A 56,321-nucleotide genomic window follows, 5' to 3' on the forward strand; every position below is an offset into this window, starting at 1 on the left:
ACAGCCCGTGGGTTCTCCTAAGAATGGCCTATGTCTAATCAGGCCGCTTCCGGGAGTGAAGCTTCGGAGGCGAGCTCCCAAGATGAAATCCAGATTAACGAAGCGGGAGACACTCTTCCCGTCGTCGAAGTTCTTACTGGAAGAGGGGTGATTTTAGGCAAATCAGGCAGCGGGAAGAGTAACACGGCAAGTGTCGTCGTAGAGGAACTGCTCGAAGACGGCTATCCAGTACTGATCGTCGATGTCGACGGGGAGTACTTCGGGCTCAAAGAGGAGTATGAACTTCTACATTTAGGAGCGGACGAAGAGTGTGACTTGCAGGTCGGGGCTGAGCATGCAGAGAAGATCGCGGAACTCACCCTCGAGGAGAACATCCCCGTCATTCTCGATGTGTCCGGGTATCTCCACGAAGAAGACCAGAAAGAACTAATCAAAGAAGTCGGGCGACATCTCTTCGCGAAAGAAAAAAAGCTGAAGAAACCGTTTTTATTCCTTATTGAAGAGATTCATGAGTATATCCCAGAGTCGGGGCTCGACGATGCTGGGCAGATGCTCATCAAAATCGCAAAACGAGGGCGAAAACACGGTCTCGGGCTCTGTGGCATCTCGCAACGTCCCGCAGATGTCAAAAAAGACTTCATCACCCAGTGCGACTGGCACGTTTGGCATCGTCTGACCTGGGAGAATGACACGAAGGTTGTACGCAGAGTCTTGGGGTCGGAATATGCGGAGACAGTCAAAGACCTCGATGATGGTGAAGCGATCCTCCATACGGACTGGAATGACCAAATCAGGCAAGTTCAGTTCCGTCGAAAGTATACCTTTGACGCAGGGGCGACACCGGGGCTGGAGGAGATCGAGCGGCCGGATTTGAAATCTGTCAGCAACGATATCCTCTCGGAGCTGGAAACGATATCCGAAAGGAAACAGGCCGAGCAGAGTGAAATAGAACGCCTCCGATCTGAGCTGGAATCGCGTGAGGAGCACATCAATGAACTTCAAGAAGAATTAGAGAGGTCTCGTGATGTTAGTGACCTCGCAGAGCGGTTTACTGAAGCTCTCGTTGAGGCTGATGGCCAAAGAAAATCTTCGGAGACGATTGAGGAAACCGTTGAAGAGATTCGGGAAGAAAAAAACGAGCAGATACGTTCGCTACAGGAGGAGAATCAGAAGCTCCGCCAGGAGAACCGAGAGCTGCACAACCGAATTCAGGAACTTGAGGAGGCCGCCGATCACGTCGAAAGCATCGAGGCCCTCAACGAGAATATCGAAGAAGTGTCAGAAGCGTATCTTCGATTGGGTGAAGCACTCGGTCTGGACCCTCAAGAGAAAGAGATAGAACAGCTCCAAGAGCGCGTTCAAACGCTTCAAAAAGAGCTGTCGGCGCAATCAAACCCTACAACCGAGCAGCCCAGCGAAACGGCCGAGAAGAGTGTTCATACCTATCAAGAATTCCTGAGTGACGAAGCCATCCAAGACAAAATCACGTCTGCAAAGGATGATGCAACGTCACCTCGGTACGTTGAGGGGGTCATCACAGCCATAATGGCGCATAATGAGTCAGTTACCTACGAACAAATCGCCGATGAGCTCAATATTAGTTCCACAGGCCATGTGGCCTCTGCAGTCAATGCTCTCCATAGTCGGGATGTCGTAACGAAATCAAAGAATGGTCGGGTCACAGAAGTCGACCTGAATATTGACGATCTCGATGAAATTCGTGCCGCTGCTGCTCGTCGAGAGGCCTCAGAAGAACTCATAAGCAGTATCTGACTACGGCGTAGCGGCTTGATTATCAAGCTCTGCTGACAGAACTAATTCTCCCTGGGTCTCGTCTTCTGCAATCTCAGTGTACGTGAGCCAAGGGACGAGTCGATTGGCACGAGTTTGAACGGTGACCTCACTCCATCCTTTAAGATGGGTTTCTGAAACCCGACTCATCACAGTTTCCGCACTGAACCCCCCGTCTGGAGCTCTTCACAGAATGCTTGAACTAACGGGATCTGTAACAACTCATCAGCGAGTATCGATTTCCGGTTGCCAATGCTGGATTGTTGCAACTCTCTTCCTCGGTCAGTTACAACCGGACCAGTACGAGTATAGTCAGCAATCCCAAGCGCATAACAGGTCGATAGGGTCTTCTCGACCGTTTTTGTAGACATCTCCGTACTCGCCTCCAAATCCTCACGAGAGTCTGCCCTTGAGATGCGGGGGAGTAACTCAAAAACCTTCTCCGGGGCAACGCGGGGACAGTTTGCTCCCCGCGGATTTTCTAAGGGCTCTGTTTCGACCGATACCTGTTCGGGGCTCGAAGCGAGAACGCCGTCAGATCTAGTACCGAGATCAAGATAGCTAATCCAATGGGCATAGACAGAGCCATATGATCGAAAAGTATCTTCAGCCGCAGCACCAGATTTAGTCTCGAAGCTAATTAGCCGACCAGCTTCTTCGAACGTCATTGAGTCGTCCTGAATCTGATTGAGGAGCTTTGAGACACCCGGAAGCTCCTCAAAAGCCTCGCGTAGAGGGGTGAGATCCTGCAGTTGGACGACCCGCCTCGAGTCTTCAGTCACTGACAGGTGGCCATCTTCTCGGTTCACGAGACCGAGAATGACGCCATCGTGAATTTTGTTCATAGCTGTCTTACGCGAATTGCCGAGCCCTTCAGCGACTTCGTCAGTAGTAGATGCCCCACTAGTGATTTCTCCGAGGACATCTTCCGTGTGCTTCGGGCGCCTGAACAGCCGTTTCGTAGTCATTAGTCCCCACCCCCATCGCATCCTCAATTTCATCAAGAGCCTCCGGAAGGTTCTCAACGAGGACTTCGTGTTTACTTTGCCCCTCCTTCGATAGATACCCCGATTCGCGAAGTTTCTGAAGGTAATTCCGAACCGTGCGGTCACTCTTGTCGAGACGGCTGTAGAAGAACGACGACTCCAGTTCTGGTTCATCCACGAGGTTGCCTTCATACGCGAACCGTTGCCCGATGAAGTACACCAGAATCTGGAGTTCGGCATCGAGCGACCGGGCCCTGCTGTCAAGATTGATAGTCCCGTCACTATGCAGGTCGAATAGTTTCTTGACGCGGTCAAACTCCGATTCTAAGATCGTCGCATCGTCGACGACGATCTCCTCGTTGATTCGCTCACTCAGATCCATTGTTTGAACCCTCCTCGACGGTTTTTAGGGCGGTCGCAGTCAGTTTCCACAGCTGTGCACGTCCGTCACTACCTGTCCGAAGAATCCAATCACGATCCTCCATACGGCCCAGTACGTCGCTCATATTACCTGCAGGTTGGACTCGACACTCACGATAGGCATCCTCGATATCACCAACCGTGAACTCGTCAACCCCACGTTGGGTTTCAAGGTAGTACGCGATATAGAGGGAACGCTCAGTGTGACTCGAAGGATCGTTCTCCTCAACGAACTCCCTGATGTTCGCTCCAGCGGTTGGCTGGTCTGTCCCATCGAGTCGATTTTCGAGCTCCGTGACTCGCTGCTCCAGTTCCTCAACCTGTTCTTCGAGGCTCTCAGCGCTGTCACTCATCGGTATCATCCTCGTTGATATAGTCACGGACTTGCTCGATACTATGCGAGGGGATTCGATAGGTACCGTCGTCACCCTCGATCAGGCCCTCATTATCTAACTCCCTTACAGTGGGGTACACCGTGTTCTGGTTAACCCCACTTTGTGTGCTAATTTCCCCGGGAGTCATCCACTCGGACTCGACCATATCCAGTTCCGAACGAGCCTTCTGTGCGAGCAGTACTATCAGCGTCTTATTCTTTGCCGTCTGATCCCGAAATCGGTCTTGAGGGATAAGGTCTCCACTCTGTTTGCCAATTCGGATGTACTCCTCCAGTAGATCATGGAGGATCTCTTCATGCATCTGTTCCTCGTCAACGAGCAAGTTTCGAGCGTTTTCTGGTTCTCGGACATCGACGTTTTCGATTCACACCCCCATATATTTAGTTCTTTGGCAATCTTGTCTCTTTGGCCACGCCTCCATCATCTCGGAAGCACCCACGTTATATAAATGGTTCCGGTTATTGGCCACGCTTTAGAGATTACCAAGTTGCCAAAGCCGTTTGAAGGGCGATATGGTATAAATGAAGTCACCCATTTCGGGGATGGCTTGGAGGATCCGTAGGTGAAAGCGAATATTGGTCAGGAAGCATATCGTGTTGTCATCCTGTCGCTTGTATTATTAAGCGTTCAATGATTTCATCAACAGATGAAGGCTTGTTCGAGTACGGTGGTTAACACTGGTAGACGAATTCCGGAAATCATTCCAGAAAAAGGGAAAATACTCAAAACAGCAGTATGTGTACTTGAGAAGGGTTCCTGAAGTCCGTTCACCAAAATGCGGAAACGACACGCCACGGCTTATCGGTGAGTCGACTATCCTAATGACATAGTGCCATTCAACATCGACTTTCTGGACGACGGCCGCGTCCTGGAGTGGGAGGCAACTGCCGACGGCGCCGTCGCGACCGAACGCGATGACTACACCCCACGCTTCTACGTCGCCCCTCGCGACCCTGATGCCGACCTCGATCTCACGACACTCCAGTCGGTGTACGACCAGCACCCGGACGTCGTCGCGACCGAGATGGTTACGCGACGGCCGGGCTTTCGACGAGACGAGGAGGCCGTTCTCGCAGTCGACGTCGCCCACATCGACCGCGTCACTCCACTCGCCCGGCAGGCGCGTCAGCTGTCGGCCTATCCAGTCGGGGATCTCGCCTGCTTCAACGTCGACTTCTCGCGAGAGTTCCGATACTGTCTGGAGACCGGCGCCGATCCGACGCCGGCGAACGAGCTGTCGACGCTCCGGCTCAGCGTTCCGGTGACCGAAACGAGCAACGACGTCTACGAGGAACTGTCCGTCGCCGGCGACACTATCACTGGCTCGCCGACGGATATCCTGACCGCCGTCCAGGGGGCGCTCGACGCACACGATCCGGACGTCCTGGTCTGCTCGACGAGCGAAATCGTCCCGACGCTGTACGAGATGGCGACGGATGCCGGCATCGACGACTTCTCGCTGAGCCGGTGGCCGGACGTCGACTACCAGCAGCTTGCGAGCCGGTCGACGTACTCGAGTTACGGCCGCGTCGGTCACTCGCCGGCGCGGTACAACGTGCCCGGCCGGGCGATCATCGACGAGTCGAACACGTTCTTCTACGGAGAGACGAACCTCGACGGCGTCTTCGACCTCGTGTCGCGCTCGAAAAAGCCCGTCCAGGAGCTCGCGTGGGCGTCGATCGGGAACGTCCTCACGGCGATCCAGATCTGTGAGGCCCACGACCGCGGCGTCCTCGTTCCGTGGAACTCCTGGCGCCACGAGTTCTACAAGCCGATGGGGACGCTCCACAACGCCGACCGCGGCGGATTCATCTTTGCGCCCGATGTCGGCCTTCACGAGAACGTCCACGAACTCGACTTTTCGAGTCTCTACCCGAACATCATCTGCACCCGAAACGTCTCACCGGACGTCATCCGGTGTGACTGCCACAGCGACCGCGACGACGTCCCCGGCCTCGGGTACTCGATCTGCGACGACCGGGGCTACCTCGTCGACGTGCTGCAGCCGATCATCGACGCACGCGACGAGATCAAGGCGGCCATCCGTCGCGAGAAGGAGCGGGATGACCCCGACGAGGACCGACTAGCGGAACTCAAAGGGCGGTCGGGCGCGCTGAAGTGGATTCTCGTCGCTTGCTTCGGGTATCAAGGGTTCAGCAACGCGAAGTTCGGCCGCATCGAGTGCCACGAAGCAATCAACGCGTTCGCTCGCGAGATTCTGCTGACGGCGAAACAGCGGCTGGAAACCGGGGGGTGGCGGGTCGTCCACGGCATCGTCGACTCCATCTGGGTGACCCCGGACCCCGATGTCGACGACGAGGACCGCGAGGACCTCGAGACGCTCGCGACGGAGATCACGGAACGCGTCGAGATTCGGCTGGAACACGAAGCCCATTACGACTGGGTGGCGTTCGTGCCGCAGCGCGAGAGCGACGCCGGCGCGTTGACGAAGTACTTCGGCAAGGTCGCCGGCGACGACGACTTCAAGATTAGAGGCATCGAAGCCCGGCAGCGCTCGACCCCGCCGTTCATCGAGGACATCCAGCGGGACTGTCTCGACCGGCTCGATGCCACGCAGTCACCGGACGCGGTGCTCGGGCGTCTCGAACGAGCAATCGACGAACTGCAGGCGGGCAACGTAGCAGTGGAGCGGCTCGTCGAGCGGAATCGTGTCTCCAAGCCCCTGGAAGGGTACTCACAGAATACCCAGAACGTGGCCGCCTTGAAGCGAGCCCACGATCAGGAACTGGCAGTCCACCCGGGCCAGGATATCGAGTACGTGGTCGTCGACGACGAGAAATCCTCGCGAGACCGGGTCGCCCTCGCCCACAAAGCGATCGAGACCTACGACGCCTCGTACTACGAGACGCAGCTGGTTCGAGCGATTGAGAGCGTGCTGTTGCCGCTGGGGTGGGATCGTACAGATATTCGACGGAGACTCGCGGAGACACGGGAGGTGGAGCTGACGGAGTTTACAGCGGCCCGGAACGGATGAGTAGTCTCAAATGTCTTCTGAGGTGAGCAAAATCACAAGTGGGCGACGAGGTCGATCCCATTCACACTCCGGGGGTCCTGCTCTCTGGAACACCCCCCGGAGTGTGAATGGAGGTAAATCAATCACACCGAGGGTGGGCAACCTATATGTGAATGGGGCGAATTGGTCCGCTCATGCCAAACAACGATTCCACGCAAACAACCGTCGACGAGATATTAAATGTCGACGAGGGATAGCGAAGCCGAATCGGATATTTTTGAGAAACCGTGGTTGCTCGAGATCGATAACGTCCCTGACGCCAATCGAATCGTCGGACGAGACGACCATATCACGTTCTTGGCCAAGAATCTCCGGAAGATGCGGACAAACAGCGTCCCGGATAACGTCCTGGAGTGGGGAGAAACCGGGACGGGGAAGACACTAGTTGCAAGACACGTCTGCGAACGGCTCGAAGCAGCCACTGCAGGAACGGACGCCCCCATCGTTACTGCCTACATTAACCCAGACCCCATCTCTACGTATACCTCCACCTTTCGAAAGATCGCAGAGCAGGTGAACGCAAAAGCGGAGAACCCGCTTGATGTCCCCTATCAGGGCCTCTCAGCCGAGCATTATCGGGATCAGAAATTGTGGCCCGTTGTTCAGCGGGAGTTTTCTGGCGGCCTCGTCGTCATCATCGATGAAATCGACAAGCACGGAGAAGTCAACGAGGTCCTCTACACGCTATCACGGACACAATCAAAAGACGACGTTGACTTTCCAGTCCTTACAATCGGGATTTCGAACGACATCGAATTCAAAGGGGAAATCGAGTCACGGGTTCAATCGACTCTCCAGCCAGAACACCGAACGTTCACACCGTACGAAGAAGACCAGCTCATTGCAATCCTCGAAAATCGACGGGACGCATTTTACGACGGTGTCCTGGATGACGAGGTGATTCCAACCACAGCTGAACTCGCAGCTGAAGAACACGGTGACGCTCGACGGGCAGTCCGATTGTTCCGGAATGCGGGCGAGATCGCCGACGAAGAAGGCGATGATATCGTGACCGCGAATCACGTTCTCGAAGCTGACGAACTCGTCGAAGTTGAGCTCTTCATGGAGATGGTGAAAGGGACTCCGTTGTCCGGGAAATTACTCCTGTTTGCTCTCACACGTCTTGACCGGAATAACCCGGAGAAAGAATGGTTCCGGACGTCAGAGATTCACGAGGTTTACCAAACAGTAGCACGGGACGTCGAAGTAGAGCCCAAGGGGTACAACCGTGCGCTTGAGCTCCTGAACAAGCACGTGACGACAGGAGTTCTCGAATCGAAAAAGAAGGAGGGCGGAGATCAAGGTAAGTTCAGGTCCTATTCGCTCCAAGGAGACGTAGAGAGTACACGAACTGGACTGATCAACTCCACGCCGGAACTCCAGACGTTGATGGGATGGTGACACCCCCACCCCTCGGTGTGAATGGTCCCCCATAGGTCACGCCTGTAGTAAAGACGGAGCTGGACTCAATCCGTAGAAGCTGTGTCGTCTGTCTGAGTCCCATTACGGCATGGAGAGCGGCTTACACGTTCTGCCACGGTAGCTGACCCGGTCCGCTACTGCACCGCACCGCAGTTGTAGTTATCTTTATTATACTACAGTCTAAATAGCCCTCCGAGTAGACGTATTCTAGAAGGCGAGGCCTTGTGCCGAAGCCGAAGCTTCGTCACTGAAGCGAGAACCCTCCCTACGGCGAGAGGACTTCTGCTGTTAAGGACTTCTTAATCGCGGTACCCTGGGTGGTGGACCATTCACACTGAGGGGTGTGGGTAAACGAGGCGTAATCTATCCACGTGTTGCTTTGTCTCTTCCAACGTAAATTCCCGGCAGAGAGTACCCGTTGGTAGGCCATTCACACCGAGGGGTGTGGGGTAAACCGATCCCATTCACACTCTGGGGGGTGTCATCTGCTACGCTAAGAATCACGTTGAAACGAACATCTGGTTACAGCTGAATCTCGTCTACTCGTCGGGATTCACCGGCCCTTTGTACTTCGACGTCACCGAATCGCCTTCCCGCCACTGCCAGTAGTAGTAGCGGTTGTCGTTGATCTCCTTGATCGTGATCGTCGCCTTCGCCGGCACGTCGTCTGGGAGGTCATCGGGGCGCTCCTCGACGTCGGCGTCGTCCGCTTCCTCCTCGAGACGAGCTTCCCGCTCTTTGTGTTCGGCCAACGCCTCGGCGTAGCTGGCAACGTCCCGAAGATGCTCCGGTGTGGCTTCATTGAGCGTGTTGACGATCTCCGTCGGGAGGTTCGCCGGTGGGGTCGGGGGTTCGTAGGACATCGGCTACTCTCGTGTTAACCAACACAGCCCACGAATCCATAGTTTTGTTGGTTAATACGATGGAGGCGGTTCTCGCGATTGCTGGCTGTAACACTACTCGAAACTTCTTTATATACAAGTTTCGTACTATGTTACACCGTGCTCCGGCGCATCGAACTCGAGGCCCTCGCCACGGTCGACCGCGGCGACACGATCTCCGAACTCGCGACGAAGCTCGACCACAGCGAGAGCTACCTCTCTCGTGCCGTCGGCGGCCTCGTTGAGAAAGGGCTCGTCTACACGGAACGCGATGGCCGGCGAAAACGAGTCGTCCCGTCGGATGCTCGCGCCGTCGAACTCTATCGGGACCTCGTCCGCCAGCACTCCCACATCGAGTTCCCCGAGCTGCTGACCGGCAAGGCACTCGAGGTGCTGTACTACCTCGACCAGCCGCGAACGGTCTCCGAGATCGCCGACCGGAGCGACAACTACCGCAACACGGTCAACCGCATCCTCAAGCGGTTTCGCGACCGTGGTCTCGTCGGGACGGCCGACGGCCGCTACGAGTTCAACGCCGACTTCGACCGCCTCCACGAGTTCGCTCGTGAACTCGCACACCATCTACATCGTCAACGCCTCGAATCCGCCGCCCCGAAGGGCACGATTCTCTGGGAGGACTACGACGAATTCCTCGCCCAGGCTGAGACGGAGATCGAGGCAGAGGGATTCCACGAAACCGGCCTCGCTCGATTCACGGCCTTCGACCTCCAGTTCCTGCTCACCGGCCACCGCTACTACGTCTACTCCGAAGACCTCGACGCAGTCTCGCCGGCGGAGCTCTGCTGTCACACGATGCTGATCGACGACGGTAGCCGCCACCGTTCGTACTGTCTCCTCCTGCTCAGCCACGTCGACGTCGACGAGGCGGACCTCCGAGAGCAGGCGGCGAAGTATGACCTCGAAGACGAAATCGACGCCTTGCTCCGCTACCTCGAGACGCACGGCGAGGTCGACGACGACCGCCTTCCGGAGTGGAACGAGTTCCAAGAGTGGCGGCTGACTACGAGGTGCCACTACCACAATGAGACCAACATTCGGCCGTGAGTACATCGAGAACGAATTCAAGCGAATCGCGGATGGCCTATCTGAACCGCTCACGGTCTACCTGATTGGTGGTGGCGCGATGTCGCTGCGCGACCTCAAGGGGGCAACGAAAGACATCGACCTGGTCGTCCCGGATGGCGACGCGTACGGTCAGCTGTGGGCGGTCCTGATGGACCTCGGGTATGCGGAGGTCCAGTCGCTGGATCCAGATTATCGGGCGCTTGGCGCGACGAGCTGCGTCGAGAACGACGGCGGGTGTCGCCTCGACATCTTCAACCAGCAGGTCGCGAACAAGCTTGTGCTCACCGACGGGATGCAAGAGCGCAGCGAGCCGTTCCTCGACACGGATCGACTGACGGTCCGGCTGGTCAGCAACGAGGATATCTTCCTGTTCAAGGCGATCGCAGGCCGCGACGACGACATCGAGGACATGAATATGCTCGTGCAGGCCGGTCTCGATTACGACGTCGTCCGGGCTGAGCTCGAAGCCCAGATCGAACGCCTGGGGGACGATCAGTTTGCCACGTTCGCGAACGAGGCCCTGGTCGAACTCGAGGAGCGGTATGGAGTGACCACGACGATCGAGGCCCGCGTCCAGGAGCTGACGAATAGGTACTACCGGGGGCTCGAAGTCCTCCAGGCACTCGACGAGCCGATGGCCGTCGACGAACTGGCTGCGGAACTGGAGCTGGATGACGAAGAGGTTCGGGACCGGATCGCGTATCTCTCAATGTTCGACAGGGTCCACCGAGATGGCGACACAGTCCGTCCCGTGGAGTAGCTCAATCGTTACCCTACGGGGAGGCGGCCGTCTGGACGGGGAACGCGGCCCCGTTTGATCTCGTGATCGACGCGACGCAGATGCTTGCAGCCGCCTTCGGGTGAGCGCTGCTGCCAGTCGGGACAGGTACACGATTCGTCGACGACGTCGACTTCGTACCTGTTGCCGGACGCGGACTGCACCTCGTACCGGCCACCTTTCGAGAGGAGTGAGACGTCCATCGATTCGGCGACGGCACGCTTCGTGCGGGGCTCGAGTTCGTCCTTCGACTGTGCGTTCTCGTCGACGACCAGTCGGTCGCGAACGTCGCCCGTTCGGCCACCGTCGGGAGCGACGGCTTCCGCAGGGCCACTGAGCCGCTCGTGGAGCACTTCCTCCACCGGATGGCCTTCCGGCCACAGGTAGTGGACCTCGCGGCGCTCGCGATGGTCGTAGGAGCCGCACGCGGCTGCGCACCCAGTCCAGACGCGCCAGGCACCGAGCGCGCCCATCACGTCGACGATGTCGCGGGGAACCGTCTGGTGGTCGTCCGGGAAGAACACCCGGAAGCGGGTACACGCCTCCTGCGGCGGGACGGTCTCCCACCAGTCTTCGCTGGAGCTCCAGCTGTCGTACATCGCCTCGTCGCTCCCGTAGCCGACGGTCACGCCGTTGATCGGCGTCCAGTCTGCTGGGAGGTTGTCCGCCTCGCCTTCAAGCACCCGGAGGACGGTGTATCGGAGGTACTCGTGAGCTTGGTTGTCTGTCGTTCGAGCGACCTGGTCGTGCTGCTCGGCAACGTTCTCGGCTTCCTCAAAGACCGTCGTGAGATATGGTTCAGTCATCATTCGACGGAGATCTGAATGCGCCTCCGCCCCTCGGCGGGCGCAGAAAAACTTAACCAACAGAGCGGAAGGAATCCATCACTCTGTTGGTTAACTGAGTGAGGACGAGGATTCGCTCTCGAGAACGTCGATGAGTTCTTCTGCCGTTCGACTAATCCGGCCGAGGCGCTCGCGAACGATCTCGGGATCGTCCGACTCCCACGCAGCGAGGTAGAACGCTGACCCGCTCGTGTCGAGCCCGCAGTAGCGCCCGACGACGTACGCAACGGCTTCGGCCTCGACTTCGCGTTTCGCCCGCTCGGTGTCGTCGTCGACATCGAAGTGGAGCAGGGCGTGTGCGTACTCGTGAATCAGCGTCCGCGCGAGGTCGGCCTCGTTCTCCCGATCACGCACCTCGACGAGCGGCTGAACGTCGACGAGGCTCAGCTGCTCGCAGATGCCCTTCGCCTCGCCGTGGGTCCACTCCTCGGCTGGAACGATCCGCACCGTCACGCCGAGGTCATCAGCGGCGTCAGTCAACTGTTCGACGAGATCGCCAGCGTCGCCGGTCGCTTCTGTGTCCAGGTCGGGAAGCGGCTCGCCCTCGGTCTGGGAGACATCGAACACCGGCGCGGGCTTGAACCCGACCAGGCCCTCGGACCACTCCTCGGGCGACGTCTCATCGTAGTCACAGTCGCTATCCTCGTGATAGCTCGGCGAATTCTCACACTCCGGGCACTGAGTGGTGATGATCGGCGCCCAGATCCAGATGGCCGACTCACCCTCCTGAACGTGGCGGTCGAACTCCTCCTGCCACGTCCGGTAGCCCGCCACTCGGCTCGCTTCGGGATACTGCCGCTTGATGAGGAGCGTGTTCCGGTAGGAGTAGTCGTGGAAGCGACTCTGGACGTCGAGCCACTCCTGGAACTCGTCGCTGGCCTGCGCGTCGTCGACGCCGGCGACGAGGTCGTCGATCCACTGTTCGATGGTACTGTTCATCTCGTCTGATCGCGTGTCGGTCTCCTCGAAGGAGACCGACGAGTCTCTGGTCGTGGACATCGTGTTCACCGAATCGAGTTCACGGCAACTGCGTTTGTTCAGATCGCGCCGCACCCCTCAGGGGCGTTCAAAAAAACCGCTCTGTCGGTCAGCGGAGCTCGTGGCGTTCGTCCGCGAAGCCGACCTCGACAAGGTACTCAAGGAACTTGTCGAACCGCTCGACGTCACTGGGCGTGTCGGTCGCAAGATGACGCGTCCACTCGATGGCCCACTGGAAGGCAGGATCCGTGCCGCCCTTGCCGTGAATGTACCACCACCGGGCCGCTTTCAGCACGACCAGCGGATTCGTCGGCGGCTGCTCACCGGCGAGCCCACGGGTGATGGATTCGATTTCGTGGGGGACGTCGGCGGAATCGACCTCCGCTGATTGCGTGTTGTCGATATCGACCGGGATCTCGTCGATCGAGACGTTGTCGGGACTCTGTTGTTGACTCACTGGAAGTCACCTCTGAGGGCTCTCGAAGAAGCCCTCGCCCTCTTCGGGGGCACGAAAAACAGAGCAAGCTTATTAACCAACAATACTGAAGCTCTCGCGGAAATGTTGGTTAAGAACAGAGCTCAATCTTCTTCCTCACGCAGTTCTTCAGCTTTCCACTTGAGCCGGCGCAGAATCTGCGTTCGATTCTGGTGGGCGTTCTCGTAGGCAACACACTCCCGAAGCGTCTGCATATCGGGAATCGTCGCGATACCGGCCTTGACCAATCGGTAATTCGGTGCTTCAAGACGCTTCTCAGGTGGGAATTCGTCGTCACTCCCGTCGCTAATCGTGGACTGTTCCATCTCGGTAGCCCTCCACCCCTCTAGGGCGAGAAAGACAGAACAGGCGACTACATCACCGACGCGGCGTCAGGCCATCGCCTCTTGGAACCGCTCACGCAGGGCGTCCTCGCGTTCTTCGAATTGCTCAACTTTCTCCTGCAGGTCGTCACTGATGCGCTCTATGCTCGCCAGTGCTCGTTCGCCGGCCAGCGAGGCCTGTGACCCGTCGTCACCGTCCGCCTCTAGCTGCTGCTCGTACGCCTGCTCGACGCGCTCGATTGTACCTTCCGGGTTGAACAGAATGTCGTTGGCGATCCGAACGTATTGATCGAGGGATGCCCCTCTTTCCCCTGGAAGAAGTGGGTGAGAGCGTACGTCGCGCCGGAATGCAGCGTCCACATATCGATCTCGAAGGGGGACGCCGCATTGGCTTCTGCATCGCCGGCGGCACGCTCGGCCAGGTAGTCCGGGAAGCCCAGCAGGGTGTAGAACTCCGTGACGGTGAACGGGAGCTCCGAGAAGTCGAGGTCGATATCCTGAGCGTCTCGGATGAACTCGAAGAGGTCGTCGGCGACGAGTTCGACCTGTGCGAGGAGTTCCTCCCACCAGGTGCGGAAGTTCCGTACGTCGCCGACGTGCTTGATAACCTCCTTGTCGGTGAGCGAGCGCATCGTGTTCGAGCAGTAGCCATCCTGGGCGAACCCCTCCACGTAGACGGCGTGCTCGCCGAAGAAGTCGTAGCCCGACGTGACGCCCATCGTAATCGGGTCCGACCGACCGGGGAGGCGCACCTCGAGGCCATCGAACATGATGTCCATGTGGACCTCGCCGCCGCCCCGGTAGCGCCGAATCTCGCCGAACATTACCTCGCCCAACGGCGTTCCGTCGATGGTCTCCTCGCGGAGGACCTCTTCTAGCGGCCCGTAGACGTCGACCGGGTTGATGATCGAGTAGCTGTCAGTGGGAACGTGGAACAACGGGTCTGTCTCCGCGTCCTCATCTCGGGCCTGCTCCCGAGCCCGACTCGGCTCGACGAGCGCGTTGAACCGCTCCGTCTCGACCCACTCGTCGGTGTACGGATTCTGGTACGCCACGGTCGTCTCGACGGCCTGCGGAAGATCACGAACCGCCTCGGCGAAGGTCACGGGGTCTGCATCTGCATGATGCTCTCGGTACCACTCGGGTAGTTCGGTGTCGGTACGTCCATCGACGCCAGCCAAGATGGTTCTGGACTCTGGATCTTTCATTGCAGTCACCTCACTGCAGGAATCCTCGTCGACGAGCGCCTGCCTCGTCTCGCGCCCTGCGCCCTCTCCCGGGCGCAAAAACAACACAAACGAGAAGAGGTGGTTGTCTGGTTGTTCAGATGCACTGTCCCCCCTGCTGAGGTGGATACCGCAACTGGATTCAATAGAACCGGAACGCTTACTCGCTATGACAAACTCCAGTCAACTATTGTGGCGTCATTCCTTGAGGCATTAGCCAAGCAACGAGTTTGGCACTGGCTGGAGGAGTCTAAGGGATACACAGTCGATGGTGAGGTCAATATCGGGACTGGTCGCATCGACCTGCTCGCGGAATCACCGTCGGGAGAGATTATCGGGGTCGAGCTGAAGCGAGCATCTGAATTCGGGCTCGATAGAGACGTATATGCCCAAACCCATCGGTATATCGACAGCGGAGCCCTCGATAAGCTGTACTTTGCTGCTCCCGACGCCGACAAACTTGGAACCAATCCAGAATCGGATCCTGTCGACCAGATGAGTATCCGTGCAATAAGCTATCGGTTAGCTGCGGGCGTTGATGAGGACTGGTACACACCATCGGAGGTTATCACTCACATTCGGGACGCGATCTCTGCAGACTTTCTTGCCTACTCGCTGGAGCATCGTACTGTCGAGGACCTAATTCGGCAACTGTTAGATCGTTCCCCGGAGGATAACGAGCCGATATCTCTCGACGAGGCTGTTCAAGAGTAAGACGGACACAACTTCCAGAGGAGTTGGGTGTGATTCACGTCCCGATCGAAAAGAACGGATCCAAGTCCGACTTTTCTAGCCTGCTTACTTCCGGTGACGGTCCGATGCCCTCGATCGTCCGGGATGCCGAGCCAGTCTATGCTGGCGATGATACCACTGGCCAGATCTCTCCGACAGAAGAACCATCGGTGCGACATCATACCTGGACTCATTTTGGTGGCATCCCGGAAGCCCATATCCCGAACGACTTGGATTCGGACACTCCCACTCGCCCAATCGACATTCTGGCCTTCGAAGGGGATATTGATCCGACTGCAGCGGTCGAAACCCCCGAATCGAATGCGGTCATTGGTATCGAGGCAAAGGGTGAGAGCTCTTTTTCGGGTTCGCGAAAAACCGAGCAATTAGAACAGTTCTTAGCAACTGAAACTCTTTCAAAACTCTATCTTGCTGTTCCAACAACGCTAAGCGAGCGTGCAGTCACATTTCTTGAGAAGCACGGATTTGACACAGTTGGACTCATCACCGTAGACGACACCGGTGGCGTCAACATCGTTCGCGAAGCGACGCACCTGACGCCGAAATACGATGGCTATCTCGAGAATCATCATGATCGGAAGGTCGGGTATGGCGATCTCGACCTCCCGTGGCTTGAACCAGTCTCAAACCTATACCTCACCGACGAAGAAGCCGAACGGGTCAAGCATCCCGATCCAGTCGCCTACGCGAAACCCATTATTGAGGCAGCCGACTTGGACGCGCCCGCAGGGAGCTGGATTGACGTCGACGACTGGACGGGCGCCGAACGAACAGAAGATGAGTTCACAAAGGAGCGAGTGCGGTACTACCTCCTCCGTGGAGTGAAAGCTGGCCCGTACCTCCTCGACTCTGATGTCGACCAAGATGAGATGATGGGCGGCTACACTCGTTTGGCATTGGAGTGGTTCGAGGACACTGACGAACCAGGGCTGAAGTTGAACTTTGGCGGTGGCTCGTGGGTTGGGGGCTATCTCTGGTTCACTGGCAAGTCCATCCAGCAGCTGCTCTCGGTTCTCCTGAACATTTCGGACCTCAATGGGGCGACGATACGTGGACAGGGCAAAGTAATCGATTTGGAAACATTCCCGATTCGGGGTGACAGTAAACATCTTCGGCTACAGGGCCGTTTCGGAGAAGAGGATCTCTTAGAATTAGAGATCCGGAGTCTTGTCGACGAGGGCGAAGGCGACGAAATCTTCGAGGTGGACTTAGGTTCGGGTGAGAAAGCCGGCGTGACGGCGCAGTTTACCGAACCACAGTGGTACGATTTGGTGGCTACGTTGGATCACCTGCTGGCTGGTGGTACGTATCGAGGGCTGCCTGGGGAGTTTGACTCGACTCCACGTATTGGCCCGTTAGGTGAGGACACCTGGGACATCGGGACAGATATTGAGGAAACGTCGAATCCAGTCTCGATTGAGATGCGTAACTCGGATACCGACTTCCTCAGGGAATAGCCGCCGTTACTTATTCGTCGGTCGCTTGGTGCTTAGGCTCTTGCCGGTCGTTGTATCGCTCCAGTTAGCGCTCGATTTTCTCGAGCGCCTCGACACCACGTTCGAAGAGCTGGTGGGTGGCTCGCGCTAGCCGAAGTGTCTCCATCAGTGCTCCCCCTCCGGGGGTTCGATGAGGTCGTTGCTCTCTTCGGCGAGTTCCTGGATTACCCGTTCCACGTCAGCCTCCTCGGCAACCGCCCGATGTGCGAGCGGGGCAGGATATGCACGGTCGCCTTGGCTGCAGAGTACGACCAGCCACTCCTCCCTCCCATCCCCGAGTACGATGTAGTGGTCGCGATCAGCGCGCTGGAAGACCCGCCGGTCCGGGCGAGAGACGGCTCGCCAGTTCTCGGGGAGCGTCGGTGACGGCCGTCCACCGTCGGCGAGGGCGACGACGTCGTCGGTAAGGGTCGCCATCGCGGCGTCGATCTCCTCACCAGTGAGGTGCCAGCACGTCGCTGTACCGTCGCACTCCAGCTGTAAGACCACCTGATTCCGGAACGCGATGTAGTGCTCACGGGCGAACTGTTCATCGTCGTAGTAGTCGAGGAGGAGCGCGCACGCGAGCTGGGCGGGCCCGCTACCACTGTATCCCCACTCGAACCCGCTCGGACTGTGGTTGACGAGGTCCAGACTGCGCTCGAGAGAAAGTCGCCGATGCTCCGAGAGGTTCAGAACGACGGCTTGGCCGTCGACACGGAAGCCGACGTATTCGACTGTGTCTCGGTGGGACTGACCGGGCGATGCTACTGGAACCGATTCCGAACTTGCTACAAGTACATTCCCGTTCATCGTTGCTCGCGGGCGATTCGGTGACCCCCGCACCCCTCTCAGGGGTTCAACAAACAGGACGGCGCAGCGTTCGGTAACGTATTTGGCAGTTCCAACGTACTGTCCATATAATTGAGGATGGCTGTACTGGACGATCTCTCGGGGTTCGAGTTCGAGGACGTGATGGAGGACGTGTTCCGCAACCTCGGCTACGAGAACGTCCGCCAGGCCGACCGCACGGCTGACGAGGGTCGTGACGTCATCATGGAGGAGGTCGTCGACGGCACGCGGCGCGCGATCATCGTCGAGTGCAAGCATACGGGGACGGTCGGACGGCCGGTCGTCCAGAAGCTCCACTCCGCCATCGCGACGTTCGACTTCGACGGCCCGAAACGCGGAATAGTCGTCACGACGGGCCGGTTTACGAACCCGGCTCAGGAGTATGCCGACCGCCTCCAGCAGAACGACGACCCGCATCCGATCGAGCTGCTCGACGGCGAGGACCTCCGGGAGATCGCCGACGAGATCGGCCTCGACCTCTACAACGGTCGCATCGAGATTCTCTGCGACGAGACGCTCCGCCCGTACGATCCGGCCGCCGACGTCGACGCGCCCGTCATGGAGGCGTTCCGCGACATCGAGAACATCGAGGCTGCCGACCTGCCAGACCCACACTCATCGGTGACGTTCCGCCCGGTGGTCGCTGTCACCGCGGACACGAACGCCGTCTTCGAGACGTCGGTGGGCGTCATCCACCGGATCAACGACCGGACCCGATTCGTCGCCCACGCCGAACGCGGGCAGCCGCAGGTCGTCGATGAGGACGTCGGGACGCTGGTCACCGAGAATCTCCACGCGACGGTCGACCTCGATGCCGAGCAGTTCGGAGAGGTGTTCGACGACGTCGAGGAGCGGCGGTTCGGGCAGACGCAAACGGAGTACAAGGAGTGGGCCGTCGAGCGCCTCCAGCAGCATCACACGACGACGGTCACCTACACCGGCGACAACAACGTCACGTACAACAAGACCTGTGAGCCGAACCGCTCGGACATCTCTGTCCAGTCGATCGAACCAGTGTACCTCCCCGAGGTTCGACAGACGACCGAGCTCCAGGAGTACACCTACCCCTACGAGTACTACGCAGCAGGCCCGTCACGAGTAACCGCCGAGGATGGCATCCATCGGTGCGTCCACTGTGACACGAGCGGCGGCGACGAGACGTACACCTACTGTCCGAACTGCGGGGCCATCGCCTGCACCAGCCACATCAAAACGGAGCGGCTGGAAGGCGAGCCGGTCTGTACGGGGTGTGCGGTGACGGAACGGTTCGCGCTGAAGACGAAGTACTTCTACGACGAGGAGAATCTCGAAGCGTTCCGCGAGGAGTACGCCGCGATGCCGCTTCACGAGAAGGCGATGGAGAACAAGTGGCTGGCCGGGGGAAGCGTTGTCGCGACGCTGCTGGTCGTCGTCGGACTACTCGCCGCCGTTGGTGCGATGTAGTATTGTTTTGATTATTTGAATAAAAACCACTATCGATTTCGTGGTCTGGTTCTAAACGGCCATATGGAATACGAAGTTGGGAGTGACGAATCGGTGAGTACAGCTGTTGTCCGTGCCGTAAGTGCTGTCGATGGACGGAAACCCAGTTCGCTTCCACCGCTAACGCGTGTTCTCGATCCGGACGCGCTTGATGCACTCTTTGACTCACACGCTAACGGTGAACCGCGAGCTGGTGGCCGACTCTCGTTCATATATAGCCGCTGCCGTATCACCCTCGACAACGGCGAGTTTCTCACCATTCAGCCCCTCAAAAACCACCCACGGGCTACCAGCGATCGAGAGTCCAGCTGTATTGACCGGCGATGAAGTGGACTACTGCTGTGGTTCGTTACGTGTAACTACTATTGAGGGTCACGAGCGGGAATCAGTCCTTGGGCCATGAGCCGCCGGGCGATCACGACGAGGCCATTACCGAACCCCTCCCCGAAGATAGCTTGCTCTTCCTTCGTGTCGGGCATGATTGAACTCACTAAGATCGTTGAGCGGTCGATCAAGAGGAGTCGCCCGATTGCCGTGTCATCTTCTTCCGTGTATTCGCCGTGTAACCATTCCAGTCCGGAGACGAACGTTGTTGCGTCCGGCACAGCCGCTTGCACTTGGTCTTGGAGTGGTTCGGTCAATGTTCCAATAATCAAATCGATTCCGTCATCGACTTCGTTGAGGGTCTCGACGAGATCCTCAGTCAAGAGTGATTCGTCGCCGATCACGAGTACGATTTCGTTTGTGGCTTTCTCGATGAGCTGATCCGTCCTGTTTTCGATAGCGTCCTGTCCGGCCATCGCCCAAATCTGCTGGACGGGGGATTCATCACCCTCGTCGACGACGTCGACTGTATCGAGGGCGTCGTGCAGCCGTTCGACGCGCTCCTCGTACTGATCGCGGAGCGTTTCGGTCGCCTCCTCGAGTGGGACCGCGCGAAATTGCTGTGGGCTCGAATGTTGGATTTCAACTAGCCCTTGGGCCTCAAGGACTCGGATCGCATCGTATACCCGCGTCCGAGGGACCTCAGTGAGTTCACTCAGTTTCTTTGCAGTCCCCGTATTGAGACGTGATAATCCAACGAAGCATCTGGCCTCGTATTCTTTCAAGCCGAGTTGCTGGAGTACCTCGATCGCTTCTTCCACGTTTTCTGGTGTATCCATGTGTCCCAACCTCCCGGGGACTCCCGGGACTTTCCTGCAGATTGCCTCCCGGGACGGATAGGTATTGTCACTCCCGATATGACGGGGAGTATCGACCCGAACAGTAATCTTTGGGCTCAGCTACGTAACCTGCAATTGAGTGGTGACTGGCAAATCTATTTGTAATTCTTTGAGTGACTACAAGATTGTAAGCTCTTTACGGTACTCTAACCCGGCGGAATAGCGAGTTAAGAAAATAACTCGTTTAATCACAAAAGATATAATGGGATGGGGCACATTCACACTTGCACGCAGGCCAGTTCTGTGTCCCAACCACCGTACTGCTGCGTGCAAGCCCGGCCGCGCCCTCGCGGAGTGGCTGGGCTCATACTTCCGGAAGTCAGCCAGACCGATGAACGATGATCCAACTGAAGACCCTCAGTCCGCCGCCATCGAGCAGCTCGAACGATTCGGGTTGAGTGCGTACGGTGCGCGGACGTTCGTGGCACTTGCGAGTCTGGGGACGGGGACGGCCAGGGACGTGAGTCAGGTGTCAGAGGTGCCACGTACTCGGGTCTATGATGCGATCGACGAACTACACGAACGGGGCCTCGTCGACGTTCAGCAATCGTCGCCCAAGCAGTTCTGGGCGATCTCGGCCGAAACCGCGAGCCGATCGTTCGAACACGAACTCCAGCACCGCACGGAGGTCCTGCGGACGGCGCTGAGTGAACTCGAACCCGTCGAACGACGAGCCGAACAACGAGGCGTCTGGACGGTCGATGGCCAGTCAGCAGTCACCGAGCGAGTCAGGGAGTTCTTCGCGAGCGCAGAGGAAGAAATCGTCTACATGACTGTCGAGGACCTCCTCACCGACGACCTGATCGATGAGTTGAGTAAGGCCGCAGAGCGCGGTGTCTCCATCAAGCTGGCGGCGTTTCAGCAGATGTTCAAGAGCGTATCCAGGACGACATCCCCGGTGCGACGATGTTCGAATCGCTATGGGTCTGGTCGGATACGTCGGCAGGACGACTCATGATGATTGACGGACGAAAAACGCTCGTGAGTGCACTCGTCAACGGCACAGACGCATCTCCATCTGACCCACGATCGGAAACCGCCATCTGGGGCGAGGGTGACACGAATAGTCTCGTTGTCGTGCTGAAGGCGATTTTCACATGGCGACTAGACTCAGAGAACCCGTACTAATGGAAAACCAACGAATACTCACCGAATGAAATGTTCACATGAATCACGTGTCCTCTCAGACCGAACCATCTGTTGGTGGTATCAAATATGACTAAGTCGAATCCATCTCCTGATACAGATAATACGATTCAGACCGAATTTGACTGGGACTCAGTAGCACCAAGTACTGCCGTTATCGAGACGGTATCCATCGCATCGAACATGGATCCGTCTACAATCGAGCCCCTGTACGGATCCGTCGACCCGGACGCCTTAGACACACTCATTCGATCAAATGGGACACGCTCTGCTGATAACGCCACCACCGTCTCATTCACGTTCGTAGAGTATGAGGTGAGAGTTCGGAGTAACGGCACTGTCGCCGTTCGCCCTATCGAAGAAGATGGGTGATACTGCGTCGTCGGTGCAGGGACTAGATGAATCACCGTCTCAGCCGATACTCAACGGCCGACTGACAGGGTACGCTGGAGAATTATGAATCAGGAGATGTCTGGACCACTTCCGTGGGAAGGGCATCTAATACGGTCTCGATCTGTTCGTCGGACTGGTATCGAACGATATTGCTTTCTTGATCGTACTGGATGATCCCGTGCTCGTCTAACTTGGGCAAATGATTGTGGATCACTGGATCGAGAGTTGATCTCGGTCAGTACGCTCTTCGGTCATAGGAGCCGATCCACCGTCGTGTAGCTGCTCAACGAGATCCTCTACTGTTGCCTTTCCAGTGGTCTCGTCTCGTAATTGGTGAATGATTCTTCGGCGCTGTCTATCCGAGATGAGCTCAAGATATGTATCGAGATGAGTGGCACCCATAATACCATATAATACTGGGCTGGCCTCATGAAGCGGTGACATTATCACACTCACCGTATTTTTAATTAACCGAGTAACATAGCTACGATTCTAGCGCTACGCTCTTCTATACCGTCTCTGCTAGCAGATCCTTACGGGCGTTCTCCAGCGGGCCGTGGAACTGCCAGCTAGCCCGCTCGAAGGCCTCGTCGGTCGGCCCATCCCACCGGGGGAACGCGGAGTGACCGCTCACTTTGACTGTCCACTCGGTCGGCTCGTCGAACGGGTTCTCCGTCGGGAGTTCCACGACGTAGAGGTATTCCTCGTCGCCGTGGATGCCATCGGCCGGATTCTCGACGCCGTGGCCCAGCAGGAACAGCGGCTGGTCGAGATGCTCCATATTGGACGGCTCGAGGAGATCCGCTGGCTGAGCCGCGTCGATCGTTCGCTCTGGGTCGCCATCCAGATAGAGGTCGACCGTCGAGAGCTTATCGAGGAACACGAAGGTCGCCGCCGTGTAGCCCGGTCCGCGCTCGGCACGGGTCGCATCGAGCAGCTCTTTCAGCTGTGTGAGATCTCGGAGGACGCTTGCTGGATACCCATCTGAATGCCGGTACACCTGTGCGACGCGGACGTCATCAGTTGGGTCGCCGTCCTGGTCGACTCGTTGAACGAATCGGAGTTGACTCCGTGTCGACATCGATACTCTCCGGCGCGTGTGCGCCGGCGCCCCTCGCCGGCGCAAAAACAACTTCTTCCGTTCACTCAGACGGTGGAAGTGGTTGAATCGGGAGCTGTTCGAGTTGTCTGTGACAGCCCGCACAGACCGTCAGTAAATTCTGCTGTACGTCGGCGTCTTCGAGTTCTTGACCGGACGCTTCGGCGAACTCTGACCGCGGGATTCGATGATGGACGTGGAGATCCATTCCGTGTTCGTCCTGATGCCGTTCGCGAGCCATCCCACACCAAACGCACTGTTCGTCGTCCCGGCGGATGATTTCTTCGCGCTTGATGTGCCAATTCTCGCCGAACCGTTGCGTGGGACGGAGGGTCTTTCGCAGGAGGTACTCCTCCAGTACTTGTTGATCAGTCGCTCGGAGTGCCGCTTCCCACGATGAGAAGATTCGCAGGATTGGAACAGGCGAACAGGATCCATGTTTCCGAACGTCTGTTGTCGTTGGTGGACGCCCCAACCGCTTGTAGAGGGTCCGTAGCTCCTTACAGGCCTCCTCCTCGGTGAAGGGATCCGGTTGGTTTAGGGAGGCTCCAACCGATTGAAGCGCAGCATTCCACGACCCAAACCTCCGCCTGTAGGGTTCGGGGCTGTATTCCCCATACCCGATCATATCCCGCTTGCGAGGGGTTCGATCCAGCTCATCCATGAGCCGTTTGAGTTCCGTCTGAAGCTCAGTTCGAGACAGCGCATCCGGCTGGTTTGAGTCATATCCCGCGGCTTCCAGCGCATCGTTCCAGCTACCGAACTCCGATAGGTACACCCAGCTACTGAACGTCCCTTCTTCATCCATTTCAGCAGCGGTCGGCGACGAACCAAGTCGGCTCCCGAGACGCCGTAACTCGGATAGGAGATCGTGACGGTCCAGTTTCCACTGTATTGTAGGCTGATGATCCGCTTTCCGTAAAGCTTCGTTCCAGCTACCGAATCGATTCTGATACGTCGTTACGCTGTACTTCCCCTGCTGCTCCATATCCCGCTGGCGCGGTGTCCTATCCAGATTTTCGGCTAGTCGATTAAGTTCCTCCAGTAGCTCTCGGTCTTCAATATTCGCTGTGCTACTGTGCTCCGGTTCCAGCCCTGCTTCCTCTACAGCGTTGTTCCAGCTCTCGAACCGGTCTTGATACGTCGTCCGCGAGTAGGAGCTCAATTCGTCTATTTCACGGAGTGAGGGCGGCCGACCGAGTTGATCCGCTATGGATTGTAGTTCCTTAATGAGTTTCTCAGCAGGAATACGATTCGGACTCATGTTCTCACCGGTGGCTTCGCCAATCGCGGACGGATTTACCCATCTTGGTATATGAAATTCAGCACCCAAACTGGATCGCCGGTACCTCTCACCGGCGCAGAAACAACATCACGAGTTGGCGATACTCGAACTTCGCTACGCCAGGTGCGACACCTCTGATGGTTCTTCGACGTCGTCAAACTCACCGCGCTCGACAGGCTCCCAATCCTCTCCTGGCTCTGGACTCCACCAGTCGACCTTGTAGGCGCCCGGTGCGCCGAGGATTTCACGCGCGCCGACCCATCAGGCAGGCCGCGGCGCAGTTTCTCGTCGACGTGAAGGTTCCAGGACGTGGTTGTATCGAAGCAGGCGAGCACGGCCTCCTCGTAGCCGCGTGTTTCTCGGGATTCCTGGAGTTCGACCTGGGTGTTGCAGTTCTTGCAGAACACCCCCTCGAAGGGGATGTGAGTGAAGACCTCCTGCCCGCAGACGGGGCACCAGAGGAACTCAAACAGTGCCTCACTGTGTCGGTCAAGTACTTCGAGGGTCATTGGTTGACTAACCCGGTCGTCCCGGGCCACCACCTCGTGCCCGGCCGAAAAACAGCGCCCAGCGCTCACTCACTCACCGTTCGGGGCCGTAGACGATGCGTGAGGGGGCTTCGTATCCACAGTCGGGGCAGTCGTACCACCGCTGGACTTTCGCCCCGTCTGCTGCCTTCTCGCCGACGCGAACGTCGTTGTTCGGACACTCCGGGCAGCTGAGGTCCGGAGCCGGCCGCTCCCGGAGTTCGTCACGGAACGACGTCGCGTCCTTCGTCTCGTACCCCCGCGACCACACCGGATAGCCGTCGACGAGGATTGCCCCACGCCATTTGTACCGGTAGGAGTCCGGGGCTCGATGCAGGACGGCTCGCGCACCGGTCTCGGTGTTCCGATACGCAAGCGTCGGCGAGCGGCTCTCGCGTCGCCAGTTGGTGATGCGAGGCATTGGTTAGAAGTGGACGTCAGCGGGCACGATCCAGAGCACTTCACTCTCCTCGAGGAGTCGATCCAGCTGTCCACGGTGACGAATGCCGGTTCCGTGTTCGGTGTACAGGAAGATTGTCGGGCCATCGTACGCACCGACCTGGTGGAAGGCGTGCCGGGCGAGGTCCTCGTCACGCATGATCTCCTCGTCGGAGAGCTCCTCGATGGCCTCTTTCACCCGGTCGAGATTACGCTCGAATTCCTCCTTCGTCGCCTCCCAGCCACGCTCGAGCAGGTCCTGGCCGTCATCGGAATCGACGGGGGCTGCCGTCGGCAACTCCCCCCATCGTGCCTTCCCCGCAACGGACGTGTCCTCCTCGTCGAAGGGCACAAAATAGTCGAATACTGCGCAGGAATGCGGCTCTGAGCCGACTAACTTATTGAACACCGTTTTCCCCGCAGACAGTGCTTCGCTTTCTGTCGATGCCTCTACGAGCGCGTAGATGACCATATGCATCTGAACCACTCCAACGCTCGTCGTATGATTCGACGCGCGCCGCCCTCTTTCGGCGCGGATAAACTACGGTGACAATGGCGATATGGAATAACCGTGCCCTGGAGAGAATTCTGTCTGGGTCTCAGATTTCACCACCCATAATACAAGTATACCTATCCCCACGTTTTGGGTAATGACGGGGCCTCAGGTCTTTGAGACTGCTCTTGATAAGCTTTCTTCGAAGTTGCTGTTCGTAACCGTCGAAGGGGATGTTGAGTTCTGCGATACAACGTTGTCTGACGAACTTGGATATGATCGAGACGCTCTCCTTGATTCCAATCTCTTTGACGCGCTAGTTCCCAAAGAAAAGCAGGCCAAAGCTCAACAAACCTTTGAGCAGATAATTTCACGAGACCAAGACCCTGGGGAATGTGAAACTCCAATCTGTAGTGCGGAAGGTGAATGCCGTTCGATTGCGTGGATCGACGTTGTTGAAGATGGCGCTCAAACTTTTGTGATAGGTCGTCTCACAGACCTAGAGGCCACCTCCTTCTTCGATCACGAACTTGAACCCTACCGGACGTTGGTAGATCACTTCCCAAATGGGCTGATTACGTTATTCGATGACGAACTCCGCTTCCGAATTGTCGGTGGTCCAGCTTTTGAAGAAGTCGACCTCTCTCCAGAAGATCTCCGAGACAATCGGTTACACGATGTCTTTCCTGAAGAGAACGCAGACGAACTCAGCTCTCTCTTTCGTAGGGCGCTTGAGGGCGAAACAAACGCTACTACGCTCCCTCTCGAGAATCGGTTTTTTGAGGTACAGGTGCTCCCCGTTAGGGACGATTCGGGGAACGTCGTCGCCGGGATGAGTGTCTCGCAGGACGTGACGGAACGCATCATCCGTGAGCGCGAGCTCCAAGAGGCAAGGGACCGATATAAATCCCTCATTCAGAACGCCTCTATACCGATATTCGTCGGCGACGAGACCGGCACAGTTCACGAGATGAATGAGAGTGCTGAAGAACTGACCGGGATTTCCAGGGAAGAGCTCATCGGAAACTCCATGCTCACAATTCATCCGACTGAGGAGGAAGATCGGTACAAAGCTGGCATCCGACAGCACGCAAATGAAGGGGGAACTCGACGATACCTCCCTAACGGCGACCAGATCCATATTATCGATGACGAAGGGACTCGTATCCCTGTCGAGATTACGGCCTCTGTGATCGATCAAGGCGAAGAGACGCTCGTTCACGCACTGTTTCGAGATATTTCTGACTATGTCTGGTACGAGAACACGCTGGAAGAACTTCATGAGAGTGCTGGCGAACTCGTACGGGCAACATCCGATTTGGAAATTGCCCAGTCAATCGTCGACACGGCAGTTGATACGCTTGACCTACAACTCATCTCCGTTAATCTAGTCGATACCGATGATGAAACACTGTCGCCAGTAGCATACTCTGAGGATGTTATGGATGTTATTGGAGAACTTCCATCACTTCCACTCACTGAAAGTCTTGCCGGTGAAGTGTTCCTCTCGAACGAGGCAATCAGTGTTGGCGATGTCCGCTCTCGGGAGGAAGTGTACAATTCAGATACACCGATTCGAAGTCAGCTCATTGTGCCGATCGGAGAGTTTGGTGTCATTATCTGTGGTTCGACGACTGCTGCCACATTCGACCAAGAAGACCAACGGCTCCTCGAACTCTTGGCGCGGAACGCCGAATCAGTGTTCACCCGCGTCAACCGCGAGCAGGAACTCCGACGTCGTGAACAAGACCTGAAAACAAAGACGAAAACGCTAGAGCGTGTTGAAGATCTCAACACGAGAATTCGGAAGCTCACCCAAATTGCATCGCAATCCGAGACCCGGGATGAGCTTGAACAGGAGGTCTGTGAGGTTCTCAGTAATACTGATCCGTTCGTTTGGATGGGTCGGTGAACTCTCTCCTGAACGCGACGAACTCATCCCACGCACGTGGGCCGGTCGAGACCAGGGCTACCTCGATTTATGTCCACTAACGCTCGACAATATGGCTTCCGACCCAGCTGTTCAAACTGCCCAGACAAACAACCCGACAATTGTCAGTAATACTGCAACTGATGTCCAACAGGAACCATGGCGGCGCGAGGCGATCAGCCGGAACTTTCTTCGGTTATCGCTGTCCCGATTATGTTCCAAGATGTCCTCTACGGCGTTCTCACTCTATACGCTGAGGACCGTGATGCTATCACGGATCGAATTCGGGATGTCCTCTCCGATTGGGGCGAAATTATGGGGTATGCAATTAAAGAGGCCGAACGGACGAGTGCGATTCTATCCCGTCAAGGGACTGTGGTCCAGTTCAGCGTTGAATCCGCAGCGTGTCCACTGCTCCGTATCGCCCGAAACAGCCAGTGCACACTCTTTTTCGAGGGGCTCCGCGAGCAGGAAGGTGACGAAGCAACGGTCTTCGTGCGTGTCTATGATTGTTCAGCACAGCAGTTTATCGAGGCAGCTGAGCAAGCGACCGTTATCTCCTCAATCACGGAAGTTAGTGAGTCCGATGATGGTATTCTCTTTCAAATCACCATTACTGAGATGTTCATCGCCAGTGTGCTGGCGAGGTACGGAATTCGTCTTGAGAGTATTATGGGGACTAGTGAGGACAGTGTCCGCGTCCGACTTGTGACGCCGCCGACCATTCCCGTTCACCGGGTTGTGGATATCGTTTCGACTGAGTATCCTGATTCGACCCTGCTTGGAACCGATGACCTGACTGACTATCCGCGTCGGCAGACCGAAGTTGGCGACCAAGCTCTTCAGAATCTGACGGATCGGCAGCGTGAGGCACTTGAACTCGCGTATCACGGCGGCTATTTCGAGTCGCCGAAGGGTCTTAGCGGGCAAGAACTCGCGGAGCAGATGGATATCTCCTCGTCGTCCTTCAACGTACATCTCCGGACTGCTGAACGAAAACTACTGGATGCAATCCTCGGAAGCAGTTACCCTTCGGATTCGGTACGGAGCTGGAAGTAACCATTCCACAATCGGCGGGTGTGGATATATTAGTCACCTCTAGGGAACACTTCGGATATATCAGCCCTTAGCTTTTGACACTGGAAATCCACGACTGGCATACATCCCTTTATGTCCACTTCACCAGAATCTGGCGACAGCCAGACAACCGTACTGGTTCTTGAGGACGAAGAAGGGCTTGCCGATTTATACACAGTCTGGCTCTCAGACGAATACAGCGTTCGAACCGCGTATACCGCAGCTGAAGCACGTGATAAGTTTGATCAAGACGTAGATATTGCACTCATCGACCGCCGACTCCCGGATGAGTCCGGTGATGCGGTCCTTGATTGGATTTCCCGGAACTATCCAAAGTGTCGTCAGGCGATGGTTACTGCAGTCAATCCAGATATCGACATCGTGGAGATGCCACTGGACGACTACCTCGTCAAACCAATCCAGAAGGACGAACTTCTCAAAAGAGTCCGCCGACTCGATAACCAGCGGAACTACGAGGGGGCTGTTCGGGACCTGTACGCGCTCACGAGGAAACGAGTTCATTTAGAGTCGGAGCTCAGCGAATCAGAACGTTCGTCGAGTGAGGAGTTTGCTTGGCTTGAAACTCGGATTGAGGAACTTGAACAGACTGCGGCGGAGGTGAACGGGAAATTCGATGACAGGGATTTCCTCGAAATCGTACGCCGACTCGGAGACGATACTGGGGGTGATTCATATGGTGAATAATAATCAGACGCCCAATCGTGAAGCGGATGAGATTATAGAAACAGAGACCGCTCGCGTCCGGTACCATCGTTCGACCGAGACATATTTCGCAGCGTACGAGTGGGAATCGGACCAGTCGCTCAGTGCGACGCTTGCCGTTATCATTGAGGCGATATCCGATGTTGACTCCACAGGTCGCCCTCCGCTCTTTGACAGAGTCGATACGGACGCCCTGGACAAACTCTTTGAGCCAATCGGAAACAACGAGCGGGACCGGCGGGCCGGCCGAATCATCTTTCCATACTGTGAATTTCTTGTGACGGTTCACGCTGACGGTGAGATCGTGATCTCCTCCAAACAAGAGGCCTCAGAAACATAATGAACGACACTACTGATACAACCACGAAGGAGCAGGGAACAGTCAGTCGTATTTCCACTGGAATTTCCGGACTTGATGAAATACTCCGTGGCGGACTTATTCCAGAGCGGAGTTACCTGGTTCGCGGGCGGCCAGGAACGGGGAAAACCATTCTTGGGTTGCACTACCTCACTACAGGTGCTGCGAACGGCGAGACGTCGCTGTACATCAACCTCGAAGAGGAAATTGAAGATATCGAACAGAACGGGGCTCAGCTCGGCTTTGACCTTACGGACATCGACTTCCTGGATTTGAGTCCCAAATCTGACTTCTTTACAGACGACCAGGGGTACGACATCTTTGAATCGAGTCAGGTGGAACGGGATCCGTTCGTTGAATCTATTTCGGACAAAGTAACCGAACTGGAACCCGACCGCGTGTTCGTCGATCCGATCACTCAGCTCCGATACCTCACTGGCGATGAGTACCAGTTTCGGAAACAGGCGCTCTCGTTCATGCGGATGCTCAGCGAGAATGGGGCAACAGTCCTGTTCACGACACAAGCCACCGACGCAAAGCCGGACGACGACTTACAATTTATGAGTGACGGCACGATTGAACTCGGAGACTCGGCGATGGGCCACACCATCGACGTGCCGAAATTCCGTGGCTCCTCGATTCAGGACGGACATCACGCGATGGAAATCACTGACGCGGGTATTGCAGTCTACCCAGAACTTCATCCCGGCAAGCACGACAAGCAGTTCGAATCAGAAGCGATTTCCTCGGGTGTACCTGCACTGGACGAAATGCTAAATGGAGGTATCGAACGAGGGACTGTCACCATCATTAGCGGACCCACCGGTGCGGGGAAGACGACGCTTGGGACGCATTTCATGAAGGAAGCCGCTGAGCGCGGTGAGCGGTCGCTTATGTATCTCTTCGAAGAGAGTGCGGCAACGCTTCGAACTCGGTGCGAGGCGATCGATATCCCCGTTCGAGAGATGGAGGAACGGGGACACTAGCGCTTGAAGAACTAGAGCCCCTAGACATGTCGCCGCAGCAGTTCGCACAGGCAGTCCGGCGAGAGATAGAGGATGACGGGGGAGATATTGTTATGATCGATGGGATTAGGGGGTATCAGATCTCGATCCAGGGCGACCAACAGGACCTCACACGAAAACTCCACGCACTGTGTCGGTATCTCACGAATATGGGGGTGACTGTAATCCTCGTTGACGAGTCAAGCACGTTAATGGAGGAGTTCAGTGCGACCGATTCAGGCGTGAGCTATCTCGCGGACAATATTTTGTTCCTCCGTCATATCGAATACGGTGGAGAGCTCCGCAAGGTTGCCGGCGTTCTCAAGAAGCGGACAAGCGACTTCGAACGCTCGCTTCGCGAACTCGAGATCACGGAGAACGGCCTCGAAGTGGGTGACCCGTTGACGGGACTTCGTGGGATTCTCTCAGGGACACCGGAATGGACCGATGATGCCTCGACAGAGGGCTAATGCTCGACGTGATTCTGGGGTGGGGAATCTGATGCCGAAGCAATCCGGCACTCCTGTCGAGGTTAATCAGTTCGATGTAGACGAAGAGGTCTTCCTCTGTTTTGGCCACGAGAACAATCGACAGATGCTCGCGAGGGAGCTACAGTCAGACTACCACGTTACAACCGCTGATTCGATACCGTCAGAGTCTGAGTTTGCACTTTATATCGTCGACGAACCAGGACTCGAACATTGTTACGAAGAACTCCAGGCTGTACGCACAGCATCAGAACCGATCATCCGCCCGTGTTTACTCGTCACTTCAACTGATGTCAAGCGTATTGACCCGTCGGTCTGGGAGGTCGTTGACGATGTCATCACGACGCCGATTTCGATGGCCGAGCTCCGACCACGAATCGAATCGCTTCTTCGGTGGTACCGGTTGTCGGTCGATTATGGGGAACGTCGACAGTTAGAACAGGTCGCCAGTATCCTCTCACACGATCTTCGCAACCCGTTGAGTGTCGCTCAGGGAAATCTTGAACTCGCTCGTGAGGACGGCGATGACGAATACTTCGAGCGGACTGCACGGGCACTTGAACGTATTGAGGACCTCCTCGGCGATGTACTGACGCTCGTCCGCCAGGACTATTCGGCGTCTGATTTCGAATTGGTTTCAGTAGATGCACTCGCCCGAGAAACATGGGATGAGTTCGATTCGGGCGAATCAAAATTAGTCGTTGAAATCGATGGACAGTGTTCCATTCGGGCGAACCGAAGTGCGTTGATGGAGTTGTTCACGAATCTCTTTCGGAACGCAAAGGATCACAACGAGAGACCAGTGACAGTCACTATCGGAGTACTTGCGGATGGGTTCTACGTTGCCGACGACGGGAATGGAATCCCGGAAGCAAAACGGGAACGCATCTTCGAATCGGGGTTTAGTACACAGTCAGACGGCACCGGGCTCGGGCTCTCCATCGTTGAACAGGTCGCAGACGCACACAACTGGACCGTTTCCGTAACAGAGAGCGATACTGGTGGTGCGCGTTTCGATGTCACTGATGTATTCTTTGAACAACCTGATTCTGAGTCCGCCGGGACCGACGGGGGTTCGTAGGATGGACAACGATGAGCAAGCTGAGGAGGATTCAACTCCGACTGGGAAGTCCGCTGTGGTTGGGCTCCTGTTTGAACACGACGAGAACCGTCGCCAGTTAACCAAGTGGTTTCGGGAGCTGTCTGAGTTCACACCCTGTGGTGTTTCACCGTCGGGAGGATCTTCCCAAGCGGATATCCTTCTCGTTGATGAACCGGCACTCGCCCGTCATCGCGACTGGCTTCAGTCCCGAAAAGGTAGAGAAGAACCGCCCTTCCATCCTATCGTTCTCGTTCACAGTACGGATGATTCTTCGTTCGAAGGCGGAGTATGGGAGATTATCGACGAGACGGTTTCAGTTCCAATCGACCCGTCACCGCTCAAACACCGCCTCAAGAATTTACTGGAGCGACGACGGCTCTCGAAGAACCTTTCTAACGAATTGGAACGCACCGAGAAACAGTATCGGGCCGTTTTCGAATCAGTCAACGACGCGATGCTCGTTATTGATGCTGAACGGGATCAGGTCCTTGACTGCAACCCTCGTGCCGGGGAAGTGCTTGGATACTCTGAGTCAGAACTTCGGTCACTTTCCGCTTCAACGGACCTGCACCCAACAAACGGCGACGCCTATGAGCAGTTCATAGAGCGTGTGCTAACTAAGGGGCGTGACCGAACTGACGACCTTGTTTGTACGACTAAAGAAGGATCTAAAATCGAGGCGGAGATTTCAGCGAGCACGTTGGATGTGCAGGATAGCTCGAGAGTTGTGTTCTGTATCCGTGACGTAACAGAGCGCCGGGAGCAGTCTCGGCAACTTGAGAGTCAGCGGGACCAGCTTGCACAACTGAATCGTATCAACCGGACACTCCACGAGACGACGAGAGCAGTTGTTCAGGCCTCGAGTAGAGACGAGCTCGAAACTGCCGTCTGTCAAAACCTGTCCGACTCGGGGGCGTATCAGTTCGCTTGGATGGGTGAGAGTGCGGAAGAACACGCTCGCGTTGAGCCCCGGGCAACGGGAGGGAAGGCGGCGGAGTACCTCAACCACGTTAGCGTGACGACCGACGGAACGGAGACCAGCCAGGGTCCTACTGGCCAGGCACTCGAAACACTGTCCGTCTGTACTGTCCAAGACGTATCGACAGCATCCGAGATGGAGCCCTGGCGTGATTCGTTAGCAGAGTTTGGAGTCCGAGCGACTGCTGCTGTCCCAATTCACTACGATGACGAAATCTACGGGATTTTGAACCTATACACCGAACGCGAGAACGCGTTTGTCGGCGAAGAACGGGACATTCTTTCTCATCTCGGAAATACAATCGGGCGCGCAATTGCTGACATACGGGCCCGCGAAGAAGCACAGATATTCCAACAGGCAGTTGAACACGCCGGACACGCGATCTATATCACTGAGCCGGACGGGACGATTGAGTTCGTTAATTCTGCCTTCACCGAGATGACGGGGTACAACCGGGAGGAGGTGATCGGGAAGAATCCACGGATTCTGAAATCTGGAGCGCACGATAAGGAGTTCTATCGCGATCTCTGGCAGACGGTGTTATCTGGGGAGACATGGGAGAACGAACTCATCAATCGGCGCAAAGATGGTCGTCGCCAGTATATCGACCAGACTATCGCGCCGATCACGATGGGATCAGACGATGTCGACTATCTCGTTGCTGTCAACACCGAGATAACGCAACAACGACGCCGCCAGCAGCAACTCCAGGTGTTATATCGTGTTCTTCGTCATAACTTACGAAACGAACTGAACGTTATTGAGGGGTATGCAGACCTGCTGGCCGAATCCGGAACGAGTCAACAGGAATCTGCACTCTCCGAGATCTCTCAAGCAGTCGACGATCTTCTTCAAATAAGCCAGCAGGCACGCCGTATTGAAAGTACATTTACTGAGGAATCTGCTGATCAGGAAGTGCATTCTCTAGACGAAGTCGTTCAGGGGGCGCTGGCTGATGCTGCGGTCCCTGAAGACGGGCTCACCATCTCAATTTCTGAAACGTCACTTACTGCTAATATGGAGTTACAGACGGCGATTCAGGAACTTGTGGTGAATGCGTTCAAGCATAATGATGCGGAGGAACCGTCGGTATCCGTATCAATGGAAACAGAGAACTATAGGAATACCCCGTATGGGACTGTCATCGTTCGGGACAACGGTCCTGGGATTCCGAGTAATGAACGGGAAGTGCTACGTGAGGGAGAGGAGTCCCCATTGCTTCATGGTAATGGCTTGGGACTATGGCTTGTCAACTGGGTCGTATCAGAACTTGGCGGGACTATTGATATTCAGGATGCCAACCCTCGTGGAAGTCTCGTAACGGTTACTGTCCCACTCAGTGATTGATCTACTGATTAGCGTTGTGAAAAGCATAGTTTGGATTCATCTATGCTAGGTCTGCTTCTCCCGACAGGCCAGCAAAACCACCCTCTGTCCTCCTTTTCTCAGGATTCGTCCGCTCGTTCGACAGCGATGGTTAGATCGCCCGACGCGTAGTCAGCCGCGAAGTCGACGGCGAACGCGTCCGCTTCGTAGGCGGCGTGGTAAGCACGGTGGCGTTCGAGCGAGCCTGTCGCCTTGAAGTGGAAGAACGCGGCCGCCGTGTAGGGCTTGCTCTGTGTTTCGACCTGCGACTCGACGGAAGCGGGAAGCGCGATCTGGGGCGTCTCTGTGTCGATACTCGCAGCGAACTCTTTCGCTTCTTCGACGGTTGCTTGCGAATGTGCCGGTGTCTCGCCGGTCAGCACGTTCACCGAGGTTTCCGTCTCGTCGGTGAACAGGACGTCTTCGAAGGTGTGTGTCCCGAGGATCGCCTCGGGATCCAACTCGCAGTCGTGAAACGGGTCGTCGTCTGAGGTCATCGAATCACGAGCCTATGGCGGGGCTCACCCATTCTGACCCCTGAAAAACAGGACCTGCCACGAAGCAGATCGAACTAGGAGTGGTTCAGGCTCGCCTTCTCGAAGGGTGACTCTCCGGTCGGAATGAGCAGCTCCTGTCGGTCTCCGACTCGCTCGGCCAGCTTCCGTTTCAGGTACTGTCTCGCCGTCGACGGCGTGAAGACGCCCTTGTCGAGCATGTCGCCGACGACGTCTTTGAGGGCCGCGAACTGTCTCTGCAGGTGGCCGTCACCGACCAGCTCGCCGTCGTACCAGCGCACCGTCGCGAGCGCGCCGTTCCCGACTGTTTCTCCCTGTTCGACCGTCTCCGAGTCGTACTGGAGGCCGAACCACAGCGTCCGATAGGCGCTCACCTCGAACGTCGTCGACACCACGAAGAACCCCTCGTGGTGGAGGTAGTCGAGATGGTCAGCGACGATCTCGTCGAGGATGAGCCCGGTGGCGCGGGGCTTCGGTTCGACGACCGTCGACGGTCGATCCTCGCCGGCGAGGTAGCCGTCGACCGCATCTGCCTCAAGGCCATCGGCCAGTTCAGCCAGCAGCTGTTTCGCCCACTTGGAGTCGGTGTCGTCGCCACCGAACGGCGACTCAGCCGAGATTCGGTGCTTGAGCTTGAGGTTCGCTGCGCCCCAATGGCTGTAGTGGAGCGTGTGCTATCACTCAGGTTTGCTACAGCCCTCTTGCCACACTGTATTCGTCCACAATCAGTAAGTACAGGGAGTTTAGTGAACGCACTCCCACTTGCGAAATATAGAACAAGTCGTCACTAGATTCTAGCTGCGTACTCAACGCTACTATGTAGTATGCTGTCTACGTTAACCTCACTTCCCGGCTAGGAAATCGTGACAAACTGGGTGACGGGCATCGTGAGAAACCGACTTGACTCCATTCTGGACGAGAATGGGAAGACATCGGACACACCTCCAAAACCACTACACCGGCAGGGTAACTCTGAAACATATGAACGAAACAGATGATCAGAACAATCACACTATAATTGATGCCTGAGCGATTACCCCAAGACGACTGCTTTGGCAAAGCCGCCGAATTCATCGGCGAACGTTGGCTTGAGGAGCAAGTCGAAAAGTACCGGGACACCGATTCGCACAAAACAGCCCCTCAACTCGTGCAGAATTATCGACGCGCCCAGAAAGAACTCGGGTACGTCGAAGATGAATTCGAATCGCATTTCCCGGAGTTATCGATGCCGACGTTGGAATTCCTCGACCTCGGTCGGTGCGTCATACAGTTAACCGAGTCCGATGCAACCGTCGTCGATCCGGCCACGTTCGAACCAATTGACGTTACTCTCGCAGAGCAATTCAGAGACGGGATTCGGAACTCACGGCACTATGAACGCACACTGTACGAGCTCCGAACCGGGTACTTCTACGACCGCCGCGGGCACACCGTGCAGTTCCTCGCCGAGGACCGCTCCGATTCGAAAACGCCGGATATCCTACTTAGAACACCGTTTAAAGTTTTCGTTGAATGCAAACGTGTTGATGCGGTGAGCAAATCAGTTGAGAAAGCAAAAAGCATCGCTAATGAACTCAACAACCGGACCGTCCAGCACTTAGACCCGGGTCACGCGGCCGTCTACGAGTACTCGTCTGAGCCGGAGATGAGCGATCTTACCGGTGTAACTGACAATCTCCCGGAGCGTGTACGGAACGGGTCGGTATCAGTATCGTTGCCATTCGGAACCTTGACGGTGTTTAACATCGAAAAACGGCACGAGGAAGGGGTGTGGGTGATCGATACTGGGCAGGATGCGCTTGCGAAGCATGATGAGGTGTATGAAACGTACCTGCAACCACTCGTGAAGATGGCCGTCGGGGACGATCTCGGTGTGAATGATGTCGAATCGTGTTTCAACGCAGATTTAATTGACACGCCTGCCCGGACTTTGTTCACGGGCTTGAAATTCTCTTGTGTGCCGTCGCGTTTCGAGAGAAACCGGGTGTCTCGCGTCGCCGGGCAAGTAGATAAGGCGCGTCGGAAATTCGGGAAGGAACACCCGAATATCCTGCATATTGACGCGCCGTTCGGGGCTGACGTCGCCGAGGAGCTCGTTGACGACATTCGTACCGAAGTTGGCCGGCAGCTCGCATCGACCCGTCGAGTGACAGCCGTCACAGTATCCTTGCATTTGAAACAACGGAACGAATCGGGTGCTGAAGCGATTCGGAACCCGGCGATATCAATCAAACACCTTGACCCGTACTCGGAGTTACCGCGGAGTTTCGACGTGTTAGGGACAGATATCACGTAAGAAGAACCGCGTTCAGTGGTGACGACCGAGCCACCACAACTTCGCAGTTCGCACACGTATTGAGCAGCTGTTTCATCGCCTGTAGTATCTCACAATACTCCGACGTCCACTGGAAAGCACCGCTCGGTATATCGCTCGGAAAGAGTGCGCGATGTCCCTTGACCTCCGCCCACACCAGTTTGATGTGGAAATCCCGACACGGGATTTCAAAGCTGAGCGGTTGCTCAGCTATACGGTTTCAAGACGCATACGTTCCAAGCGTCGCCTGCTGGGTTTCAGCATCGGCCTGGCTGTCTTGTGGCCCGGTCAACGAGGCCCCATCCTCAGCCGAGTCATCGTCGTTCTCGTGTTCTCTGGAACGACTCTCTCCGCTGAGGTAGCGATCTGCGATGTTGAGTGCGGCGTTGATGTCTGCCTGGTACTCTTCGATCCAACAGGCGTCGTTGGAGCATATGAACGTCGCCTGTTGAGGCCGGCTTCCCCTCTCATCGCACGCATGGCACTCTTGAGAAGTATTCTCTGGATCGACTGTTGCAACGGGGATCCCCCTTTCTACGGCTTTGTACGTGATCTGTGCGTGGAGTTTGGCGAATCCCCAGCCGTGAAGCCGGCGATTCATGTAGTCCCCGTAATCCATCGACTCCTGGATGTAGGTGAGATCCTCGAGCACGAGAACCGGCGTCTCGACTGACTCGGCGTACTCCACCACTTCCCTGGTGACGATGTGGAGGATATCGTCGATTTGCGCCCACAGCTCGTCGCCGAAGGTGTCTACGATCCGTTCGCTCTCGCGACTTTGGAGTCGCCGCATCGTGGTGAAGTAACGCTTGCGGAGTCGACGAACGGTCTTCCCTTCATCCGTCCAGAGCTCAGGGTTTGTCGGGGACCCATGCTCGTCGCGGTGACACACCGTGACGAGACTTGCCTCCCCGATATCGACGCCGATTGGTGTACGTTGTTCGGGAGGAACCTCGGAGTTGAGCGGGATGTCACGGGTCGCGATGAGATGGAAATACCACGTTCCCTCCCGCTTGAGCAAACGACCTTCCCCACGTCTGCATCGCCAGCGATCACTGCTTCAAGCCAGTCCCGTTGCTCAGGGTTCGGCTGTGCTGGTACCCAGAGGTGGTAATCCTCGTGGTGAGGGATTTTGACGTACCACTCGATCGTGTTTTCGGGCTTGTGGTCGATCTTCACCCCCTCGTTGGTGAAGCGGACAGGGTGATCGTCACTGAGTTCATTTGCCCCATAGGTCGTCGTCAGCTGCGGGACATACCGCTTCAGGGCGTTCTTTGCGTAACCGCTCAGCTGATAGTCACCCACGATGTCGTTCGCTTCCCCCAAGGTGGTACAGTTGGCCTCGAAGGCCTCTTGGAGCGCCTGCTGGTAGGCCGCCCGCGTCTCACGGAGCTTCTCCCGCTTGTGTGCGTTCGGATCTACCAGCTTCAGTTCCAGCGTTTTTGTGAGTTCAGTCACGACTCATCACCCTCTGATACTGACTGGTTGTCTTGGTCGCCCCACCAGCGCGCTGTCGAACGCGCCCGCATCTGGTTTGCCCCACGGAGGCCGTCCACGACTGGTTCGCCCCGCACCCTTCTCGGGGGCGATAAACACTCTCCGAGGCGACCCAGCCAAATCCCGCGCTGCGACGCCGCTCAGGACTCGACGTGTGTATCGGCGTCCTCGCTGTGTTGAGGTTGGGTGAGTAGACTCACGTTCTGGAGGAGTGTCCTCGCTGCCTCGATTCGCTCCTGATCGGCGTCGTCGAGTCCGGCCGTTTCGATGCGCTTGAGATTGGTGAGTGAGCGATGCAGTCGATATCCGGGTGTGTTGCGTGGGTCCATTTGAAGCGCCTCGCCGATTCACGGCGCAGAGAAACCTCTCCGGCTGCGGGTAGCTGTCGGATTGGGCCTGCTCGTTAACCAACATTGGTGTGTTTCTGTGTCGCTATGTTGGTTAAGACGAGTCCTGACCCGCTTTGCTGGGGCCGTAGCGAGCCGAGCCACACACCCGGCACTCCCAGATCGGTTGTCCCGTCCACGCCTCATCCGGGGCCGACTCGTGGGTCTTGAACCGATGGTCGGTCGCCCGTTCACAGGTTTGACAGTCGAGTTCCTGCGTCGTCGGTACCAACGACGCCTGGCGATCAGCCGCAGCTTCGCCGGCGGATTCGGTCAGCGTCATCGCTGGAACCAGCCACACCGCATCGTCGGAGTCGTCGAGGACCGCGTCGAGACGCGACGCGTCGCGGATGCCGTCCCCACGCTGGTCGTAGAGCCGCGTCGGGGCCTGTTCCTGACGCTCCGACACTTCCTGCCCGTGCCACCCAGCCCGGTCACGGGCGGCACTGAGAAGCCGCTCTCCCTCCGCTGACGACACCTGTACGGCGTCGGGAAGTGAGGGCCATTGCTCGGCCAGCTGGCGCGCCGGCGCTTCGTCGAGATCGTAGATGAGCGTGTAGTCGTCGACGGCCGGCTCCGCCTCGTTGGCGTAGAGAAAGTTCGCCGCGGCGCCGCCCTTCGCGACAGCGCCGTAGAACGTGGTCGACTCGACGACCAGGTGGACGATGCCGAGGAACGTCGTCGACACTGTCTCGTTCGTGTTAGTGGCGTCACCTCCGAGATGGTTGGTGAGACAGAACCGGCATTTTGTCTGGCCGTCTGGGACTGACGCCCCACAGGACCGGCACTCGACGTCGGTTACCGTCGGCGCATCGGGGTAGCCACCAGCGCTCGTCGCGACGCGCTGCCGCCGGGGGGCACCCTCACACCCGTCGTCCAGCCTCGTGTCCGGAATGTGGGACGCCTCGCCGGTCGGCCGCAGTTCCTCAAAGTCAGAATATCGGTTGTGCATCGGTGGGCTCACAGCTTCTGTCGGTATCGCATTTCAACGTCCGGACGCCTTCGATCGCAATAGACTCTCGAGGGTCCGTTGAAATATTCTTAGTTAGACACAAACCGTGGTGAAACAGGTGTTCAGTAGTTCTCTATACTTAGCAGGAATAGCGCACACTCTCAATGCGGTATGAAGTTGCACCAATTGCACGTGCGAAGAGGCCTGTTTCCGCACAGGGAACCTCATGAACAGATAGAACCGAGAATTTCAGTCTATTGTCGGCCGAAAGAGTAGATTCTAGAACCAGTCGTATCCGCTAAACAGGGGCTTACCGAAATCTAGATTGCACTGGAAATAGGTTAGTTTCCAGCTCTCCTCTGCGCGGTCCTTGCACATCTCATAGGGTGTTGGGTCCGCTTCCCCAGTACTCTCGTTGTCGCTCCCATCATCACCGGCATCGGTAGAGTCCTGCTCATTCTCAGACACGGTCAGCGAGGCCGAGTCGGAGGCCGACTCACTGTCAAACATTCCTGTATCGTACTCGGCAGTCACCTCAATGGAATAGGTCCCAGGTTTGTCCCAGAGTATACTCCAGTTCACGGTTTTGGACTCACCTCTATCGATCTCTATCGTCGTCGTATTAAGCGTCTTCTCGGAGATAGAGAGCTCGACTGTGACGTTGCGTGATTCACCCTTTAGCGCCTTTCCAGCGCTTACATTTGCGGAGATCGTCGCGACGTTCCCTTGCTGAACCTCTCCCGGACTCGCAACCTCCACACGGAAGTCATCCGCCTGTGCTGATGCTGCCGGAACTGCAGAACAGACCGCTAAGGCGGCGACAATCAGAATGAGGGCTTTTCGCATACCTGTAGGTATAAGCGACAGGTAAAGTGTCTTTTCACGCGCAGTGGAGTCGACGGGACACCACTTGTTTACAAACAAGGGGCCGACGCGGCAATCATTACGTCGGGTCGCTCTCACTTTTCAGTGGAATGGGGTGCGCCGATCCCGGCTGCGACGGAGACGATAAGCTGCCCTACGAGTGCCGGCGCTGTGGCCAGGAGTTCTGCAGCGAGCACCGGTTACCGGAGAGCCACACCTGGGGGGCGTCCGGAACTCACAACGCCCGACCGCAGCAGTGGTTCCCCGGAGCTCCGACCCGTCCCAGTCGAGTCGGGCTCGAGGTGGCCGAAGGTCCTGCTGATTTTGATCGTGGCAGGCGACCTACGATGTCGAGACGTGGGAAGATCTCGAACATTCGCTCGCCGACAGCGACCTGGCAAGTGCCGAGCTCTGCGAGCGCCGCGACGTGATCACGCGATGGGAGGAGAATCTGGAAGACCGTCGCCTCATCAAGCACGCGTTGGCGCTCTACTCGGATGTCGAAGCCGTTCGTGAGCAGATGTCGGACGTGGCTGACCGAACAATGCGCTAATGTCGCTTACGGCGGGTTTGAGGCGTTATTCAGCTGCTCTATGTCGTCGTCCTCGTACGCTGCACGCCACATCGTGTGGACGGCACGAGTGACGAGTGAAACCTCGGTCACGTCGATACAGGATGGTTCGGCGGCCGTCGTCGCGGCCTCGAGCGGAGGGTGGAAATGAATCTCGGGAGAGTGTGTATTCGGATGGCGATCAAATCGCCAATTGACGTCGTCGCTATCGACGTAGTGGAATGAATACATCCCCAGTTCGCTCCACTGGATATCGAGCCGAGCGCTGTCGGCGCCGCCGAGCCCATCGCTAAGAGTGATCTGCAGTTCCGTGGGGGCGACAACATCATCGTACGACGTTGTGTCAACGAGCGGCTCGAGTTCGAGCCAAAGGTCACGAATCCGCTGGAGCGCCGGAAGATAGATCGGCCCGAACTCGCCGGCACGGTCGTTACCGTTCATACGGCGAGCTGGTGGCTGGCCTCGTCGTAGGCGAGTGCGGCTTGTGCGACAGCGAGATTCTGCCGCGTCGTCCGCCACGCGGTGAGGTCGTCCCAGCCCTCCGTCTCGTCGGCGTCGAGTTGCTGGGCGAGTTCTTCCGGCGACACCACGTCGTAGCGGTTCTCGTAGCGCCGGATTTCAGCCTTCATGTCTTGAATACTGTCGAGCAACTCCGGCCGATCGACTTCCTCACGCAGCTCGCGGATCCGGGACATCAACACCCGGTCGCTGTTGCGCTTGTACAGCGTCGTTTGGCCGTCCGGTTCCGTCTCGGCGAACCCTGTGTTCACCAGCGTCTTGCAGTGGCGACGTGCCGTCGGCTCGCTCACGAGGGCCCGGTCGGCGATCTCGGCGGCCGACTGCCCGTCGTGGGTCTGTTCGACGATTTCGTACACACGTTCAAACGGTGTGGTGTCGTCTTTCCAGTCCGCTTTGACCTGCTCGTTGACGTCGTCCCACGTCTCGGTCATACTGGGTGCTATGCGCGCTATGAACAAATAGTTTCCTGAGAAAACTATCTAACGGCAATAGTTGTGCAGGTGCGTTGTCAGGCTACCTGCTCCTCTAACGTCTCATGATGCGTCCGAACCGTAGTTGGCGTGACGTTCCCTGTCTCCGCGACATCGCTTTGCGTCACCCATTGTCCCTGTTCCTGTCCCGCCTTGTAGAGGCAGGCCGCGGCGAACCCGGCCGGATGGACGCCCGTCGTGACGCCGCGCTCCTCGGCCTGCTCTGCGAGCGTTCGGGCACGCTGTCGGATTTCGTCCGGACACTCGAGGTCCGAGGCGAGACGGGGCACGAACATGCTGGGAGACGGGCTCGGCAGGCAGCCCCAGCTCCTCGTTCAACGTTTTGTACGCGTTCGTGACCCGTGACTCCGCGACGCGGGCCATCTCGCTGACGTCGTCCACTAACCGCGAGAGGCCGTTGCACCGGCAGGCTCCGTAGACGCTGGCCGCGGCGATGGCCTCGATGGATCTGCCACGAAGCAGATCCTCGTTCTGGGCGCTCCGGAAGAGCTGACACGCCTGGTCGCGGACCGAATTGGAGAGTTCGAGGGCACTCGCCAACCGACGCACTTCGCCCAATCCGTGGGCGAGATTCCGTTCTGCTTTCGACCGCCAGCGGCCACGGGTCTGCTCACGGCGCATCCGCGCGAGTCGCCGTCGCTTCTGCCCGGAGATCTCGTTCCCCTTCGCGTCGGTACCGCGACCGATCTCTGTCGACAGGCCGCGATCGTGGCGGGCCGCAGTGAGTGGAGCACCCGTTCGCTCGTGCTCCTCGTCGTCGTACGCCCGCCACTCCGGCCCGTGATCGATACGCTGTTCGTCGATGACCAGCCCACAGTCCTCGCAGACCGTTTCGACCGCATTCGTGGTGACCCGTCCGTCGCACTCGGGACACTGGTTCGCACTCGATTCCGTTCGGACATCTTCGTCGAAGCCAGTTTCGTAGATGTCTCTAGTTGCCATCGTTCTCACCGTATTCAGGGAACCCGCCAGTACAGCGAGCCCCTCACCCATTGAGGGGTAAATAGACTCTCCGGAGTAGCGCGTACCTGTTTCAATTAGTCCTTAATATCGGCTGTAGAGGAAAGCCAGAACGTATCGTAGTCTACATTCCAATGCGCCGCATTCGAGGCGACGCCCTGAACATGGTTCTCGCCGGTAATCAGAACAACCTGTGAACTATCGTGCTTCTCACAGGCTGAGTGTATATTCTCAAACATCCGTTCATCCCTGATTGGTCGACGAACATCGCCAAGTCTCGTCCCTATCGTCGTCGCGAAGGCAACCGATCCTAAGGTCGCAATCATCCAGGGAATCGAACCGCTCAATGCCAGTGTCACCGAGATCAGGAGAAATGACTGCAAGCCAGCTCATCAACGTCAAGTGCCGAGGGACCAACTTGGCCCGTTCTATTAGAGAGACGTCTACAGCTTCCCATTCCACTTCGTGTTTATCGGAAAGCTGTTTGGCAGCCTGAAGACATTGTGTTCGTCCGCCACCCTTCAACGTGAGCTGATTGGCTTTTCCTGAAGCGACCATCTTCGCTGCGAAAGCTAGATTGCCGACGACAAATGCAGCCAACCGAAGTATGCCGAAAATCACTGCTAACGGGTTCTTCACTACGGTCCACGCAGAATATTTCATCTTCGACGAGTCTCCCTCTGGTGATTCATGGAAAATTCGGTCGACATCTCCATCGACTTTCTCATCAACTAATGACGGAACACGACGATCGGGATGGCGCACTCCTAAAATCAATAGGTGGTTCGGTTTTTCAGCGCTCATTTCGCGTTCATATTGTGGTGCCTGGTTGACGGGGTGTACAAGTTATAGGAGTCAATCTATGGGCTACACTCTGGACTAAGGCTGAAGAAATCGAAATCGAAGCTGGAAGACTCGAGTTCCTCTTCATCCAGCGCTTCGACTCGTTCTACTTCGTTTTCGTCCAGGAACTCGTATTCTTCGCCGATTTCACGGGTGATCCGCTTAATCACAGCTAAAACTTCTGAGATGCCCGATCGAGTCAGTGTGAGAAGCTCCTTGAGCAACACTACGTAAGCCTTCAAACCTAGCGTCCGAGCAACGAACCCGAGCAAGTATTTTCGCGCCATACCCACAAGGAAAGACGCCACACGACCTGTAACGCCAAACGCTGTTGCAAGAAGGTCAGCGATTAAGATTCCGAGACTCAACAACATATTCTCAATCTCATTTACTGCCTCTTCTGGATCTGCCTCGGTTACCGCACATGCATCATCAACTAATTGACTGAGACTACTGACTACAGGAAGAAGTGACATACTCCACCGTGTCCAGCTCGTTGTTCGGGTTGTCAATTGGTACGCCAACGAAGCATCGTACCCTAACTGATCCTCGACGAGACCTAAGACGATTTTGAGACCGGAGAGAACTTGAGCTGCTTCAGGTACGGACTCTTCCAAATTACTTCCGTGGAACTCCTCTGGGACTTCGACACAGATGGCAGATGCCAAGTCCCGTCCTGCCTCCACTAATGGTGATTCTTCGTCTGGGAGTCCAGTATACAGTTCCTCCATCTTCGTGGGTACCTGGTTCTCCACCTTTTCTAAGGCAGGATTGACCGCTCGAACAGAGACATCTACCGACACCCTGTCCTTTGAGGTATATTCCAGTACATCATCTGTCCAATCGAATACAGCAAAGTAGTCACCTGGCTCCACCACATGTGACTCCATCAACTCACTGGACGATTCCCGGGTTAAACACTCCAGAGCATACATATCTACTTGAGGAGAGCCTTCTCCCCAATCTACCTGTCTATCTCCCCACTTTGGGATATTATCTAAATGTATATTCTCGCGGTGGGCTTTTGTCGGCAGAGAGATCTGCCCTAACGGTCCCAGCGAGTACGTATTATCCGTTAGAAGCGGTCCATCTACAATCGGGAACCGACCGACCTTCGTCTTGTACTCCCCGAAATCGTCCTCATCAAATATCAAGACGTCCGGCGTATCGAACCCCTCATTCGGGTTGACCTCGTACTCAATCAGCAAAGGTTCGTCCCACCCGGCATCAATCTCAAACGCCCAGTAACGACGCTCGGATGACAGCACAAGTTCGCCATATGCTTCTGAGTATACTATATCAAGAGTCTCGCCATCTGGAGGTTGGGGTGTTGGCAGATCGCTTTCAGAGTCTGCTCCTTGAACCACACCTGTCCCGAGGAGATATGATCCTCCGATGATAGCACCAGATTTAGTCAGAAACTGTCGACGAGACCTATCCATTCAAATCCCAATTTATAGCCCACTCAAAAATGTCTATCCCTGAGATATCTGCGAATCTGTATGATATTTATTGAGCCGCATCTATTTTATTACATTCCGAACATACCGTCTCTATGACTCTTAAAGAGAGCATCTGTGGTCACCAACCCGATCACACGATGGGGAACATGCTGCATAAGATGTTTCCGCGCCATCTTCTCCAGAGCGACGAGGACTATATCTGTCAGCGTTCGGAATGGAACGACACTGGCCGCTGCATCCTTCATGCCGAGGTGGAGTCCAAACCACCGGATGAAGTCCGCGAAGCGCTGAACCAAGGTGGTCGCCTCGACGACCTCTACCTGCGAAACACTCGCGTCGACGACGTCACTATTGCGGACCAGACGATCGTCAACGCAGATTTCCGGGGTGCGATTCTAACTGATGTTTCTTTCTCCAGCTGCTATCTCTGGGATGTCGACTTCTCAAACGCCGGTCTGAAACAGGTCAGGTTCTCCAACGCAAATATCTTTCAAACATATTTCAGGGGGCAACATGTCGAGGCATCAGCTTTCGAGAAGCAAGACTACCTGACACTCGGTTCGATGGCGCACATCTTCGAGGAGCGAACTTCGAACGGGCTAACGTTGAGGAGTGTACCTTCGATAACACGGATCTTCGAGATGCTGACTTCGTGGGCGCGGCACTCTACCACACATCGTTTCAGAACGCTCGAATCGATGATGACACGGATTTCGGTCGCCAAACGTGGTACGAGGGTGGCGGCTTAGTCCAGTCCATGATCAATGAGCGTCCACGGGTTGACGACGCGGAACTCATGATGCACGATCACCGGGACCCGAATGAGGATCCCTATGAACGGGCGGCCTGGCAGTACCGGATGTTGTCACAATTGTATCGAGACAACTCTGAGCCGGAGCAGGCCCGGGAGTACTACATTGATGAAAAGAATGCTCGCCGCGTGCTGTATCGCCGGAAGCGTAAGTTCCGGTCATATGTGAAGGCGGAGCTGTCGCGGTGGGTCACACGGTATGGGGAGAGTCCGTGGTTCGTGGTCGGGTGGTCGTTTGCCGTAATTGCGGGGGCGGCGGCGCTATACTCACATTTCGGTGGTATTCGGCAGGGCGGGGAGGTAGTAACCTCTGATCCGATACAGTTGTTGTATTTCAGTGTGGTGACCTTCACTACGTTGGGATATGGTGACTATCAGCCAGCAACAGGCCTGACACAGCTTATTGCTAGTACAGAAGCATTGCTTGGAGCTTTACTGATGGCTCTATTGGTATTCGTGTTGGGACGGCGCGTAACGTGGTAAATCGTTAATTGAGGTTGTGGCTGCGCGCGCAGCGACGTTAGGAGCGAGCACGGAGCGGAGGGTGGGGCGGCGGGGTCAGGGTCGGTCCGGCACACACCAAAAAAAAGAGGGCGTCGCGCTCGCCTACTCTTCCCACCACCGACCGCGCTCTGGGAATTCGATCCTGCTCCAGCCCGTGATGGCGATGCTGCACCGCTCCTGGTACCAGTTCTTCTTGACAGCCCGGAACCGGACCGTCTCACCTTCGTTCACGACCGTTTTCCGAGAGGCCTTCCAGATGGTGAACTTGATTTTCCCGCTATCGTCCTCGATCAACCCAACCTGAGAAATCGACGTGTCACTCGGATCCCAGAGCTGGCTAACTGTGCCTTCGACCGTCACCTCACCGACCGGGACGTCCGGCACGTCCGCGATGGGCACGATTGCCCCCGGCGCCGCCTTCAGTTCCTCGAGGGTCTCCAGCACCGCCTTCGTGACGTCCCGCCCGCGCTGCACCTTCTCGGCCAACTGCTTCGCGACGACCGCTCTCGACCAGCCGCCCTTCACCTCGTCGCTGATCCGCATCGCCTGCTCGTTGACCGCCGCGAGTTCCTCTTGCGTCAGCTTCTCCCGGGGATCCGTGCGCTCCGCCGGCGCCGGCTCGTCACGACCACACTGCTCGCTGACGACCTCTCGCGTGCGCTGCTCACGACCGTCCTGCGTTCCCAGCTCGGCCTGGGCACTGATGCGCTCCAGTTCGGCTTCCCGCGCCCGAATGCGCTCTTCCTGTTCGAGGGTGACACCGTGAATCCGGTCCTCGCTCGTGTCCGCGATCCCGTCCGGGTGGTTCGCATCCACCTTCGCCTGCGTCTCCTGCTCGACCGCGGCCTCGAACTCCGGCGTCTCGTCGACGACCGGGAAGCCGTCTTCATCGACCGCCTGACCGCCCGCGTTCTCGAATGCCTGTTCATCGACCGAAACGACCTTTCCGCTAGCGTTGTTACTAGACATTGGAATCACTCACCGGTGATTTCCGACGAAGGCGCTCACGCGCCGACACCGCGATGCTCCTACATCGCGGTTTTCCGACGACAACGACCGACAGAACCATCTGCGCGCTCTCGCTCGCGCCTTCGCGAGCGCCCTACCGGGCGCGAGCGAGAGCGCGCCTGTATCAGGTGGCCCCAACCAGCGCCGCGCGCCGACCCGCCCGGAGCGAGCGGCCAGCGGAGTAAGCGTGGGGGGTGAGCAGCCACGCCGCGCAACCCCTCGCGCTTACCCGCTGGCGCCGAGGGCACATGCATTTTAGCCCGGCAGGAACCGCACCCACCGGAGCGGAAGCCCGCCCGGAATGGTCGGTCGCGAGCGACGCGGAGGGCGGAATGCGGCGAGCGGTGCGTGCCGTCACGTAGACACCTGCCCAGCCGATCACGTCGCTGGGTGGGCCATCGACACTCCTGGCGGATTCAGAAAGGGCGAGGCCGTCTCGGCCGTCCCCCGACCCCGCAAGCACCACAGGGACGAGGCGCGCAGCGGCGTCCTTGTGAGCGAAGCGAATGAGGGCCAGCGAGACGCAGTCTCGCGTGGTCACGGAACATCGCGCGGCCGAGGGCTTTTAGAGATCGTCCCCGTCGACAAGTGCTACCGTGCTCCTGGTTTAGGCTCCCGGCCGGCTATGTGCATTCAGGGCGGTGTTTCGTGACAACTATTTTGATACTCGACTCTTAATTATGGATATGATTGAGACGGGGGCAACTGCGCCCGATTTTACGCTGACAGGGACACAAGGCGACGAAGTGCGAGAATTCACTCTGTCAGAGTTCGCTGCTGGTCGGCCGACGATGCTAGTATTCTATGTCTATGACTTTAGTCCGGTGTGTGAAGACCAGATGTGCGAACTGAATGATATGGAGATTTTGACATTTAACGATGATGTCGCTGTCCTCGGCGTCTCACCTGATGGACCATACAGCCATCAACAGTTCATCAGGCAAAACAACTTGTCGTATCCACTCTTGACTGACGAGGACAAGCAAGTATATGACCAATACGGGATGCTCACCCAGTCCCCAGAGGGTAAACGTAAACACAAACGCGGGATTATTCTACTTGATGCTGACCGTACTGTGCGCTATCGATGGATTGCCAAGGATAATTGGGATCAGTGGGATATGGAGCCACTCTATGAGGCCTATGAAATTAGTCTCGACTTGGTATCGACTGTCGAATAATGACCTAAAGACTTCATCCCCAATAGAAAATCCCGACGAGTATACTGTAACACCCAACTAATGTCCTTACGTGATTGGATTCCTGGATTGAGTTCATTTGACAAGATACGAGTAAAGAATTTCAAACAATGTGTTTCCGAATCTAACGGGGTGACGCTGATTGATGGTCGTCGGCTACGGGGTGGACATCGCGTAACACTTCTACTTCGCGAAGACTCGTCAGTAGGTGCCGAACTGGTTCGGATGTTTAATACACCACATATTGAATTCATTGACTTATATATTGATGATGGTAATACATATATTGAGGTTAACATAACCTGAGAGTGAGATGCCAGTTCCTGTTGGGTGTGATTTGGGCCAAAGCAGCCTGCTGAGCGACGCTAAAGCGGGCAGCGGTGAGCGAGGCGGCCAGTAGATACACCTGTCCAGCCGGCTGCGATACCAGCGTTCCAGCTACCGTCCTGGTGGACTCAGAAAGGGCGAGGCCGCCTCGGTCGTCCCCGACCCCGCAAGCACCGCAGCCACGAGGTACGCAGCGGCGTTCTTATCAGCGAAACGAATGAGGGCCAGCGAGACGCAGTCTCGCGTGGTCGCGGGACGTCAAGCGGCCGAGGGCTTTCATCGATGAGAGGTGAACCGTCTATCACGCTGCCTTCGTGCGATTTGCTCTGGACCAACACGGTGTTTGCAGTGGCGAAGAGCCACTTTGTCTATCCCCAGTCCTACTCAGAGCGTAAAATCACAAAAACGGTCGATATGACCTTTGTACCCCCGGAATGTAACGTGTTACTGAACGATGGGACTAACGTACTCGAACCGGAACGGGGTGAAGTACAGATGAGTGACCTGCTTGATGCCGCAGAGGGCGCTATCGCGCTGGTGTGCGGGGGATTCATTTTCCTCCTGTTCGGAAGCGCGCTGGGGACGACGGGACTGATTGATCTCAGCTTTTGGGGGATCGTCTACGTCCTCGTTGGTGTCGTTGTTCTCGTAACGGCCGCAGCAGCTGCAGCCGGTACCGTCATCTCGGAGGTTGTATGACACTACGCTCACTTCTCGTCGACCTCGTCTCGACGACTGACCGGAAGGAGATTCCAGACGAGCAGATTCTGAACGTCCTCCGTGAGAATGACCGGATCGCGATGGGAACACAGGATATCGCCGATGCAGTAGATATGTCGCGACAGGGCGTCGAGAACCGATTAGACGAGCTCGAACTCGAGAACCGAGTCCAATCACAGAAAATCGGGAACGTTCTGGTTTGGGACCTGCATCAAGGTGAACGGCGAGACGTAGTTCCGCCTGAAATCGAACGCCTTGTTCACGCCTTTGACCTAATCCGAGACCAGTTTGCAATGACCCGCCGATTGGGAATGTATATCCTCCTCACCGGGTTTGCCCTCATCTTCACGAGTTTGAGCACAGCACTCGCGGCAACGCCGGTTGACCCCTTTGCGAACGTGCTGCTCGTGTGGGGCTACGGAGTTGCAGCAGGTGGCGGAGCAGCGTGGTTCGTCGGCGGTGGAACACAGCTTGCGACGATTGTTACTGAACACGTCGTCTATTGGCGGTTGACTGGAGAATCACTCCGGACATGGAAAGAAAACGACGCTGCAACATCCAGCCACCGTGGTCAGATCGATATTCGCCTCGTGGCTGGCCTCTTTGTGCTCGTGCTCATCGGAGGCGCACTCGTTGGTGCTGCAAGTGACCTTCAGGCGGGGTTAGCTGCATCGTCTGCGTTTTCGTGGTTCGAAGCGACAGTCGTCGCTGGTCTATTTCTGGTCGCTCTTGTAGCGATGGTCCTGGGGATTGGATAAGGAAGATACGAGCGGTTTTACATAGACGAGCCAAGCGAAACCCGCTCGTCCCTCACTAACCCGGGATTCCAACCGCTTACCTATGGGAACTGGCTCCATAGATATAACCCGCCTCTACGTCGAGATCTGCGTCGAGATATCGGATGTGTATAATAGAAGCACCAATTAAATAACATATACTATGTCTTTTATACATCTGTGGTTACTATTACTCGATGGTAGCAGTGTGAATCTCGACGATTTCATCGATTGGCCCAGATGGGTTGGGGTCGGTATTCTCGGTGTGCTCGCAGCTGCCGGTCCCATTGTCGGACTATATACTCTATTGACAAGTAATTCGTCGTCGTTGCTCTTCATCGGGATCGGAACGCTCTTTCCGGTCATCGTGACGCTGGTCCTCGTCTCGTACGTCCTGCGATGCTGCAGCCGCCGATCAGGGGACACCCTACTCATCACGGGTGCCCTGGGTAGTTTGCTGTTGGCCCTCCTGTTTGCCGTGACAGCGACGAGTATCATTTGGGGGCAGCAAACGCTCGGGATCACGATGGCGGATCCGTTCGTCCTCATCACCGAGATGTTGTTGGGTGGGGCGCTGTTTGGGCTGCTCTACGGCCATTACTACGGGCTGGCGATTCTTCAACGGCGTCGCTTACGGGAGAAGACTGCCGAATTACAACAGCAAAACGAGCGGCTTGACGACTTTGCCTCGATGCTCTCACACGATCTTCGCAACCCCCTCAACGTCGCACAGGGCCGTCTTGAATTAGCACAGGACGATGTAGAATCCGAACATCTCGATGCGGTCACCACCGCACACGACCGGATGGAGGCCCTGATCGAGAACCTCCTCGAGTTAGCGCAGTTCGAGCAAGCCGACATCGACCGCGAATCCGTTGATCTGGAGACACTGGTCGGACAATGTTGGATGCTTGTGGACACGAACGAGGCAACCCTTGTCTCAAATGTCGACGGCACAGTTGCTGCCGATCGCAACCAACTCCAGCGGCTCTTCGAGAATCTGTTTCGAAATGCTGTCGAACACGGCGGGAGCACCGTGACGGTGACGGTCGACGAGCTTGAGGACGGATTCTATGTCGAGGATGACGGTCCAGGCATTCCCCCGGAGATTCGCGATGACGTATTCGAAAGCGGGTTCACGACTGCGAACGAGAGTACCGGATTCGGACTCGGTATCGTCGCCGAGATTGCTCGCTCTCACGGGTGGAACCTTTCGGTTGCCGATGGTGCCGATGGCGGAGCCCGGATTAAGGTGACTGGTGTCGAATCCTTGCACTAGCAAGGAGTGTAGTGCATAGCGACCAAGGTGGACGCGATTCGAGTCCGTCCAGCCGACCCGACGCAATCGCTGGAGTCCGTGGAATTGATTGAACTGATAGCGCAACCGCAACACTACCGCTGATAGGCCCAGCCGACCACCATACATCGACCTACGACACCTCCAAATTCAGACGTCTGAACACCGTCAGGACACTCTCGAGTCACGTGCCCTGTCTCAGGTAGGTTCTGCATGTGGGAGTTGCATCCGGACGATCGTCCCGCGAGGTTCGTTCGAATCGAAGGACAGCGTACCGTCTGAGGCATCGACCACCCACTTGATGAACCAGAGGCCGACACCTTGCCCGTGAGCCAGCGGGGCCTCGTCAGCCCGATCGAGGGCTCTGAGCTCTATGGCGGGAATCCCGGGGCCGGTGTCGGCGACCTCAACGGTGACCTGGTCGGTCGACGACTGTACGCTGATATCCACCGTGATATTGGGCGTATCGGCGTGGATCCACGCGTTGTGGAGTGCTTCGGCGACGGCCGACCCAATGAGTGGATGCGCTGCCACGCGAGCCGTCTCCGGGGCATCGATGGTGACATGGTCTCCCGGCGGGCCGACAGCATCACCAGCGAGGTATACCCGCGTGAAGGCCGCAATGTCCACGGTCGTTGTTGCGACGCCGAACAGACCCTCCGAATCGAGGCGAATGAGTTTCTCCGTGTGTGTATGAAGCCGTTCAAGCGACCGTATTGCTCGCCGGTACCAGTCGCGACTCTGATCGGTCTCGAGATCCGGTTCGATGAATTGGAGGCCGCCCAGTGCGACGGTCAACTCGTTGCGGACGTTGTGCCGCATCACTCGATTGAGGACCCGAAGCTGCTGGTTGAGCTGCCGTGTCTGTCGATGTTCTGCCTCGAGAGATTGCTGGTAGGCTGCCAGCGAATCGAAGCCGAAGCCGATTGGGACGCCAACGATGGCCCCGGCACTCATCGCTGCAGTGAACCCGAACAGCCAATCGAAGGTGCCCCGCAATTCTCCAGCTTCCAGCACTAACACCATCGCGACGGTCCCGGTTGCGACCGCCATTAACAGAACACCCATCAGCACGCCAGCGGCCTGTTTCTGTGCCGGGCGAGCCGCTAGTGACACCCAGTAGCCACAGACGGCGAGGAAGACTGCTGCTGCCCCAGGAACGGCCGTTTGGAAGATCTCGATGCGGGGTGCACTTCCGATTGGGAACTGGATTACTGCGAGCACGGCGAAACTAAACGCAAGAACGTATATGACGATCGGTGGCTGGCCTGGTATCAATCCATAGCCGGATACGAACTCTTTCAGCAGCTTACGGGCGAGCCACTCTCGGCGTGAAAACTGACTCCTCGGCAGCCCCGAGTGGGGGGTTTGGGTGTTTGAACTGGTCCGTCCGTCTGAGACCATACTTCAATATCAAATTAGGAGTACTTAGTTCGCCACGGTGACACAAGTATTGGAGAGAATGCACACATGAGAGCTGTGGATACCGAACCAAGCAATACCGAGGCTGCCGAGGGATTTCGAGTTCAATCGATATCGCCACAGCTTCAGTCGTTATTCGTCGACCGAGTCAGACTCGTCCTCGACGATGACGTCCACACCGTCCGGTGAGACGTCGAGGGGAATCCCCTCGACATTGAACTGAACCACGATCTCCTCATCGGCGGAGGCAATCAGCTGTTCAAGCGCATCCGGATCCACGTAATCGTGGAGCTGATACTCGTCGTCCTCGAGCCCGCACGTCTCTAGCGTCTCGATAATCTCTACGAGGAGGTCACTCGATCTATCCGAACTGGCGGTGGACGGGGAATGCATCTGAACGCTCGGGCTAATGGGTTGCAGGCGTATAAAACGTTGGGAGTCAACCACAGAAGCGTAACGCTTTGCCAGTTGACTTAGCGCGTTTGGGATAGCGTCGGCGCAACCAGAAGCGATTATGCGCTTTGACGCCGACTGGATGTCTCGCGCTGATGACCGCATTCTGGAGCATCTCTCTGAGGACGGCCCTGACACCCCGAAGGAAATGGCGGACAGCGATCGCGTGCGCTTTTCCCGCCAACACATCAACGCCCGCTGCAAGACGCTGGTCGAATATGGCCTCGTCGTCCACCTGGGCAACGGCGTTTACGACATCACTCGCCAAGGAAAAGCGTATCTCGCCGGTGAGATCGACGCTCGTGATCTAGACCCCCAGTAGCGTCAGCCGTCTCCGGCGACCAGATCCTCGATGAACCGGAATCCGTTCACGAACGTCACTGAATCCCCGTAGCCCTCACTGGCAAGCACCGTTTCGGCTCCTTCCCCGGCCGCGATATCCGTTGTGTAGATGTACACTTCGGTCGCCGTCCCCGTACTGAGGTGCTGGGCAGCCAGAGCCGCGAGGGCTGGGTCCGCCCGTTCAACCTCGTCGGCAGGGCGGTTGTCGGCGTTCGCGATATACCGTTGGACGCCATCCATCGTCCGCGAGACGATGGGTTCGGAGAAATCGAGCGGCACCGCTACCGTTGCCCACCCCTCGTCGATCGCGGTGTCAATCGGCACTTCCTCCACATCGGGGTCGTCGATGGTTAGCTCCTCGTACACCCGTTCGGGAAGGACGAAGGTGACGTCGTTCCGGCGAGCGAACCGCCGAACGGCCTGGTACCGACTGTTCGACGGCTGCCCCATCGCGACGAACAGGCCGGTGTCGGCGATGTGGAGCCGGCTCACGCGTCGTCAGCGCCGTCGCCGCCGTCGATGTCCAACTCGTCGAGTCCTGCCCCTGTCACCTCGATGTCGTAGTGCTCGTGGACGACAGGCCGCAGCGCCTGCAGAATCATCTCCGCGGCCAGCGGCGAAATGTCGAGGTCCTCGGCCATCAGCCGGTGGGTCACCTCGCCGCGCTCGCGGGCGACCGCGTAGGTGAGCGCGGTCGCGAGGCCGGCGACGCCGTGGCGGTCGATGTAGGTGTCGATGTCGGCGTCCGTCTCGCGGCGGCCGACGGCGTCGATGAGCGCCGGCGTGATCGTGTACTCGCGGTCACCGGCGGCCGTCGTCACGGTCAGGTCGATCTCCCGGGCGGCGTACCGGCGTGGCTGCTCGTCGTCGGTGACGTCGACGACGCCGGCGTCGACGAGCCGGTTCACGTAGCTGTAGGCGGTCCCCTGGGCGAGCTCGAGGTCGTCCATTACGTCTTGGACGGTCGCCTCGCCCTCCCGAGCGAGGTACGCGTACAGCTGAGCCAGCTGTGGCTCTTCGAGGAGATCCGCGACCGAGAGGAAGTCCTGGACGATGTCGCCGTCGGCGCGATTTGAGGTGCGTGACACGGGTCGTTCTTGATTACAGTTTACAGCGAAACAGTAAAGAGTGTTTGGGTCACTCTGCCGGCGTCGCGACGAGATGCTCTTCGAGGTCGCGCGTCCAGTACGTCGCGAGGCCGCCCGGGCTACAGCGGGCGCACAACTGTAACGGG

General features: G+C 57.0%; 53 protein-coding genes and 11 pseudogenes (1 of these 64 running past the window's edge). 29 read left to right on the plus strand and 35 right to left on the minus strand.

All coding sequences use genetic code 11. The annotated features are described in order from the left end of the window. Window positions 1-30: 30 nt before the first annotated feature. Entirely contained in the window at window positions 31-1,773 is a 1,743-nt protein-coding gene (locus P1N55_RS18975) for an ATP-binding protein (protein ID WP_276278812.1), read from the plus strand. A 167-nt stretch (window positions 1,774-1,940) separates the two neighbouring features. On the opposite strand, the gene P1N55_RS18980 is transcribed toward P1N55_RS18975, so the two are convergent. Genes P1N55_RS18980 through P1N55_RS18995 form a run of 4 tightly spaced genes read right to left on the minus strand, consistent with a single transcriptional unit; the run spans window position 1,941 to window position 3,914 of the window. Next, complete coding sequence (locus P1N55_RS18980) at window positions 1,941-2,759, minus strand: hypothetical protein (protein ID WP_276278813.1); 819 nt, start codon at window positions 2,757-2,759, stop codon at window positions 1,941-1,943. After that, entirely contained in the window at window positions 2,695-3,159 is a 465-nt protein-coding gene (locus P1N55_RS18985) for a hypothetical protein (protein WP_276278814.1), read from the minus strand. The genes P1N55_RS18980 and P1N55_RS18985 overlap by 65 nt, the downstream gene beginning before the upstream one ends. Then, window positions 3,146-3,550 carry a hypothetical protein gene (locus P1N55_RS18990; protein WP_276278815.1) on the minus strand — a complete coding sequence of 135 codons (405 nt, stop codon included), beginning with the start codon at window positions 3,548-3,550 and terminating at the stop codon, window positions 3,146-3,148. Before P1N55_RS18990 ends, P1N55_RS18985 begins: the two co-directional genes overlap by 14 nt. Then, complete coding sequence (locus tag P1N55_RS18995) at window positions 3,543-3,914, minus strand: helix-turn-helix domain-containing protein (protein ID WP_276278816.1); 372 nt, start codon at window positions 3,912-3,914, stop codon at window positions 3,543-3,545. The genes P1N55_RS18990 and P1N55_RS18995 overlap by 8 nt, the downstream gene beginning before the upstream one ends. A gap of 507 nt (window positions 3,915-4,421) precedes the next feature. On the opposite strand from P1N55_RS18995, the gene P1N55_RS19000 reads away from it, so the two are divergent. Then, window positions 4,422-6,587 (plus strand): type B DNA-directed DNA polymerase, encoded by a 2,166-nt coding sequence (locus P1N55_RS19000; protein WP_276278817.1) that lies wholly within the window; start codon window positions 4,422-4,424, stop codon window positions 6,585-6,587. A gap of 219 nt (window positions 6,588-6,806) precedes the next feature. Beyond that, window positions 6,807-8,027: an orc1/cdc6 family replication initiation protein gene (locus tag P1N55_RS19005; protein WP_276278818.1), complete on the plus strand. Its 1,221-nt coding sequence runs from the start codon at window positions 6,807-6,809 to the stop codon at window positions 8,025-8,027. Window positions 8,028-8,587: 560 nt separating this feature from the next. On the opposite strand, the gene P1N55_RS19010 is transcribed toward P1N55_RS19005, so the two are convergent. Then, window positions 8,588-8,911, minus strand: coding sequence for a hypothetical protein (locus tag P1N55_RS19010; RefSeq protein ID WP_121598787.1), 324 nt, complete (start codon window positions 8,909-8,911; stop codon window positions 8,588-8,590). A gap of 138 nt (window positions 8,912-9,049) precedes the next feature. Here P1N55_RS19010 and P1N55_RS19015 point away from each other — a divergent pair. Both P1N55_RS19015 and P1N55_RS19020 read left to right on the plus strand, forming a co-directional pair. Then, window positions 9,050-9,975 (plus strand): annotated as a pseudogene (locus tag P1N55_RS19015) (MarR family transcriptional regulator). After that, entirely contained in the window at window positions 9,972-10,775 is an 804-nt protein-coding gene (locus tag P1N55_RS19020) for a DUF6036 family nucleotidyltransferase (protein WP_276278819.1), read from the plus strand. The pseudogene P1N55_RS19015 and the gene P1N55_RS19020 overlap by 4 nt, the downstream one beginning before the upstream one ends. 8 nt (window positions 10,776-10,783) lie before the next feature. On the opposite strand, the gene P1N55_RS19025 is transcribed toward P1N55_RS19020, so the two are convergent. The 5 genes and pseudogenes from P1N55_RS19025 to P1N55_RS19045 all read right to left on the minus strand — a co-directional run bounded on the left by P1N55_RS19025 (window position 10,784) and on the right by P1N55_RS19045 (window position 14,643). Then, a complete protein-coding gene (locus P1N55_RS19025) occupies window positions 10,784-11,599 on the minus strand; it encodes a hypothetical protein (RefSeq protein ID WP_276278859.1) in 816 nt (271 codons plus the stop codon). A 90-nt stretch (window positions 11,600-11,689) separates the two neighbouring features. Beyond that, window positions 11,690-12,637 (minus strand): M78 family metallopeptidase domain-containing protein, encoded by a 948-nt coding sequence (locus tag P1N55_RS19030; protein WP_276278820.1) that lies wholly within the window; start codon window positions 12,635-12,637, stop codon window positions 11,690-11,692. A gap of 88 nt (window positions 12,638-12,725) precedes the next feature. Next, a complete protein-coding gene (locus P1N55_RS19035) occupies window positions 12,726-13,073 on the minus strand; it encodes a hypothetical protein (RefSeq protein WP_276278821.1) in 348 nt (115 codons plus the stop codon). 122 nt (window positions 13,074-13,195) lie between these two features. Next, window positions 13,196-13,417 (minus strand): hypothetical protein, encoded by a 222-nt coding sequence (locus tag P1N55_RS19040; RefSeq protein ID WP_276278822.1) that lies wholly within the window; start codon window positions 13,415-13,417, stop codon window positions 13,196-13,198. A 66-nt stretch (window positions 13,418-13,483) separates the two neighbouring features. Then, a pseudogene (locus P1N55_RS19045) lies at window positions 13,484-14,643 on the minus strand (hypothetical protein). Window positions 14,644-14,784: 141 nt separating this feature from the next. On the opposite strand from P1N55_RS19045, the gene P1N55_RS19050 reads away from it, so the two are divergent. Continuing rightward, a complete protein-coding gene (locus tag P1N55_RS19050) occupies window positions 14,785-15,375 on the plus strand; it encodes a PDDEXK family nuclease (RefSeq protein ID WP_276278823.1) in 591 nt (196 codons plus the stop codon). A gap of 104 nt (window positions 15,376-15,479) precedes the next feature. Continuing rightward, a complete protein-coding gene (locus P1N55_RS19055) occupies window positions 15,480-16,871 on the plus strand; it encodes a hypothetical protein (RefSeq protein WP_276278824.1) in 1,392 nt (463 codons plus the stop codon). Between the two features lie 144 nt (window positions 16,872-17,015). Here P1N55_RS19055 and P1N55_RS19060 read toward each other — a convergent pair whose 3' ends face one another. Continuing rightward, window positions 17,016-17,702: a DUF6166 domain-containing protein gene (locus P1N55_RS19060; RefSeq protein WP_276278825.1), complete on the minus strand. Its 687-nt coding sequence runs from the start codon at window positions 17,700-17,702 to the stop codon at window positions 17,016-17,018. A gap of 117 nt (window positions 17,703-17,819) precedes the next feature. Between P1N55_RS19060 and P1N55_RS19065 the strand changes: the two genes are divergently transcribed. Beyond that, on the plus strand, window positions 17,820-19,184 hold the full coding sequence (locus P1N55_RS19065) for a restriction endonuclease (RefSeq protein ID WP_276278826.1): 1,365 nt from the start codon (window positions 17,820-17,822) through the stop codon (window positions 19,182-19,184). A gap of 63 nt (window positions 19,185-19,247) precedes the next feature. After that, entirely contained in the window at window positions 19,248-19,550 is a 303-nt protein-coding gene (locus tag P1N55_RS19070) for a HalOD1 output domain-containing protein (RefSeq protein ID WP_276278827.1), read from the plus strand. A 35-nt stretch (window positions 19,551-19,585) separates the two neighbouring features. Here the strand turns inward: P1N55_RS19070 and P1N55_RS19075 are convergent, their stop codons facing one another. Then, entirely contained in the window at window positions 19,586-20,386 is an 801-nt protein-coding gene (locus P1N55_RS19075) for a TrmB family transcriptional regulator (protein ID WP_276278828.1), read from the minus strand. Between the two features lie 391 nt (window positions 20,387-20,777). Between P1N55_RS19075 and P1N55_RS19080 the strand changes: the two are divergent. Both P1N55_RS19080 and P1N55_RS19085 read left to right on the plus strand, forming a co-directional pair. Continuing rightward, window positions 20,778-21,574: pseudogene (locus P1N55_RS19080) on the plus strand (TrmB family transcriptional regulator). 87 nt (window positions 21,575-21,661) lie between these two features. Continuing rightward, window positions 21,662-21,964: a HalOD1 output domain-containing protein gene (locus P1N55_RS19085; protein ID WP_276278829.1), complete on the plus strand. Its 303-nt coding sequence runs from the start codon at window positions 21,662-21,664 to the stop codon at window positions 21,962-21,964. Between the two features lie 82 nt (window positions 21,965-22,046). Here P1N55_RS19085 and P1N55_RS20180 read toward each other — a convergent pair whose 3' ends face one another. The 6 genes and pseudogenes from P1N55_RS20180 to P1N55_RS19110 form a co-directional block, all read right to left on the minus strand. Continuing rightward, complete coding sequence (locus tag P1N55_RS20180) at window positions 22,047-22,199, minus strand: DUF7344 domain-containing protein (RefSeq protein WP_455429092.1); 153 nt, start codon at window positions 22,197-22,199, stop codon at window positions 22,047-22,049. A 294-nt stretch (window positions 22,200-22,493) separates the two neighbouring features. Continuing rightward, window positions 22,494-23,066: a hypothetical protein gene (locus P1N55_RS19090; protein ID WP_276278830.1), complete on the minus strand. Its 573-nt coding sequence runs from the start codon at window positions 23,064-23,066 to the stop codon at window positions 22,494-22,496. 61 nt (window positions 23,067-23,127) lie between these two features. Further along, window positions 23,128-24,348, minus strand: a complete 1,221-nt coding sequence (locus P1N55_RS19095) for a homing endonuclease associated repeat-containing protein (RefSeq protein WP_276278831.1) — start codon at window positions 24,346-24,348, stop codon at window positions 23,128-23,130. Between the two features lie 135 nt (window positions 24,349-24,483). Beyond that, window positions 24,484-24,878, minus strand: a pseudogene (locus P1N55_RS19100) (DUF7567 family protein). Window positions 24,879-24,951: 73 nt separating this feature from the next. Continuing rightward, a complete protein-coding gene (locus P1N55_RS19105) occupies window positions 24,952-25,317 on the minus strand; it encodes a DUF7568 family protein (RefSeq protein ID WP_008458751.1) in 366 nt (121 codons plus the stop codon). 3 nt (window positions 25,318-25,320) lie between these two features. Next, on the minus strand, window positions 25,321-25,812 hold the full coding sequence (locus P1N55_RS19110; RefSeq protein ID WP_276278832.1) for a hypothetical protein: 492 nt from the start codon (window positions 25,810-25,812) through the stop codon (window positions 25,321-25,323). Between the two features lie 172 nt (window positions 25,813-25,984). Between P1N55_RS19110 and P1N55_RS19115 the strand changes: the two genes are divergently transcribed. From P1N55_RS19115 to P1N55_RS19140, 7 genes and pseudogenes are all read left to right on the plus strand, one after another. Beyond that, window positions 25,985-27,739 carry a PAS domain S-box protein gene (locus tag P1N55_RS19115; RefSeq protein ID WP_276278833.1) on the plus strand — a complete coding sequence of 585 codons (1,755 nt, stop codon included), beginning with the start codon at window positions 25,985-25,987 and terminating at the stop codon, window positions 27,737-27,739. 177 nt (window positions 27,740-27,916) lie between these two features. After that, a complete protein-coding gene (locus tag P1N55_RS19120; protein ID WP_276278834.1) occupies window positions 27,917-28,816 on the plus strand; it encodes a bacterio-opsin activator domain-containing protein in 900 nt (299 codons plus the stop codon). Window positions 28,817-28,927: 111 nt separating this feature from the next. Continuing rightward, a complete protein-coding gene (locus P1N55_RS19125; protein WP_276278835.1) occupies window positions 28,928-29,539 on the plus strand; it encodes a response regulator transcription factor in 612 nt (203 codons plus the stop codon). Next, on the plus strand, window positions 29,529-29,897 hold the full coding sequence (locus P1N55_RS20060; protein ID WP_340696147.1) for a HalOD1 output domain-containing protein: 369 nt from the start codon (window positions 29,529-29,531) through the stop codon (window positions 29,895-29,897). The genes P1N55_RS19125 and P1N55_RS20060 overlap by 11 nt, the downstream gene beginning before the upstream one ends. After that, window positions 29,897-31,389: pseudogene (locus P1N55_RS19130) on the plus strand (ATPase domain-containing protein). The gene P1N55_RS20060 and the pseudogene P1N55_RS19130 overlap by 1 nt, the downstream one beginning before the upstream one ends. A 31-nt stretch (window positions 31,390-31,420) precedes the next feature. Further along, the gene (locus tag P1N55_RS19135) at window positions 31,421-32,488 is read left to right on the plus strand and encodes an ATP-binding protein (protein ID WP_276278836.1); all 1,068 of its coding nucleotides are present in this window, start codon (window positions 31,421-31,423) and stop codon (window positions 32,486-32,488) included. A 1-nt stretch (window position 32,489) separates the two neighbouring features. Continuing rightward, window positions 32,490-34,835 (plus strand): PAS domain S-box protein, encoded by a 2,346-nt coding sequence (locus P1N55_RS19140; RefSeq protein WP_276278837.1) that lies wholly within the window; start codon window positions 32,490-32,492, stop codon window positions 34,833-34,835. A 98-nt stretch (window positions 34,836-34,933) separates the two neighbouring features. Here the strand turns inward: P1N55_RS19140 and P1N55_RS19145 are convergent, their stop codons facing one another. Both P1N55_RS19145 and P1N55_RS19150 read right to left on the minus strand, forming a co-directional pair. Next, window positions 34,934-35,350 carry a hypothetical protein gene (locus tag P1N55_RS19145; protein ID WP_276278838.1) on the minus strand — a complete coding sequence of 139 codons (417 nt, stop codon included), beginning with the start codon at window positions 35,348-35,350 and terminating at the stop codon, window positions 34,934-34,936. Between the two features lie 74 nt (window positions 35,351-35,424). Continuing rightward, window positions 35,425-36,042 (minus strand): annotated as a pseudogene (locus P1N55_RS19150) (DUF6735 family protein); the annotation flags it as partial. A 347-nt stretch (window positions 36,043-36,389) separates the two neighbouring features. Here P1N55_RS19150 and P1N55_RS19155 point away from each other — a divergent pair. Beyond that, window positions 36,390-37,664 carry a hypothetical protein gene (locus P1N55_RS19155; protein ID WP_276278839.1) on the plus strand — a complete coding sequence of 425 codons (1,275 nt, stop codon included), beginning with the start codon at window positions 36,390-36,392 and terminating at the stop codon, window positions 37,662-37,664. A gap of 238 nt (window positions 37,665-37,902) precedes the next feature. Here P1N55_RS19155 and P1N55_RS19160 read toward each other — a convergent pair. The 4 genes and pseudogenes from P1N55_RS19160 to P1N55_RS19175 form a co-directional block, all read right to left on the minus strand. After that, window positions 37,903-39,140: pseudogene (locus P1N55_RS19160) on the minus strand (RNA-guided endonuclease InsQ/TnpB family protein). Between the two features lie 179 nt (window positions 39,141-39,319). After that, complete coding sequence (locus P1N55_RS19165) at window positions 39,320-39,508, minus strand: hypothetical protein (RefSeq protein WP_276278840.1); 189 nt, start codon at window positions 39,506-39,508, stop codon at window positions 39,320-39,322. Between the two features lie 112 nt (window positions 39,509-39,620). Further along, window positions 39,621-40,517 (minus strand): biosurfactant protein 1, encoded by an 897-nt coding sequence (locus tag P1N55_RS19170; RefSeq protein ID WP_276278841.1) that lies wholly within the window; start codon window positions 40,515-40,517, stop codon window positions 39,621-39,623. Window positions 40,518-40,796: 279 nt separating this feature from the next. Further along, the gene (locus P1N55_RS19175; protein ID WP_276278842.1) at window positions 40,797-41,363 is read right to left on the minus strand and encodes a CARDB domain-containing protein; all 567 of its coding nucleotides are present in this window, start codon (window positions 41,361-41,363) and stop codon (window positions 40,797-40,799) included. A 128-nt stretch (window positions 41,364-41,491) separates the two neighbouring features. Here P1N55_RS19175 and P1N55_RS20065 point away from each other — a divergent pair, with 128 nt between their 5' ends. Further along, window positions 41,492-41,812, plus strand: a complete 321-nt coding sequence (locus P1N55_RS20065) for an AN1-type zinc finger domain-containing protein (protein ID WP_379689351.1) — start codon at window positions 41,492-41,494, stop codon at window positions 41,810-41,812. Then, window positions 41,713-41,934, plus strand: a pseudogene (locus P1N55_RS19180) (DUF7342 family protein); the annotation flags it as partial. The gene P1N55_RS20065 and the pseudogene P1N55_RS19180, both read left to right, overlap by 100 nt. 6 nt (window positions 41,935-41,940) lie before the next feature. Here P1N55_RS19180 and P1N55_RS19185 read toward each other — a convergent pair. The 5 genes and pseudogenes from P1N55_RS19185 to P1N55_RS19205 form a co-directional block, all read right to left on the minus strand. Beyond that, window positions 41,941-42,393, minus strand: coding sequence for a hypothetical protein (locus tag P1N55_RS19185; protein ID WP_276278843.1), 453 nt, complete (start codon window positions 42,391-42,393; stop codon window positions 41,941-41,943). Continuing rightward, a complete protein-coding gene (locus P1N55_RS19190; protein WP_276278844.1) occupies window positions 42,390-42,902 on the minus strand; it encodes a winged helix-turn-helix domain-containing protein in 513 nt (170 codons plus the stop codon). The genes P1N55_RS19185 and P1N55_RS19190 overlap by 4 nt, the downstream gene beginning before the upstream one ends. 77 nt (window positions 42,903-42,979) lie before the next feature. Beyond that, window positions 42,980-43,904 (minus strand): annotated as a pseudogene (locus tag P1N55_RS19195) (transcription initiation factor IIB). 261 nt (window positions 43,905-44,165) lie between these two features. Further along, window positions 44,166-44,726, minus strand: a complete 561-nt coding sequence (locus P1N55_RS19200; protein ID WP_276278845.1) for a hypothetical protein — start codon at window positions 44,724-44,726, stop codon at window positions 44,166-44,168. A 56-nt stretch (window positions 44,727-44,782) separates the two neighbouring features. Then, window positions 44,783-46,207 (minus strand): hypothetical protein, encoded by a 1,425-nt coding sequence (locus tag P1N55_RS19205; RefSeq protein WP_276278846.1) that lies wholly within the window; start codon window positions 46,205-46,207, stop codon window positions 44,783-44,785. A gap of 179 nt (window positions 46,208-46,386) precedes the next feature. Here P1N55_RS19205 and P1N55_RS20070 point away from each other — a divergent pair. The 3 genes and pseudogenes from P1N55_RS20070 to P1N55_RS19215 all read left to right on the plus strand — a co-directional run. Next, window positions 46,387-46,725 (plus strand): annotated as a pseudogene (locus tag P1N55_RS20070) (pentapeptide repeat-containing protein); the annotation flags it as partial. Window positions 46,726-46,751: 26 nt separating this feature from the next. After that, a pseudogene (locus P1N55_RS20075) lies at window positions 46,752-46,868 on the plus strand (pentapeptide repeat-containing protein); the annotation flags it as partial. 117 nt (window positions 46,869-46,985) lie between these two features. Beyond that, window positions 46,986-47,522, plus strand: coding sequence for a potassium channel family protein (locus P1N55_RS19215; RefSeq protein ID WP_276278848.1), 537 nt, complete (start codon window positions 46,986-46,988; stop codon window positions 47,520-47,522). A 123-nt stretch (window positions 47,523-47,645) separates the two neighbouring features. Here P1N55_RS19215 and P1N55_RS19220 read toward each other — a convergent pair whose 3' ends face one another. Beyond that, window positions 47,646-48,512, minus strand: coding sequence for a DNA-binding protein (locus P1N55_RS19220; RefSeq protein WP_276278849.1), 867 nt, complete (start codon window positions 48,510-48,512; stop codon window positions 47,646-47,648). 725 nt (window positions 48,513-49,237) lie between these two features. Between P1N55_RS19220 and P1N55_RS19225 the strand changes: the two genes are divergently transcribed. The 4 genes from P1N55_RS19225 (at window position 49,238) to P1N55_RS19240 (ending at window position 52,852) form a co-directional block, all read left to right on the plus strand. Beyond that, a complete protein-coding gene (locus tag P1N55_RS19225) occupies window positions 49,238-49,732 on the plus strand; it encodes a redoxin domain-containing protein (protein ID WP_276278850.1) in 495 nt (164 codons plus the stop codon). An 840-nt stretch (window positions 49,733-50,572) separates the two neighbouring features. Continuing rightward, entirely contained in the window at window positions 50,573-50,776 is a 204-nt protein-coding gene (locus P1N55_RS19230; RefSeq protein WP_276278851.1) for a hypothetical protein, read from the plus strand. After that, on the plus strand, window positions 50,773-51,555 hold the full coding sequence (locus tag P1N55_RS19235; RefSeq protein WP_276278852.1) for a winged helix-turn-helix domain-containing protein: 783 nt from the start codon (window positions 50,773-50,775) through the stop codon (window positions 51,553-51,555). Before P1N55_RS19230 ends, P1N55_RS19235 begins: the two co-directional genes overlap by 4 nt. Window positions 51,556-51,781: 226 nt before the next feature. Continuing rightward, a complete protein-coding gene (locus tag P1N55_RS19240; RefSeq protein ID WP_276278853.1) occupies window positions 51,782-52,852 on the plus strand; it encodes a sensor histidine kinase in 1,071 nt (356 codons plus the stop codon). A gap of 216 nt (window positions 52,853-53,068) precedes the next feature. On the opposite strand, the gene P1N55_RS19245 is transcribed toward P1N55_RS19240, so the two are convergent. Together P1N55_RS19245 and P1N55_RS19250 are read right to left on the minus strand one after the other, a co-directional pair. Further along, complete coding sequence (locus P1N55_RS19245; protein WP_276278854.1) at window positions 53,069-54,274, minus strand: sensor histidine kinase; 1,206 nt, start codon at window positions 54,272-54,274, stop codon at window positions 53,069-53,071. Between the two features lie 150 nt (window positions 54,275-54,424). After that, the gene (locus P1N55_RS19250; protein WP_276278855.1) at window positions 54,425-54,685 is read right to left on the minus strand and encodes a HalOD1 output domain-containing protein; all 261 of its coding nucleotides are present in this window, start codon (window positions 54,683-54,685) and stop codon (window positions 54,425-54,427) included. A gap of 121 nt (window positions 54,686-54,806) precedes the next feature. On the opposite strand from P1N55_RS19250, the gene P1N55_RS19255 reads away from it, so the two are divergent. Beyond that, entirely contained in the window at window positions 54,807-55,067 is a 261-nt protein-coding gene (locus P1N55_RS19255) for a MarR family transcriptional regulator (RefSeq protein WP_276278856.1), read from the plus strand. A 2-nt stretch (window positions 55,068-55,069) separates the two neighbouring features. Here the strand turns inward: P1N55_RS19255 and P1N55_RS19260 are convergent, their stop codons facing one another. The 3 genes in view from P1N55_RS19260 to P1N55_RS19270 are tightly spaced (at most 49 nt apart) and all read right to left on the minus strand, a layout consistent with a single transcriptional unit that may run on beyond the window. Next, entirely contained in the window at window positions 55,070-55,579 is a 510-nt protein-coding gene (locus P1N55_RS19260; RefSeq protein WP_276278857.1) for a hypothetical protein, read from the minus strand. Next, window positions 55,576-56,175: a DUF7437 domain-containing protein gene (locus tag P1N55_RS19265; RefSeq protein ID WP_276278858.1), complete on the minus strand. Its 600-nt coding sequence runs from the start codon at window positions 56,173-56,175 to the stop codon at window positions 55,576-55,578. Before P1N55_RS19265 ends, P1N55_RS19260 begins: the two co-directional genes overlap by 4 nt. Window positions 56,176-56,224: 49 nt before the next feature. Beyond that, window positions 56,225-56,321, minus strand: the 3' end of a protein-coding gene (locus tag P1N55_RS19270; RefSeq protein ID WP_204749963.1) for a DUF7558 family protein. It continues 239 nt past the right edge of the window; the window shows 97 of its 336 coding nt (coding positions 240-336); its start codon lies beyond the right edge, outside the window — the gene reads right to left on this strand; the stop codon is at window positions 56,225-56,227.

This window comes from Haloarcula regularis, from assembly GCF_029338315.1.
In the GTDB taxonomy this organism is placed as follows: domain Archaea; phylum Halobacteriota; class Halobacteria; order Halobacteriales; family Haloarculaceae; genus Haloarcula; species Haloarcula regularis.

What these genes read in the sequence shown, in the direction of transcription:
- P1N55_RS18975 (WP_276278812.1), top strand. Translation starts at nt 31, where the DNA reads ATGTCTAATCAGGCCGCTTCCGGGAGTGAAGCTTCGGAGGCGAGCTCC.
- P1N55_RS18980 (WP_276278813.1), bottom strand. Translation starts at nt 2,759, where the DNA reads ATGACTACGAAACGGCTGTTCAGGCGCCCGAAGCACACGGAAGATGTC.
- P1N55_RS18985 (WP_276278814.1), bottom strand. Translation starts at nt 3,159, where the DNA reads ATGGATCTGAGTGAGCGAATCAACGAGGAGATCGTCGTCGACGATGCG.
- P1N55_RS18990 (WP_276278815.1), bottom strand. Translation starts at nt 3,550, where the DNA reads ATGAGTGACAGCGCTGAGAGCCTCGAAGAACAGGTTGAGGAACTGGAG.
- P1N55_RS19005 (WP_276278818.1), top strand. Translation starts at nt 6,807, where the DNA reads ATGTCGACGAGGGATAGCGAAGCCGAATCGGATATTTTTGAGAAACCG.
- P1N55_RS19010 (WP_121598787.1), bottom strand. Translation starts at nt 8,911, where the DNA reads ATGTCCTACGAACCCCCGACCCCACCGGCGAACCTCCCGACGGAGATC.
- P1N55_RS19020 (WP_276278819.1), top strand. Translation starts at nt 9,972, where the DNA reads ATGAGACCAACATTCGGCCGTGAGTACATCGAGAACGAATTCAAGCGA.
- P1N55_RS19025 (WP_276278859.1), bottom strand. Translation starts at nt 11,599, where the DNA reads ATGACTGAACCATATCTCACGACGGTCTTTGAGGAAGCCGAGAACGTT.
- P1N55_RS19030 (WP_276278820.1), bottom strand. Translation starts at nt 12,637, where the DNA reads ATGTCCACGACCAGAGACTCGTCGGTCTCCTTCGAGGAGACCGACACG.
- P1N55_RS19040 (WP_276278822.1), bottom strand. Translation starts at nt 13,417, where the DNA reads ATGGAACAGTCCACGATTAGCGACGGGAGTGACGACGAATTCCCACCT.
- P1N55_RS19055 (WP_276278824.1), top strand. Translation starts at nt 15,480, where the DNA reads ATGCCCTCGATCGTCCGGGATGCCGAGCCAGTCTATGCTGGCGATGAT.
- P1N55_RS19060 (WP_276278825.1), bottom strand. Translation starts at nt 17,702, where the DNA reads ATGAACGGGAATGTACTTGTAGCAAGTTCGGAATCGGTTCCAGTAGCA.
- P1N55_RS19065 (WP_276278826.1), top strand. Translation starts at nt 17,820, where the DNA reads ATGGCTGTACTGGACGATCTCTCGGGGTTCGAGTTCGAGGACGTGATG.
- P1N55_RS19070 (WP_276278827.1), top strand. Translation starts at nt 19,248, where the DNA reads ATGGAATACGAAGTTGGGAGTGACGAATCGGTGAGTACAGCTGTTGTC.
- P1N55_RS19075 (WP_276278828.1), bottom strand. Translation starts at nt 20,386, where the DNA reads ATGGATACACCAGAAAACGTGGAAGAAGCGATCGAGGTACTCCAGCAA.
- P1N55_RS19085 (WP_276278829.1), top strand. Translation starts at nt 21,662, where the DNA reads ATGACTAAGTCGAATCCATCTCCTGATACAGATAATACGATTCAGACC.
- P1N55_RS19090 (WP_276278830.1), bottom strand. Translation starts at nt 23,066, where the DNA reads ATGTCGACACGGAGTCAACTCCGATTCGTTCAACGAGTCGACCAGGAC.
- P1N55_RS19095 (WP_276278831.1), bottom strand. Translation starts at nt 24,348, where the DNA reads ATGAGTCCGAATCGTATTCCTGCTGAGAAACTCATTAAGGAACTACAA.
- P1N55_RS19105 (WP_008458751.1), bottom strand. Translation starts at nt 25,317, where the DNA reads ATGCCTCGCATCACCAACTGGCGACGCGAGAGCCGCTCGCCGACGCTT.
- P1N55_RS19110 (WP_276278832.1), bottom strand. Translation starts at nt 25,812, where the DNA reads ATGCATATGGTCATCTACGCGCTCGTAGAGGCATCGACAGAAAGCGAA.
- P1N55_RS19115 (WP_276278833.1), top strand. Translation starts at nt 25,985, where the DNA reads ATGACGGGGCCTCAGGTCTTTGAGACTGCTCTTGATAAGCTTTCTTCG.
- P1N55_RS19120 (WP_276278834.1), top strand. Translation starts at nt 27,917, where the DNA reads ATGGCGGCGCGAGGCGATCAGCCGGAACTTTCTTCGGTTATCGCTGTC.
- P1N55_RS19125 (WP_276278835.1), top strand. Translation starts at nt 28,928, where the DNA reads ATGTCCACTTCACCAGAATCTGGCGACAGCCAGACAACCGTACTGGTT.
- P1N55_RS20060 (WP_340696147.1), top strand. Translation starts at nt 29,529, where the DNA reads ATGGTGAATAATAATCAGACGCCCAATCGTGAAGCGGATGAGATTATA.
- P1N55_RS19135 (WP_276278836.1), top strand. Translation starts at nt 31,421, where the DNA reads ATGCCGAAGCAATCCGGCACTCCTGTCGAGGTTAATCAGTTCGATGTA.
- P1N55_RS19140 (WP_276278837.1), top strand. Translation starts at nt 32,490, where the DNA reads ATGGACAACGATGAGCAAGCTGAGGAGGATTCAACTCCGACTGGGAAG.
- P1N55_RS19145 (WP_276278838.1), bottom strand. Translation starts at nt 35,350, where the DNA reads ATGACCTCAGACGACGACCCGTTTCACGACTGCGAGTTGGATCCCGAG.
- P1N55_RS19155 (WP_276278839.1), top strand. Translation starts at nt 36,390, where the DNA reads ATGCCTGAGCGATTACCCCAAGACGACTGCTTTGGCAAAGCCGCCGAA.
- P1N55_RS19165 (WP_276278840.1), bottom strand. Translation starts at nt 39,508, where the DNA reads ATGGACCCACGCAACACACCCGGATATCGACTGCATCGCTCACTCACC.
- P1N55_RS19170 (WP_276278841.1), bottom strand. Translation starts at nt 40,517, where the DNA reads ATGCACAACCGATATTCTGACTTTGAGGAACTGCGGCCGACCGGCGAG.
- P1N55_RS19175 (WP_276278842.1), bottom strand. Translation starts at nt 41,363, where the DNA reads ATGCGAAAAGCCCTCATTCTGATTGTCGCCGCCTTAGCGGTCTGTTCT.
- P1N55_RS20065 (WP_379689351.1), top strand. Translation starts at nt 41,492, where the DNA reads ATGGGGTGCGCCGATCCCGGCTGCGACGGAGACGATAAGCTGCCCTAC.
- P1N55_RS19185 (WP_276278843.1), bottom strand. Translation starts at nt 42,393, where the DNA reads ATGAACGGTAACGACCGTGCCGGCGAGTTCGGGCCGATCTATCTTCCG.
- P1N55_RS19190 (WP_276278844.1), bottom strand. Translation starts at nt 42,902, where the DNA reads ATGACCGAGACGTGGGACGACGTCAACGAGCAGGTCAAAGCGGACTGG.
- P1N55_RS19200 (WP_276278845.1), bottom strand. Translation starts at nt 44,726, where the DNA reads ATGAGCGCTGAAAAACCGAACCACCTATTGATTTTAGGAGTGCGCCAT.
- P1N55_RS19205 (WP_276278846.1), bottom strand. Translation starts at nt 46,207, where the DNA reads ATGGATAGGTCTCGTCGACAGTTTCTGACTAAATCTGGTGCTATCATC.
- P1N55_RS19215 (WP_276278848.1), top strand. Translation starts at nt 46,986, where the DNA reads ATGATCAATGAGCGTCCACGGGTTGACGACGCGGAACTCATGATGCAC.
- P1N55_RS19220 (WP_276278849.1), bottom strand. Translation starts at nt 48,512, where the DNA reads ATGTCTAGTAACAACGCTAGCGGAAAGGTCGTTTCGGTCGATGAACAG.
- P1N55_RS19225 (WP_276278850.1), top strand. Translation starts at nt 49,238, where the DNA reads ATGATTGAGACGGGGGCAACTGCGCCCGATTTTACGCTGACAGGGACA.
- P1N55_RS19230 (WP_276278851.1), top strand. Translation starts at nt 50,573, where the DNA reads ATGAGTGACCTGCTTGATGCCGCAGAGGGCGCTATCGCGCTGGTGTGC.
- P1N55_RS19235 (WP_276278852.1), top strand. Translation starts at nt 50,773, where the DNA reads ATGACACTACGCTCACTTCTCGTCGACCTCGTCTCGACGACTGACCGG.
- P1N55_RS19245 (WP_276278854.1), bottom strand. Translation starts at nt 54,274, where the DNA reads ATGGTCTCAGACGGACGGACCAGTTCAAACACCCAAACCCCCCACTCG.
- P1N55_RS19250 (WP_276278855.1), bottom strand. Translation starts at nt 54,685, where the DNA reads ATGCATTCCCCGTCCACCGCCAGTTCGGATAGATCGAGTGACCTCCTC.
- P1N55_RS19255 (WP_276278856.1), top strand. Translation starts at nt 54,807, where the DNA reads ATGCGCTTTGACGCCGACTGGATGTCTCGCGCTGATGACCGCATTCTG.